Annotated in this window: 60 protein-coding genes (1 of these 60 only partly in view); all 60 read right to left on the reverse strand. The window is 40.5% G+C overall.

The features are described from left to right. Positions 1-282: 282 nt before the first annotated feature. Positions 283-876, reverse strand: coding sequence for a dipicolinate synthase subunit B (gene dpaB, locus AC1Q59_RS06965; RefSeq protein WP_492365071.1), 594 nt, complete (start codon positions 874-876; stop codon positions 283-285). Next, positions 873-1,775, reverse strand: a complete 903-nt coding sequence (dpaA, locus tag AC1Q59_RS06970) for a dipicolinic acid synthetase subunit A (protein ID WP_492365072.1) — start codon at positions 1,773-1,775, stop codon at positions 873-875. Before dpaA ends, dpaB begins: the two co-directional genes overlap by 4 nt. 406 nt (positions 1,776-2,181) lie before the next feature. Next, positions 2,182-2,439, reverse strand: a complete 258-nt coding sequence (locus AC1Q59_RS06975; RefSeq protein ID WP_492365073.1) for a YlmC/YmxH family sporulation protein — start codon at positions 2,437-2,439, stop codon at positions 2,182-2,184. 189 nt (positions 2,440-2,628) lie between these two features. Next, the gene (locus AC1Q59_RS06980; RefSeq protein WP_492365074.1) at positions 2,629-3,867 is read right to left on the reverse strand and encodes a M16 family metallopeptidase; all 1,239 of its coding nucleotides are present in this window, start codon (positions 3,865-3,867) and stop codon (positions 2,629-2,631) included. 40 nt (positions 3,868-3,907) lie between these two features. Further along, positions 3,908-4,888, reverse strand: coding sequence for a polysaccharide deacetylase family protein (locus tag AC1Q59_RS06985; RefSeq protein ID WP_492365075.1), 981 nt, complete (start codon positions 4,886-4,888; stop codon positions 3,908-3,910). A gap of 141 nt (positions 4,889-5,029) precedes the next feature. Continuing rightward, positions 5,030-7,150 carry a polyribonucleotide nucleotidyltransferase gene (gene pnp / locus AC1Q59_RS06990; protein ID WP_492365076.1) on the reverse strand — a complete coding sequence of 707 codons (2,121 nt, stop codon included), beginning with the start codon at positions 7,148-7,150 and terminating at the stop codon, positions 5,030-5,032. A 290-nt stretch (positions 7,151-7,440) separates the two neighbouring features. Continuing rightward, positions 7,441-7,710: a 30S ribosomal protein S15 gene (gene rpsO, locus AC1Q59_RS06995; RefSeq protein WP_492365077.1), complete on the reverse strand. Its 270-nt coding sequence runs from the start codon at positions 7,708-7,710 to the stop codon at positions 7,441-7,443. Between the two features lie 136 nt (positions 7,711-7,846). Next, positions 7,847-8,785, reverse strand: coding sequence for a bifunctional riboflavin kinase/FAD synthetase (ribF, locus tag AC1Q59_RS07000; RefSeq protein ID WP_492365078.1), 939 nt, complete (start codon positions 8,783-8,785; stop codon positions 7,847-7,849). 37 nt (positions 8,786-8,822) lie between these two features. Continuing rightward, positions 8,823-9,740, reverse strand: a complete 918-nt coding sequence (gene truB, locus AC1Q59_RS07005) for a tRNA pseudouridine(55) synthase TruB (RefSeq protein ID WP_492365079.1) — start codon at positions 9,738-9,740, stop codon at positions 8,823-8,825. Positions 9,741-9,807: 67 nt separating this feature from the next. Then, positions 9,808-10,173, reverse strand: coding sequence for a 30S ribosome-binding factor RbfA (rbfA, locus tag AC1Q59_RS07010; RefSeq protein ID WP_492365080.1), 366 nt, complete (start codon positions 10,171-10,173; stop codon positions 9,808-9,810). Between the two features lie 36 nt (positions 10,174-10,209). Beyond that, the gene (locus tag AC1Q59_RS07015; RefSeq protein WP_492365364.1) at positions 10,210-10,488 is read right to left on the reverse strand and encodes a DUF503 domain-containing protein; all 279 of its coding nucleotides are present in this window, start codon (positions 10,486-10,488) and stop codon (positions 10,210-10,212) included. Then, the gene (gene infB / locus AC1Q59_RS07020) at positions 10,488-12,719 is read right to left on the reverse strand and encodes a translation initiation factor IF-2 (protein ID WP_492365081.1); all 2,232 of its coding nucleotides are present in this window, start codon (positions 12,717-12,719) and stop codon (positions 10,488-10,490) included. The genes AC1Q59_RS07015 and infB overlap by 1 nt, the downstream gene beginning before the upstream one ends. A gap of 19 nt (positions 12,720-12,738) precedes the next feature. After that, positions 12,739-13,041 (reverse strand): YlxQ family RNA-binding protein, encoded by a 303-nt coding sequence (locus AC1Q59_RS07025; protein WP_492365082.1) that lies wholly within the window; start codon positions 13,039-13,041, stop codon positions 12,739-12,741. Next, the gene (gene rnpM / locus AC1Q59_RS07030) at positions 13,041-13,322 is read right to left on the reverse strand and encodes an RNase P modulator RnpM (RefSeq protein WP_492365083.1); all 282 of its coding nucleotides are present in this window, start codon (positions 13,320-13,322) and stop codon (positions 13,041-13,043) included. Before rnpM ends, AC1Q59_RS07025 begins: the two co-directional genes overlap by 1 nt. Positions 13,323-13,338: 16 nt before the next feature. After that, positions 13,339-14,463: a transcription termination factor NusA gene (nusA, locus tag AC1Q59_RS07035; RefSeq protein ID WP_492365084.1), complete on the reverse strand. Its 1,125-nt coding sequence runs from the start codon at positions 14,461-14,463 to the stop codon at positions 13,339-13,341. A gap of 48 nt (positions 14,464-14,511) precedes the next feature. Next, on the reverse strand, positions 14,512-14,982 hold the full coding sequence (gene rimP, locus AC1Q59_RS07040; protein ID WP_492365085.1) for a ribosome maturation factor RimP: 471 nt from the start codon (positions 14,980-14,982) through the stop codon (positions 14,512-14,514). Positions 14,983-15,268: 286 nt separating this feature from the next. Next, positions 15,269-19,591 (reverse strand): PolC-type DNA polymerase III, encoded by a 4,323-nt coding sequence (locus tag AC1Q59_RS07045; protein ID WP_492365086.1) that lies wholly within the window; start codon positions 19,589-19,591, stop codon positions 15,269-15,271. Positions 19,592-19,825: 234 nt separating this feature from the next. Next, positions 19,826-21,091: an RIP metalloprotease RseP gene (gene rseP, locus AC1Q59_RS07050; protein ID WP_492365087.1), complete on the reverse strand. Its 1,266-nt coding sequence runs from the start codon at positions 21,089-21,091 to the stop codon at positions 19,826-19,828. Positions 21,092-21,147: 56 nt separating this feature from the next. After that, positions 21,148-22,290: a 1-deoxy-D-xylulose-5-phosphate reductoisomerase gene (locus tag AC1Q59_RS07055; protein WP_492365088.1), complete on the reverse strand. Its 1,143-nt coding sequence runs from the start codon at positions 22,288-22,290 to the stop codon at positions 21,148-21,150. A gap of 53 nt (positions 22,291-22,343) precedes the next feature. Further along, on the reverse strand, positions 22,344-23,135 hold the full coding sequence (locus AC1Q59_RS07060) for a phosphatidate cytidylyltransferase (protein ID WP_492365089.1): 792 nt from the start codon (positions 23,133-23,135) through the stop codon (positions 22,344-22,346). Positions 23,136-23,154: 19 nt separating this feature from the next. Continuing rightward, positions 23,155-23,931 carry an undecaprenyl pyrophosphate synthase gene (uppS, locus tag AC1Q59_RS07065; RefSeq protein ID WP_492365090.1) on the reverse strand — a complete coding sequence of 259 codons (777 nt, stop codon included), beginning with the start codon at positions 23,929-23,931 and terminating at the stop codon, positions 23,155-23,157. A gap of 328 nt (positions 23,932-24,259) precedes the next feature. Beyond that, positions 24,260-24,817, reverse strand: a complete 558-nt coding sequence (gene frr, locus AC1Q59_RS07070; RefSeq protein WP_492365091.1) for a ribosome recycling factor — start codon at positions 24,815-24,817, stop codon at positions 24,260-24,262. Next, complete coding sequence (pyrH, locus tag AC1Q59_RS07075; protein WP_492365092.1) at positions 24,817-25,542, reverse strand: UMP kinase; 726 nt, start codon at positions 25,540-25,542, stop codon at positions 24,817-24,819. The genes frr and pyrH overlap by 1 nt, the downstream gene beginning before the upstream one ends. A gap of 314 nt (positions 25,543-25,856) precedes the next feature. Next, positions 25,857-26,738 carry a translation elongation factor Ts gene (tsf, locus tag AC1Q59_RS07080; RefSeq protein WP_492365093.1) on the reverse strand — a complete coding sequence of 294 codons (882 nt, stop codon included), beginning with the start codon at positions 26,736-26,738 and terminating at the stop codon, positions 25,857-25,859. A gap of 262 nt (positions 26,739-27,000) precedes the next feature. Further along, the gene (gene rpsB, locus AC1Q59_RS07085; RefSeq protein WP_492365094.1) at positions 27,001-27,702 is read right to left on the reverse strand and encodes a 30S ribosomal protein S2; all 702 of its coding nucleotides are present in this window, start codon (positions 27,700-27,702) and stop codon (positions 27,001-27,003) included. 142 nt (positions 27,703-27,844) lie between these two features. After that, the gene (locus AC1Q59_RS07090; RefSeq protein ID WP_492365095.1) at positions 27,845-28,357 is read right to left on the reverse strand and encodes a DUF6115 domain-containing protein; all 513 of its coding nucleotides are present in this window, start codon (positions 28,355-28,357) and stop codon (positions 27,845-27,847) included. A 15-nt stretch (positions 28,358-28,372) separates the two neighbouring features. Then, positions 28,373-29,134, reverse strand: a complete 762-nt coding sequence (locus AC1Q59_RS07095; RefSeq protein WP_492365096.1) for a FliA/WhiG family RNA polymerase sigma factor — start codon at positions 29,132-29,134, stop codon at positions 28,373-28,375. Positions 29,135-29,164: 30 nt separating this feature from the next. Then, on the reverse strand, positions 29,165-29,662 hold the full coding sequence (locus AC1Q59_RS07100) for a chemotaxis protein CheD (protein WP_492365097.1): 498 nt from the start codon (positions 29,660-29,662) through the stop codon (positions 29,165-29,167). Beyond that, the gene (locus AC1Q59_RS07105) at positions 29,655-30,293 is read right to left on the reverse strand and encodes a chemotaxis protein CheC (protein WP_492365098.1); all 639 of its coding nucleotides are present in this window, start codon (positions 30,291-30,293) and stop codon (positions 29,655-29,657) included. The genes AC1Q59_RS07100 and AC1Q59_RS07105 overlap by 8 nt, the downstream gene beginning before the upstream one ends. A gap of 28 nt (positions 30,294-30,321) precedes the next feature. Continuing rightward, entirely contained in the window at positions 30,322-30,756 is a 435-nt protein-coding gene (locus AC1Q59_RS07110) for a chemotaxis protein CheW (protein WP_492365099.1), read from the reverse strand. Positions 30,757-30,816: 60 nt separating this feature from the next. After that, positions 30,817-32,862 carry a chemotaxis protein CheA gene (locus AC1Q59_RS07115; protein ID WP_492365100.1) on the reverse strand — a complete coding sequence of 682 codons (2,046 nt, stop codon included), beginning with the start codon at positions 32,860-32,862 and terminating at the stop codon, positions 30,817-30,819. A gap of 138 nt (positions 32,863-33,000) precedes the next feature. Continuing rightward, positions 33,001-34,149, reverse strand: a complete 1,149-nt coding sequence (locus tag AC1Q59_RS07120) for a protein-glutamate methylesterase/protein-glutamine glutaminase (protein ID WP_492365101.1) — start codon at positions 34,147-34,149, stop codon at positions 33,001-33,003. After that, positions 34,146-35,015, reverse strand: a complete 870-nt coding sequence (locus tag AC1Q59_RS07125; protein ID WP_492365102.1) for a MinD/ParA family protein — start codon at positions 35,013-35,015, stop codon at positions 34,146-34,148. The genes AC1Q59_RS07120 and AC1Q59_RS07125 overlap by 4 nt, the downstream gene beginning before the upstream one ends. 1 nt (position 35,016) lies before the next feature. Beyond that, a complete protein-coding gene (flhF, locus tag AC1Q59_RS07130; RefSeq protein ID WP_492365103.1) occupies positions 35,017-36,180 on the reverse strand; it encodes a flagellar biosynthesis GTPase FlhF in 1,164 nt (387 codons plus the stop codon). Continuing rightward, positions 36,177-38,210 (reverse strand): flagellar biosynthesis protein FlhA, encoded by a 2,034-nt coding sequence (gene flhA, locus AC1Q59_RS07135; protein ID WP_492365104.1) that lies wholly within the window; start codon positions 38,208-38,210, stop codon positions 36,177-36,179. The genes flhF and flhA overlap by 4 nt, the downstream gene beginning before the upstream one ends. A 78-nt stretch (positions 38,211-38,288) precedes the next feature. Continuing rightward, positions 38,289-39,374 carry a flagellar biosynthesis protein FlhB gene (gene flhB, locus AC1Q59_RS07140; protein ID WP_492365105.1) on the reverse strand — a complete coding sequence of 362 codons (1,086 nt, stop codon included), beginning with the start codon at positions 39,372-39,374 and terminating at the stop codon, positions 38,289-38,291. Between the two features lie 2 nt (positions 39,375-39,376). Beyond that, entirely contained in the window at positions 39,377-40,153 is a 777-nt protein-coding gene (gene fliR / locus AC1Q59_RS07145; RefSeq protein ID WP_492365106.1) for a flagellar biosynthetic protein FliR, read from the reverse strand. Positions 40,154-40,158: 5 nt separating this feature from the next. After that, positions 40,159-40,428, reverse strand: a complete 270-nt coding sequence (gene fliQ, locus AC1Q59_RS07150; RefSeq protein WP_492365107.1) for a flagellar biosynthesis protein FliQ — start codon at positions 40,426-40,428, stop codon at positions 40,159-40,161. A gap of 27 nt (positions 40,429-40,455) precedes the next feature. Then, positions 40,456-41,121 carry a flagellar type III secretion system pore protein FliP gene (gene fliP, locus AC1Q59_RS07155; protein WP_492365108.1) on the reverse strand — a complete coding sequence of 222 codons (666 nt, stop codon included), beginning with the start codon at positions 41,119-41,121 and terminating at the stop codon, positions 40,456-40,458. Continuing rightward, the gene (locus AC1Q59_RS07160; RefSeq protein ID WP_492365109.1) at positions 41,118-41,801 is read right to left on the reverse strand and encodes a flagellar biosynthetic protein FliO; all 684 of its coding nucleotides are present in this window, start codon (positions 41,799-41,801) and stop codon (positions 41,118-41,120) included. Before AC1Q59_RS07160 ends, fliP begins: the two co-directional genes overlap by 4 nt. A 17-nt stretch (positions 41,802-41,818) precedes the next feature. Then, positions 41,819-42,181 carry a response regulator gene (locus AC1Q59_RS07165; protein ID WP_492365110.1) on the reverse strand — a complete coding sequence of 121 codons (363 nt, stop codon included), beginning with the start codon at positions 42,179-42,181 and terminating at the stop codon, positions 41,819-41,821. Positions 42,182-42,203: 22 nt separating this feature from the next. Next, positions 42,204-43,484, reverse strand: coding sequence for a flagellar motor switch phosphatase FliY (gene fliY / locus AC1Q59_RS07170; protein WP_492365111.1), 1,281 nt, complete (start codon positions 43,482-43,484; stop codon positions 42,204-42,206). Beyond that, positions 43,474-44,472 carry a flagellar motor switch protein FliM gene (gene fliM / locus AC1Q59_RS07175; protein ID WP_492365112.1) on the reverse strand — a complete coding sequence of 333 codons (999 nt, stop codon included), beginning with the start codon at positions 44,470-44,472 and terminating at the stop codon, positions 43,474-43,476. Before fliM ends, fliY begins: the two co-directional genes overlap by 11 nt. A gap of 53 nt (positions 44,473-44,525) precedes the next feature. Then, on the reverse strand, positions 44,526-44,954 hold the full coding sequence (fliL, locus tag AC1Q59_RS07180; protein WP_492365113.1) for a flagellar basal body-associated protein FliL: 429 nt from the start codon (positions 44,952-44,954) through the stop codon (positions 44,526-44,528). Next, positions 44,944-45,165, reverse strand: coding sequence for a flagellar FlbD family protein (locus tag AC1Q59_RS07185; protein WP_492365114.1), 222 nt, complete (start codon positions 45,163-45,165; stop codon positions 44,944-44,946). The genes fliL and AC1Q59_RS07185 overlap by 11 nt, the downstream gene beginning before the upstream one ends. Positions 45,166-45,218: 53 nt before the next feature. Further along, on the reverse strand, positions 45,219-46,031 hold the full coding sequence (gene flgG / locus AC1Q59_RS07190) for a flagellar basal body rod protein FlgG (protein ID WP_492365115.1): 813 nt from the start codon (positions 46,029-46,031) through the stop codon (positions 45,219-45,221). 80 nt (positions 46,032-46,111) lie between these two features. After that, positions 46,112-46,498: a TIGR02530 family flagellar biosynthesis protein gene (locus AC1Q59_RS07195; RefSeq protein WP_492365116.1), complete on the reverse strand. Its 387-nt coding sequence runs from the start codon at positions 46,496-46,498 to the stop codon at positions 46,112-46,114. A 13-nt stretch (positions 46,499-46,511) separates the two neighbouring features. Then, positions 46,512-46,994 (reverse strand): flagellar hook assembly protein FlgD, encoded by a 483-nt coding sequence (gene flgD, locus AC1Q59_RS07200; protein ID WP_492365117.1) that lies wholly within the window; start codon positions 46,992-46,994, stop codon positions 46,512-46,514. 12 nt (positions 46,995-47,006) lie between these two features. Beyond that, complete coding sequence (locus AC1Q59_RS07205) at positions 47,007-48,245, reverse strand: flagellar hook-length control protein FliK (protein ID WP_492365118.1); 1,239 nt, start codon at positions 48,243-48,245, stop codon at positions 47,007-47,009. 33 nt (positions 48,246-48,278) lie between these two features. Further along, complete coding sequence (locus tag AC1Q59_RS07210) at positions 48,279-48,869, reverse strand: MotE family protein (RefSeq protein ID WP_492365365.1); 591 nt, start codon at positions 48,867-48,869, stop codon at positions 48,279-48,281. A gap of 17 nt (positions 48,870-48,886) precedes the next feature. Next, positions 48,887-49,330 carry a flagellar export protein FliJ gene (fliJ, locus tag AC1Q59_RS07215; protein ID WP_492365119.1) on the reverse strand — a complete coding sequence of 148 codons (444 nt, stop codon included), beginning with the start codon at positions 49,328-49,330 and terminating at the stop codon, positions 48,887-48,889. 5 nt (positions 49,331-49,335) lie between these two features. Beyond that, the gene (gene fliI, locus AC1Q59_RS07220) at positions 49,336-50,655 is read right to left on the reverse strand and encodes a flagellar protein export ATPase FliI (protein WP_492365120.1); all 1,320 of its coding nucleotides are present in this window, start codon (positions 50,653-50,655) and stop codon (positions 49,336-49,338) included. Between the two features lies 1 nt (position 50,656). Continuing rightward, positions 50,657-51,427 carry a flagellar assembly protein FliH gene (fliH, locus tag AC1Q59_RS07225; protein WP_492365121.1) on the reverse strand — a complete coding sequence of 257 codons (771 nt, stop codon included), beginning with the start codon at positions 51,425-51,427 and terminating at the stop codon, positions 50,657-50,659. Then, positions 51,420-52,436, reverse strand: coding sequence for a flagellar motor switch protein FliG (fliG, locus tag AC1Q59_RS07230; RefSeq protein ID WP_492365122.1), 1,017 nt, complete (start codon positions 52,434-52,436; stop codon positions 51,420-51,422). Before fliG ends, fliH begins: the two co-directional genes overlap by 8 nt. A 12-nt stretch (positions 52,437-52,448) precedes the next feature. Continuing rightward, the gene (gene fliF / locus AC1Q59_RS07235) at positions 52,449-54,035 is read right to left on the reverse strand and encodes a flagellar basal-body MS-ring/collar protein FliF (protein WP_492365123.1); all 1,587 of its coding nucleotides are present in this window, start codon (positions 54,033-54,035) and stop codon (positions 52,449-52,451) included. Between the two features lie 14 nt (positions 54,036-54,049). Further along, on the reverse strand, positions 54,050-54,355 hold the full coding sequence (gene fliE, locus AC1Q59_RS07240) for a flagellar hook-basal body complex protein FliE (RefSeq protein WP_492365366.1): 306 nt from the start codon (positions 54,353-54,355) through the stop codon (positions 54,050-54,052). Between the two features lie 27 nt (positions 54,356-54,382). Beyond that, positions 54,383-54,835, reverse strand: a complete 453-nt coding sequence (gene flgC / locus AC1Q59_RS07245; protein WP_492365124.1) for a flagellar basal body rod protein FlgC — start codon at positions 54,833-54,835, stop codon at positions 54,383-54,385. 2 nt (positions 54,836-54,837) lie between these two features. Then, positions 54,838-55,230 (reverse strand): flagellar basal body rod protein FlgB, encoded by a 393-nt coding sequence (gene flgB / locus AC1Q59_RS07250; protein ID WP_492365125.1) that lies wholly within the window; start codon positions 55,228-55,230, stop codon positions 54,838-54,840. Between the two features lie 287 nt (positions 55,231-55,517). Continuing rightward, a complete protein-coding gene (gene codY, locus AC1Q59_RS07255; protein ID WP_492365126.1) occupies positions 55,518-56,297 on the reverse strand; it encodes a GTP-sensing pleiotropic transcriptional regulator CodY in 780 nt (259 codons plus the stop codon). A gap of 98 nt (positions 56,298-56,395) precedes the next feature. Then, positions 56,396-57,671: the 3' portion of an ATP-dependent protease ATPase subunit HslU gene (hslU, locus tag AC1Q59_RS07260; RefSeq protein WP_492365367.1), read on the reverse strand. The gene runs 131 nt beyond the window's last position; 1,276 of the gene's 1,407 nt are visible here — the last part of the coding sequence; its start codon lies beyond the right edge, outside the window — the gene reads right to left on this strand; it ends in the stop codon at positions 56,396-56,398.

The raw sequence follows: 57,671 nt of genomic DNA on the forward strand, positions 1-57,671 counted from the left end.
ATTCTTTTAAAAAGCTTAAAGAATTTTCTTATAATAACATTCATTTTAACACACAATCTTACTTTTAAAAGGATATATTTTTACTAGAAAACAAAGGGAATTTTTTTAATACTTGGCCGTTGATTTCCGTTCCAGGCGCTCCGCTTTCCGTGGGGGGCGTTTTGCAAGCCTCTCGTCGCGCCCGCTCCTGCGCACGTCTCGCTTCAACGCTGATCCCCAGGAGTCTGCGCGCCTTCCACTCCAATTAGCTGTTTATAATAAAACATTGATCTTGTAAAAATGTTAATCCTTATATCTTTCCACAATAACCGGCTGCAATTGTTTTCCTTCTATTGCTGATTCAACGGTATCGGATAATAATGTCATTCTTGCTACCATTGAGTTTGGTTTTTTAATTGGGTCATCCTGCCCGTATGGAATAAAGAATATATTCTTGGTAGCCATTAGGCGCATGAGGTTCACACCATTTAATCCCAGTGCATCGTTTGTTGAAATGCCAAGCACCACCGGTTTCTGATTTCTGAGCGTTGCTTTAGCTGCCATTAAGACAGGGGAGTCTGTCAAGGCATTTGCAAACTTACTCATAGAATTACCGGTAAGCGGTGCAATAACCATGCAATCAAGCGGAATTTTCGGGCCTAGCGGTTCTGCTTTTACAATAGAATCTATTACCTTATTTCCTGTCAAATCCTCTATTCTTTGTACCCAATCCTCTCCGTCGCCAAACCTGGTATTTGTGCTTTTCACCGTGTAGGTTACCACTGGGAGCACCTCTGCACCCGCTTCAACAAGCTTTTCTATTTCTGGAAACACAGCATCGTACGTACAATGTGATCCCGTCAATCCAAAACCAATTCGTTTGCCTTTCAAACTCATTTCGTATTCCCCTCTCGTTTTTTCATATCATCCATAATTAGCTGAGCCAGAACATTCGCCAAAATCTGCCCTGCTGTTTTAGGTGCAACAATACCAGGCAGCCCCGGTGCGAGCAGCGCTTTTACGCCCCTCTTTTCTGCATATCTAAAATCAGTGCCTCCAGGTTTAGAGGCAAGGTCAATAATGAGCGTATGAACAGGCATTTTCGAAATAACCGAGGCGGTCACAACTAAATGAGGTATCGTGTTGATACAAATATCAGTATCTTTTACTTGATTTTCTAAATCACTTAAGTGAAAAGGTTCAAGGCCCATTTCAAAGATCCTTGCTAAATGTTCCGTTTTCCTGGCACCGACTTTTACATTCGCCCCAAGTGCATCAAATATTCTTGCCGTGCTCATTCCCGTGCGGCCGAGGCCCAGGACGACAACATTTGAGCCATGAATGGTAATATCGGTGTGCTGAATGGCCATCATAATCGTACCTTCCACAGTTGGAATCGAATTATATATGGCTACATCATCACGCTCAAAAAGTTTAATAAGATTTCTATTCGCCTGTTTTGTTATCCCATCTAAATAAGAATTGCTGATTCCAGAATAAATGGTGCAATGTGACGGTGTCTCAAGGAGCATTTCTTTTTGAAGATACACCTTTTCATTTGAAAATATCGTCTCTATTTGGCCATCAAGTCCTGTTCCTGGAACTGGCAGGATAATGACATCTTTATCAGAGAAATCGACTTCATCGATTTTTTCTTTCATAGCGCCGGTAAAGGCGTGATCTAATTGTTCAAAACCAATCAATGAAAGTTTGGCATCCAGATCCGTTAATTTGCGGATAATCTCTAGCTGCCTGGCATCACCGCCAATGACAGCGACCTGTATCCCTGTTAACATGAAACCCTCACCTTCTTTTCAAGAATGTACAGGTATTTTTTTGGCTTTGTTAATTTTGGCCGTTGATTTCCTCTCCAGGCGCTTCGCTTTCCGGGGGGCGTTTTGCGAGCCTCCTCGCAGCTTACGCTCCTGCGCACGTCTAGCTTCAACGCTGATCCCCCAGGAGTCTACGCGCCTGCAGCGAGGATCAACTAAGCGGTTAAATCAACATAAACCATTAACACAGCTTTTTATTAAACCATAACTACTTCAACATCTTATGTATGGAATGGAAAATAGGTGATTATCCACTTTAATTAAGGCTAATATGTTCAAAATGAAAAGGCTTCGCAGACTCATCGGCTGATTTTTGCACAGCCAAAGAAAAAAAGACTGGTTTCCCAGTCTTTTTAAAAAAGCACCTATTTTATAGTACTGTCTCTTCCTCATCGTCAGGCATATCCAGGATGATCATATCGTTGCCAATCTTTTTGATGTGGCTCCATGGGACGCGTATTTCTTCCCCTTGTCGTTTTAGGCCAAACCATTTTAGCGATGGAATGACTAGAGCTTGGATTTGCCCTGTTTTCTCATTTATCTCTAAGTCTGTCTGACCAAGAATCCCCAGCCTTTCCGCTCTTTTGACATCAACGATTTCTTTGCCGCCAAGCTCGCTTAACCTCATGTGGACATCCCCCTATTTGTCTATTATTAATATCTTATCGATAGAAAAACATAATTAGACCCAAATAAAGACGAAAAAAAACAGCCTGTTTGTCAGACTGTTTTCGTTCATAGGTAAACGTATAAAATTTCAGCTGCAAGAGCGATCGATCTCAAAGCGCCGTCTTACGGGCCCCTTGCGCTTTCTCATTTATTTCAGGCTTTTTGGCATTTCGCCTTCTGGACTAATTAAAGCAATAGAGTAGTTGTCCGTAAAGACGGCATTCGCCATCTCATTTACCCCTTGCTTGGTGACTGAATCAATTTGTTCGATAATTTCATCCAGGCTGCGATGGTATCCTAGCAGCAGCTCATTTTTGCCATTGCGGCTCATTCGGCTGTTTGTACTTTCTAAACCAAGCATTAAGCTGCCTTTGAGCTGCTCCTTGCTGTTTGTTAGTTCCTTGTCGGTAATGCCCTCTGCTTTAAGCTTATCAAGCGTTTCCTGCATGGTTTCAAACAATACATCTAATTGCTTCGCACCTGTTCCCCCATAAAGCGTGACGATTCCAGTATCCTGGAACGCAGAATGATAAGAAAATACCGAATAAGCTAATCCTTTCTGCTCCCTGACATCCTGGAATAACCGGCTGCTCATGCTTCCGCCAAGGATATTATTTAAAATAATCAAATTGTACATATCACTGTGCCCAGCCTGCAAGCCCTTGTAGCCAATGCATAAATGCGCCTGTTCCGTATCCTTTTTCCTTGCGACTCGGTTAGGATGGAATGCCGGACTTTGTGAAGATTTTTCGTGTTTTCCGCCATCATAGGAACCGAAAAGCTTATCTGCTTCGCTTATAAAGGACTCAGAAATATTTCCAGCTATCGAAATGACGACTTTTTCGGGTGTATACATATTATGGACATACTCATTTAATGTATCACTTGAAAAAGTTGATAGTGTCTCTTCTGTTCCTAAAATTGGATAGCCAAGCGGATGGTTTTCATAAATAGCCTTGCTGAGCAAATCATGAACAATATCATCTGGCGTATCCTCATACATTTTTATTTCTTCATAGACAACGTTTTTCTCCTTTTTCAATTCCACATCATCAAATGTAGAGTTAAAAAACATATCGGCCAGCACTTCAAGAGCAAATTTTGCATGCGTATCAAGCACTTTTGCATAATAGCAGGTATATTCCTTGGATGTGAATGCATTGACCTGACCGCCTATGCTGTCAAATGATTCAGCAATATCTAAAGCTGTTCTTGTTTTTGTACCCTTAAAGAACATATGCTCAAGAAAATGGGAAATCCCATTGTTTTCAGGATTCTCATCTCGAGAGCCAGTGCCGATCCATACACCAATGGCAACAGAACGAACCGTTGGGATATTTTCTAGTACAATTCTTACACCATTTTGACAAGTATATTTCTTTACCAAATAAATTCCTCCTGATTCTAAAACAGTGAAGCGATTTTTTTTAGTCTACATCATTACCTTTTCCAAAATCAGCATAATCTATTGTTCTTTCTGAGCTTAAAAGTTCAGAAACTGGAACGACCTGCAAATCTTTTTCTTTTAACTGAAGAATTAGCCGTTCTAATGATTTAGCGGTCGGATCTGTCGGGTGCATAAGAATCATTGCTCCGTTATGGACTTTGCCCATCACACGATTAATTAAGCTTTCAGGGGATGGCTTTTTCCAGTCTACTGTATCAACTGTCCACAACACTGTACCCAGCTGCTCTTCTGCGGCGATCTTCACAATCTCATCCCTGAAGCTTCCACTTGGAGGGCCAAACCATTTTGTCGGCTTATCCGTGATTGCCTTAATGACCTCATTCGTTTTCCTGATTTCTTCCCGTGCTTTGGCTGCAGAAATTTTCGCCATATCCGGGTGAGAATAAGAATGATTCCCCAGTTCATGACCTGCAGATTCAATCATGCTTGCGAGCTCTGGATTATTCTGCGCCCATCTTCCCTCAAGAAAAAAAGTAGCAGACACATTATGCTTTTTTAGAACAGCAAGCATATCTGTTAAATATTCATTTCCCCACGCCACATTGATCAGGAAGCTAACCATCTTCTTATCTGGGTGGCCTTTATAGACGGGGGACGGCGGCAGATCGCTTAATTGAACTTCAGGTTCAACTTGAGTAAAAACTAGCTTATCCTCCTCAAATTTCCCTGCATCCGCCATTTTCTTATAGGATGCCTGAATATCGACCTTAACTCCATTCAGCCCAGGTATCGCCTTCCACACCCGATCGATTTTTGCATTTTCCGGCGGAAGATAATATTCATCAGCTTTCTTCGCAATCTCCTTATATAGAGGATCCTTTTGTTTTGAAACGAAAATAGCATCATTTTTTAAGCCAGCAACATAATGATTAGTAAAAGGATTATTAACAAAGGTTAACGCTAAAATAAAAATAATAACAAACGGAATCAGCCTTCTCATCATCATTGCCTCCTTCAATTAACCATATGTTTTGAAGGGACAAGGTAGAACCTTAGGCAGATTCTTGAAAAAATATGTATATAGAAAGAGTCAGGAAGACACCTTCCTGACTCCTGATTAAAGCCGCTTTTAAGAATAAAATTACTGCTGAGCTTTTTCCTTTTGCTCGCGCTGCTCCTTAAGAACCGCTTTTCTAGAAAGGTTAACCCGGCCTTGTTTATCGATTTCAGTTACCTTCACAAGAATCTCGTCTCCAATGGAAAGTACGTCTTCCACTTTGCCAACACGTTCTTCGGCAAGTTCAGAAATGTGGACTAACCCATCTTTTCCTTGGAAAATCTCAACAAATGCACCGAACTTTTCAATGCGTTTCACTTTACCAAGATACATTTCTCCCACTTGAACCTCACGGACGATATCCTCAATGATTTTCTTGGCCTTTTGATTCATTTCCTCATTAGTTGAAGAAATAAAGACTGTACCATCCTGCTCAATATCAATCTTAACTCCGGTTTCCTCAATAATCTTATTGATCTGCTTACCGCTTGGTCCGATCACATCGCGGATTTTATCAGGATTAATGGCCATAGTCAGAATTTTTGGAGCATAAGCAGATAGCTCATTTCTTGGCTTATCCAATGTACTAAGCATGGAATCTAAAATTTGCATACGGCCTTTTTTAGCCTGCTGAAGGGCCTCTTCTAATATTTCACGGGAAAGACCTTCAATTTTGATATCCATTTGCAGTGCGGTAACACCTTTTGCTGTTCCCGCAACCTTAAAGTCCATATCGCCCAAATGATCTTCCATTCCTTGAATATCAGTAAGAATGGAATAATGCTCGCCTGATTTAATAAGTCCCATCGCAATCCCAGCAACAGGAGCTTTAATTGGAACACCAGCGTCCATCATTGCTAGTGTACTTGCACAAATACTAGCCTGAGAAGTAGAACCGTTTGACTCAAGCACCTCAGATACAAGACGAACCGTATATGGGAAGTCCTTTTCAGATGGAATAACCGGCTCCAATGCACGCTCACCTAAAGCACCATGCCCGATTTCACGGCGGCCAGGCCCTCTCATTGGCCCTGTTTCACCTACACTGAAGTTTGGAAAATTATAATGGTGCATGAAACGTTTTTCTTCTTCAATTCCCAATCCATCAAGAATCTGGACATCTCCTAAGGCACCTAGCGTACATACACTCAAAGCCTGAGTCTGCCCGCGTGTAAATAATCCTGAGCCGTGTGTTCTTGGAAGAAGCCCAACTTCTGATGATAGTGGGCGTATCACTTCAAGACCACGTCCATCAGGGCGGACTTTTTCTTCCGTAATAAGTCTTCTTACTTCACCTTTAACAATCTTATCTAAGATTTTTTTGACTTGTTTTAAGTCTTCATCTGATGCAACTTGTTCCTGGAAGTTTTCTAATACTTTATTTTTCACAGCAGAAATCGCATCCTCGCGGGCATGCTTTTCCTGAACTTGAATTGCAGCAATCATTTCTTCTTCACAAAGACCGCGAACTTGCTTTTCTAATTCCTGATCTATTTCAAATAATGTAACTTCAATTTTTTCCTTGCCGATTTCTTTTACGATTTCCTCTTGGAAAGCAATTAGGCGTTTAATTTCCTCATGGCCGAACATGATTGCTTCAAGCATGGTTTCTTCAGGAACCTCAATTGCCCCTGCTTCAACCATGTTTATCGCATCTTTCGTTCCGGCTACAACAAGGTGGATATCACTATTTTCGGCTTGCTCAACTGTCGGGTTAATGATGAATTCATTGTTCACACGGCCAACTTGAACACCAGCGATTGGACCGTCAAATGGAATATCTGACACACTTAGGGCTAATGAAGATCCAAACATTGCCGCCATTTCAGTTGAACAGTCTTGATCAACACTCATAACCATGCTGACTACCTGAACTTCATTTCGAAAACCATCAGCGAATAACGGGCGAATTGGCCTGTCAATTAAACGGGAAGCTAAAATGGCTTTCTCACTTGGACGTCCTTCTCTTTTAATAAATCCTCCAGGAATCTTCCCTACTGCATAAAGTCTCTCCTCGTAGTTGACGGTTAGCGGGAAGAAATCCAAATTCTTGGGTTCTTTTGATGCTGTTGCAGTACTTAGAACAGCTGAGTCTCCATAGCGAACCATCACGGCGCCGTTTGCTTGCTTCGCTAACTGACCGATTTCGACTGTCAGCTTGCGGCCGGCCCAATCTATGGAATAAACATGCTTATCTTGTCCCATCTTTGTACCCCTCTCTATCTCTTCTCGGGGGTCTAGCCAATTTGATAGCATAAACCTTCCCTAATTAGTTTAATGAATTCTTTATTTAACAAACATTTTGCTTTCATCTATATCAATGTTCAATCATTTTTGAACAAACATTTATGTGTTAAATGAAGCTTTAGCCCATTATGGCCACATTTCTAGTATGTACAGATTTATTGTATGTTAAAATAGCCAAGCATTAATATGTAAACAAATGTTCCTTTTATGCCTAATAAAAAAGCGGGAATAATCCCGCTTTCCATTGATTATCGACGTAGACCTAATTTATTGATTAGTACGCGATAGCGTTGAACGTCCTTGTTACGAAGGTAAGTCAACAGGTTACGGCGCTTACCTACCATTTTCAAAAGACCGCGACGTGAATGGTGGTCTTTCTTGTGCACTTTTAAGTGCTCGTTCAATTTGTTAATTTCTTCCGTAAGGACAGCGATTTGAACTTCTGGAGAACCAGTATCGCTCTCGTGAATTTTGTATTCACTGATAAGTTCATTTTTACGTTCTTTAGTGATTGCCATCCTATTCACCTCCTAAATTTTCAGATCCCCATTTACTGAGCAAGCGTTGGTGACTCGACTTGCCAAGCAAAGGTTCATTTGATACGTTATTTAGAATACAACTTTTTACGACAAAAATCAAGCAGAGTTTGACGTTTTACTTTGCAAAATACTCAATTGCTTTTTGCTTGTCTTTTTCAATTTGCGCTACAAGCTCGGCAACACCAGCAAATTTTTGTTCCTTGCGCAGATGAATATGCCATTCAACTGTCACATCCTGCCCATATATTTCCTGATCAAAATTAAAGATAAAAACCTCTACAGATGGTTTGGATGACACCACATTAAAGGTTGGTTTATACCCTACATTGCAGACACCTTCATGCCATTTTCCTTGGACAAGAATTCTCACACAAAAAACACCAAGGGGCGGAAAAATATAATCGCCGTTTAATTCAACATTTGCTGTTGGAAATCCGATGGTTCGGCCTCTTTTATCTCCGTGCACTACTGTCCCGCTTGTAGTATAATATCGGCCAAGGATCTCTGGCAGCCTTTCCATCTGGCCATTTCGGATATGTGTCCGTATTAATGTGGAACTTACCTTTTCATTATTGACCGAAAGCTTTGGTACGGTCGTACATCCAAATTTCCCGCGTGAATGCTCAGGCATTGTTTCCATTGTTCCTTTTCCCATCTTCCCGTAGGTGTAGTCAAAACCAGCTGTAACATGCTGGACGTTTAGTCCGATTAAATACTGATCGACAAATTCCTGCGGCGATAAATTTGCAAAATCGCGGGTGAAATGAACAATGAATAGATAATCAATGCCTAAATCGGCAATCAATTGAATTTTATCCTGAAGAGGGGTTATATACTCAACATGCTGAATATTGTTCCCCAATACCACTGACGGATGAGGATCAAACGTCATGACAGCACTTTTCATTTCTGTTTCATCTGCTGTCCTTTTCGCCTGCAAAATAACCTTTTGATGGCCTAAATGAACTCCGTCGAAATATCCTAATGCCATCGATAATTCCGGTAAATATAAATGATTTAAATGTATAGGATGATTTAACGAAATGATTTCCATGATGGTTCACCTTTTTCTAATCTAGAGCGTCAATGAACTATTCCTCATTCCTCAGAACCTTTACCGGCTTCATCAGTCCAGTCTTAGAAGGATGCTTTTGATATATAGCCAAGACAGTCCCTTCCTTGGTTTCTATGACAATCGGTTCGCTCATATTCAAAAAGTTCTCGGGAATATTTAATATGGCCCCATTTTTTACTTTCTTTGCTACTGTATCATTTATCGTAATTTTGGGCAAATGGAAAAGTGCCGATTCCATTGGCCTGATAAAATCAGAAAGCGTCCCATCTTCCATTTTTTGTTCAATCTCTTCGAACGTCAGACAATCTTGTATCGTATAGCCAGCCGACTCAATTCTGACAAGATCAGACATATGCGCTGGATATCCAAGTTTTTCTCCAATCATGACTGCTAATGTGCGAATATAGGTCCCCTTGCTGCACGATACGCGGAAGCGGAACTTGACGCGTTCCCCCTCAAAAATCATCCGGTCATCAAGAAGATCAATGGAATGAATGGTCACCTTTCTTTCAGGCCTTTCCACTGTGATCCCAAGCCTGGCATACTCATAGAGCCGCTTCCCATTAACTTTCACGGCAGAATACATTGGAGGAATTTGAACAATTTCTCCTGTCAGTTCATTTAGCACATCGAGAATTTGCTCCCTCGAAAAAGACTTTTCAATCTTTTTTTCAGCAATTACATCTCCAGAGGAATCCTCTGTTGTTGTCGCAATACCGATAGTTGCTTCTCCTTCATATGCTTTGCCTGCTTCCGTTATGTACTCAGCTACTTTTGTTGCTTTTCCCAAACAAATGGGAAGCACCCCTGTTACATCTGGGTCAAGAGTGCCTGTATGCCCGATCTTTTTCATTCGCAATATTTTCCGAAGCTTAAAAACACAATCATGAGAGGTAAGCCCCTTTGGTTTAAACAATGGCAAAATACCTTCCATCTAAATCCACCTTTCGAAAAAAAAGGATAGACACGTGTCTATCCGATTTTCTCATATTAGAAAAGATTTACTCTTCCTCGCCTTTTGAACGATCCTCATCGTGAATTCGATGAATCAATGATTCAATTCGATTCCCATAATCAATCGATTCATCAAATTCAAAGAAAATTTCCGGGGTTTTACGTAAACGAATCCGCTGGCCAATCTCAGATCGGATAAACCCTTTGGCTTTAGCCAAACCTTTAAGCGTATTTTCTCTTTGCTCCTCATCTCCTAGAACAGAGATGTAAACCGTTGCCTGCTGAAGATCGCCTGTTACTTGAACATCTGTAACAGTGACAAATCCAACCCGGGGGTCTTTTATTTTCCGGCCGATAATATCGCCCAATTCCTTTTTCATTTGTTCGCCGACTTTCGTTGCTCGAAGGCTCATTTAAAACACCTCTCTTATGAACTAAGGAGACTCTTGCTAAAGCCACTCAAAATTTGTAATGGTTCGTTCGATTTCCGGGAACGAATCAATTAATTTAAGGGCATTCTGCAGTTCTTGCTCAGCCGAAACGCGGGCGGAGGATACAGCAGCGATGGCAATCTTCGTTCGCTGCCATACATCTTGATAGTCAACCTCTGAAACGGATACATTCAGTTTTTGCCTTAAACGGGAAATAATCCGCTGCAGCACAGCCCGTTTGTCTTTTAAAGAGTGTGCATCATAAATAATGCATTCACAGGCTGCTAGGCCAATCATCATTTACGTTCCACTTCCTCCATAATATATGCTTCAATGACATCTCCTTCTTTTACATCATTGAAGTTTTTAATGGTAATTCCGCATTCATATCCTTGTGCGACCTCTTTTGCATCATCCTTAAAGCGCTTAAGATCGTCGACTTCTCCTTCAAAAATAACAATTCCGTCACGAATTAAACGGACACCGCTATCACGAGTGATTTTTCCGTCGGTTACATAGGAACCTGCAATCGTTCCAATTTTAGAAACCTTAAAGGTCTGGCGAACTTCTGCCTGGCCAATAATTTTTTCTGCATACTCAGGCTCAAGCATACCCTTCATAGCCAATTCAATTTCTTCAATAACCTTATAGATAATGCGGTGCAGACGGATTTCAACACCTTCAGCCTCTGCTGCACGTTTCGCGTTAACATCAGGGCGCACATTAAATCCGACAACAATCGCGTTAAATGCAGATGCAAGTGTAATGTCAGATTCATTAATAGCTCCAGCGCCTGTATGAAGGATTCGAACATTTACGCCTTCGACATCAATTTTTTGCAGGGCTGTTGTAAGTGCTTCTGCAGAACCCTGAACATCCGCCTTGACAACAACATTCAATTCTTTCATTTCACCTTGTTTCATATGCTCAAATAAGTTATCTAAGCTTACACGTGTTTTTTCACTGCGCTGAGCCTGCAGTGCCGTTTGTGCACGTGATTCACCAATCTGGCGGGCTGTTTTCTCATCTGCTACAACCGCGAAACGATCCCCTGCCTGTGGCACGTCGTTTAAACCAGTAATTTCAACAGGAGTAGATGGACCAGCCTGTTTCACACGGCGCCCTAAATCATTCACCATTGCACGAACTCGCCCAAATGTGTTCCCGACTACAATCGGATCTCCTATTTTCAGTGTTCCATTCTGAACAAGGAGGGTAGCTACAGAACCGCGGCCCTTATCCAATTGCGCTTCAATGACTGTTCCTACTGCAGCGCGATTTGGATTTGCTTTATATTCTTCCACTTCACTTACTAATAAAATCATTTCAAGAAGATTGTCAATTCCTTCCCCTTTTAGGGCAGCAATAGGAACAAAAATAGTATCTCCGCCCCATGCTTCAGGTACAAGACCATATTCTGTCAATTCCTGCATAACCCGGTCAGGATTGGCTCCCTCTTTATCCATTTTATTAATAGCAACAATAATCGGTACTTCCGCAGCCTTGGCGTGATTGATCGCTTCAACAGTCTGCGGCTTAACACCGTCATCTGCTGCTACAACTAAAATAGTAATATCAGTAACCTGGGCACCGCGTGCACGCATCGTTGTAAATGCAGCGTGTCCTGGTGTATCTAAAAACGTAATTTTCTTGCCATTTTCAACAACCTGATAGGCACCGATATGCTGGGTAATCCCGCCAGCTTCTCCAGCTGTAACCTTTGTATTTCTAATGGAATCTAATGTAGTCGTTTTTCCGTGGTCGACATGGCCCATAATTGTTACAACAGGAGGACGTTCAGATAATACAGCATCTTCATCATCTGCGAAGTAGGTTTCCAAATCCGTTGCATCTATAAGAACTTCTTCTTCTACTTCCACACCATAATCACCGGCAATTAATTCGATGGCATCTTTATCAAGCTCTTGATTAATGGTTGCCATAACCCCAAGCATAAATAGCTTTTTAATAATTTCAGATGGTTCGCGATGCAGTTTCTTGCCCAGTTCGGCAACAGTTAAGGATTCGCTAAAAGTAATTTTTTCAGGAAGCTCTTTTTGCTTTTTTGGAGCTGGTGCAGCATGTGTCTGCTGCTGTCTTCCCTTTTGATTTTTGTTCTTGTTATTATTTCGGTTTTTATTTCTATTATTGTTACTGTTTTTATTAAAGGCTTTGTTTTCTTTTACTTGATTTTCCTGGTTAGTCTTTTTGCCTTCATTGACCTTATTAGAAGGTTTAACCACCTTTTTGGCTGGTGGCGCACTATCAATTTCATCATCAGCAGCCGCTGCTTTTGGTTTTACATTTACATGCTGCTGTTTCTGTCCTTGGTGCTGCTGGTTATTTTGCTTTTGAGGCTGATTTGCATTCTTGTTGCCAAAAAGTCCGTCTAATTTTTTAACGGCATCTGATTCAATTGTTGTCATATGATTAGAAACCTCAATATTTAAGTCTTTTAATTTCGTTATTACATCCTTGCTGGATACGTTATGTTTTTTTGCATATTCGTAAACGCGCATTTTACTCATACTTTCACCCCCGCTGGAATTAATCGAGCAACGACTTCAGTTTTTTTGCAAATCCATCATCTAAAACAGCAACAACGACCCTGGCTTCTTTTCCGATAGCCTGACCAAGCAGCTGCCTATTTTCCACTAGCTTATAGGGTACTTGATAGGATTTACACTTATCCGTTACTTTCTTCGCTGTATTAACAGAAGCGTCCGCTGATAGTAATATGAGCTTTGCTTTACCGTTTCTGATATCTTTGATTGTTAGATCTTCACCTGAAGTAATTTTTCGCGCCCGATTTGCTAAGCCAAGCAATGACATCCATTGATTTGAATTCATTAGGATAGTCGTTTCTCCTTCTCAATGAGCTCTAAAAGCTCTTCATATATGGAATCGTCAATTTGTGATTCCAAATGATTGGCTAGAACATTTTTCTTTTTTGCTAGTAATACTGCTTCTTTTTCCTTTGAAAGATAGGCCCCCCGGCCGGATTTCTTCCCGGTTGGGTCTACAGACACTTCCCCTTCTTTGGAGCGAACAATGCGAACGAGTTCTTTTTTCGGCTTCAATTCACCGGTTGCGACACATTTACGCATAGGAACTTTTCTAGGTTTGTTCACAGTTATTCACCTCTTCTTAATCCAGATCATCCTGGACATCAAAGTCTTCTTCATAATCTGTACTGTCAAAAGACAGCAATGCTTCTTCACGAGGATAAATGCCGTTCTCACGTGCTTCCGTTTCGGATTTAATATCAATCTTCCATCCTGTCAGCTTGGCAGCCAGGCGAGCATTTTGACCTCTTTTACCAATGGCCAGCGAAAGCTGATAATCAGGAACAATGACAGTTGTAGCTTTTTCCTCTTCACTTACAATAACATCAAGAACTTTTGAAGGGCTTAAGGCGTTTGCCACAAAAACAACAGGGTCTGATGACCATTTAACAATATCGATCTTTTCCCCTTTTAGTTCATTGACCACTGCCTGAACACGGGTTCCTTTTGGACCGACACATGAACCTACTGGATCCACCTCTTCATTTTCTGAGTGAACAGAAATTTTCGAACGGTCTCCTGCCTCACGGGCAACTGATTTAATTTCAACAGTTCCATCATATATTTCTGGAACTTCTATTTCAAACAGGCGCTTTAAAAGACCTGGATGTGTTCTGGAAACAAAAATCTGCGGTCCCTTTGTTGTCTTTTCTACCTTTGTAATGAACACCTTAATTCGGTCATGCGGCTTATAGTGCTCATTTGGCATCTGTTCATTAGCCGGAAGGATCGCTTCAATTTTGCCAAGGCTTACATATATAAACTTCGAATCCTGCCGCTGAACGATTCCCGTCATAATATCTTCTTCACGGTCAATAAATTCTGAATAAATAATACCTCTTTCGGCTTCACGAACTCTCTGTGTAACCACTTGCTTTGCCGTCTGGGCTGCGATTCGGCCAAAATCTTTTGGTGTTACCTCTAATTCCACGATATCTTCAATCTGGTAATTAGGATTAATTTTTTTCGCTTCTTCTATGGATATTTCAAGTCGTGGATCAAATACCTGATCAACGATTTCTTTACGGGCAAAAACTCGCATGGTACCTGTTTCAAGATTTAAATCAATCCGAACATTTTGTGCTTGGTTAAAATTTCTGCGGTACGCAGATACGAGTGCTGCTTCAATAGCATCAATAAGAACATCTCGTGAAATGCCTTTTTCTCTTTCAAGCAAAACAAGAGCATCCAACAATTCGCTGCTCATCAGACTTTTATCCCCCTTTAATCTCTTTCTTTTAGGCTTTAGGCTATATTACGAAAAAACCACTGCTAATCGAGCATTGGCCACTTTTTCATATGGAATATCAATCGTTTTTCTTCTTGTTTTTATTTTAATTTCTACGGTTACGGTTTGACCATTAAACTGTTTTAACATACCTTCGAAAACTTTTTCCCCGTCAATTGGCTCGTATGTCTTGATATAAACATTTTTACCAATTGCTTTTTCAAAATCTTTGTCATTTTTCAGAGGGCGCTCAGCTCCCGGTGATGAAACCTCTAAGAAATAGTTGTAGGGTATCGGATCCACTTCATCGAGTTTGTCGCTTAGTCTTTCGCTGACCATACCGCATTCTTCAATATCCACACCTGTTTCTTTGTCAATGAATACACGAAGAAACCAATCTTTACCTTCTTTGACGTATTCAATATCAACTAGTTCTAAATTAAGGTCATCTAAAATGGGAGTGACTAATTTCTCAACCGTTTCAGTCACCTTGCTCAAAAAAAATCCCTCCTTTATTCAATTGTTCATACTATGCTGGATTATTCCCTTAATTAAAGGATTAAAACAAATAAAAAACAAGCGTACACAACACGAAAGAGTGGGTTGCCCCACTCTTCATTTACGAGAGTTATTGATAGTATTTCCAATATGACTATACCATAACCATTTTGTTTATGCAAATACAATAGCTGTAGAGTCAAGGGGTTAGGCCCGTTGGTTTCCGCTTTCAGGCGCTCTAACCAGCTCAGTACTATCAATATCAATTTTCCTATTTGTAACAAACTTAAAACAATGACAGCTGATTCTGCTCTGGAAGAGATTCTAAGCAGCCATGGTTGTCTAGGTACTCTATGATGGTTTTAGAAACCTTACCTCTTTGCTGAAGATCTTCCTTAGAAAGAAATTCTCCTTGTTCTCTTGCCTTGACGATGTTAAGCGCCGCGTTTGTGCCAAGACCTGGGATGGCGTTAAACGGCGGAATAAGTGAATTTCCGTCTATAATAAATTCACTCGCGCTTGAACGGTACAGGTCAACTTTTTTGAAACTGAATCCTCTCTCTGTCATTTCCAGTGCAAGCTCCATAACAGTTAACAGGTTCTTTTCTTTAGTGGAGGCATCAAGGCCTTTTGCATTAATTTCTTCAATTAGCGCCTTGATTGCCTGTGGACCTTTAACCATGGTATCAACATCAAAATCCTCCGCCCTGACTGTGAAATACGCAGCATAGTAGTAGAGTGGATGGTGAACCTTAAAGTAGGCAATTCGGACAGCCATTAATACATAAGCAGCCGCATGAGCCTTAGGGAACATGTATTTTATCTTTTTACATGATTCGATGTACCATTCTGGTACTTTATTTCTGCGCATTTCTTCTTCCATTTCGTCTGTTAATCCTTTACCTTTACGGACGGATTCCATAATTTTGAAGGCAAATGATGGCTCTAGCCCCTGGTAGATTAAATAGACCATAATATCATCACGGCAGCCGATTACTTCACTTAGCGTACAAATTTTATTATGAATGAGTTCCTGGGCGTTCCCCAGCCAAACGTCTGTACCGTGTGAAAGACCAGAAATTTGCACAAGCTCGGAAAAAGTAGTCGGTTTTGTATCCTCAAGCATTTGCCGAACGAATCGTGTTCCGAATTCTGGGATTCCGAGTGTCCCTGTTTTACACATAATCTGCTCTTCAGTTACTCCCAATGGTTCAGGGCCGCTGAAAATTTTCATTACTTCCGGGTCATCTGTCGGGATGGTCTTTGGATCAATTCCGCTCAAATCCTGAAGCATCCTGATAACGGTCGGATCATCGTGTCCCAGAATATCGAGCTTTAAGATATTATCGTGAATCGAATGGAAGTCAAAATGGGTCGTTTTCCATTCTGAATTTCGATCATCGGCTGGGTACTGTATTGGCGTGAAATCATAGATATCCATATAATCTGGGACAACAATAATACCGCCCGGATGCTGTCCTGTTGTTCGTTTAACACCGGTACAGCCTGATGCCAAACGGTCAATTTCCGCACCTCTAAGATGCAGGTTGTTGTCCTGCTGGTAGGCCTTCACATACCCAAATGCCGTTTTATCCGCAACCGTGCCAATCGTACCTGCACGGTATACATATTCCTCACCAAATAGCACCTTTGTGTAATTGTGGGCGCGCGGCTGATATTCCCCGGAGAAGTTTAAGTCGATATCCGGCACCTTGTCCCCTTTAAATCCAAGGAAAGTTTCAAACGGAATATCCTGGCCATCTTTCACATATTTCGTTTTGCATTCCGGACAGTCTTTATCAGGCAAATCAAATCCCGAACCTACAGAACCATCATTAAAGAATTCAGAATGCTTGCACGATGGGCAGACATAATGCGGCGGAAGCGGATTAACCTCTGTAATTTCGGTCATTGTTGCCACGAGTGAAGATCCGACTGACCCCCGTGAACCGACAAGATAGCCATCATCTAATGATTTCTTAACAAGTTTATGAGAGATCAGATAAATAACGGCAAATCCATGCCCAATAATGCTGTTTAGTTCCTTTTCAAGTCGGGCTTCAACGATTTCCGGAAGTTCCTCACCGTAAATTTTTCTTGCCCTTTCATAGCTCATATTGCGGATCTCATCTTCTGCCCCTTCAATTTTTGGTGTATAAAGATCATCTTTGATTGGTTTAATTTCATCAATCATATCCGCAATTTTATTTGAATTTTCCACGACGATTTCCTTTGCCTTTTCTTTCCCGAGAAACGCAAAGGCATCCAGCATTTCATTTGTTGTCCGGAAATGGACATTAGGCAGACGGTGGCGGTTTAGCGGGTTGGCTCCGCCTTGGGAATTGATCAAAATTTTACGGTAGATCTTATCATTAGGGTTTAAATAATGTACATTTCCTGTTGCCACAACTGGAATCCCTAATTTATCTCCAAGCTTTACAATATTTCCGATAATCTCCTCAAGGGCTTTTTCATTCCTGACAAGCTCCATTTCTATTAACGGCGCATAGACCTCTTTTGGGTGAACCTCAAGATAGTCATAAAATGTTGCATGCTCCTCAACCTCATCTGGAGATTTCTGCATCATTCCTTCAAAAACCTCACCCTTGTCGCATCCTGAACCTACTAAAATACCTTCGCGATATTTTTGCAGCACTGACCTCGGAATTCTTGGAACCCGGTAGAAATAATCAATATGGGCAATGGAGATTAATTTGAAAAGATTCTTTAGGCCATCCTGTGTTTGTGCCATCAATGTGCAATGGTAAGGCCTTGCACGCTGATAGGCATTTCCCTGGCCCATATGCTCATTAAATTGGTCATGGTACTCAATACCTTTTTCAGATGCATCCTTCAGCATCTTTAATAAAAGGTAACCGGTTGCTTCAGCATCATAGATGGCACGGTGGTGCTGTGTCAATTCAACATCAAATTTCTTCGCCAATGTATTTAATCGGTGATTTTTCATTTCCGGATAGAGGAAGCGGGCCAGCTCCAGTGTATCAATAACTGGATTTGGCGCTTTTCCAATGCCAATTTTCTTATAACCGGTATTTAAAAATCCCATATCAAATGATGCATTATGTGCTACTAAGACCGCATCCTCCGTCCAATCATGGAACCTCTGGAAAACTTCTCCGACCTCTGGAGCATTTTCAACAAGATCGTCTGTAATGCCTGTTAAGTTAATCGTTGTCGCAGAAAGCGGATGGTGCGGGTTAGCAAATGATTCAAAACGGTCAATGATCTCTCCGCCTTGGATTTTCACAGCAGCCAATTCGATCACTGTGTCATATACCGCTGATAAACCGGTTGTTTCTACGTCAAAAACAACAAAAGTATCTTCATCAAGTTTGCGATGAACACTATTGTAGGCAATTGGCACCCCGTCATCTACAAGGTTCGCTTCAACCCCGTATAAGATCTTAACACCATTCTTCTTACCGGCGCTGTATGCCTCCGGGAATGATTGGGCAACTGCATGGTCTGTCACAGCAATCGCTTTATGCCCCCACTTTTTTGCCTGGGCAATCAGAGTGCCCACAGGAGTGACTGCATCCATTTGACTCATTGGTGTATGAAGATGAAGCTCAACACGCTTTCCATCTTCTGGAGCTGTATCCTGTCTTTCAACTGGTTTAATTTCATTTATATCATTTCCGATCATGACAAGGTCTCGAACGAAGGTGTCATTTTGCACACTTCCGCGCACCTTTAGCCACATGCCTTTTTTAACATGCTGGAAGATTTGCGCATCTTCTTTGTCACGTGAAAACATTTTAACTAGAATTGAGCTGGTATAGTCTGTGATTTTGAAAGTTAATAGTGTTCTTCCGCTGCGAAGTTCCTTCGTTTCTGCAGCAAAAACATAGCCTTCAATGGCAACACGGCGTTCTTCATCTATGATATCGTCCAGCTTCTTAAATTCAGCGTCGTCTTTAATGGTTAAACCAATCATGAGTGGACCCTGAAGGACAGGAGCTGCACCCGGAGCCGCTTCAGCCTCTTTCTTCTGCATTTCGATTAAAGCCTGCATGCCTCTTTCTTGATCTTCCTTTTGTTTTGCTTCGAGAAACTTCATATATTCCTCATTCGAGGATTCAGCTTTTACAGCGGTATCAATACTCAGCATCGGGAAGCCGAATGTTTTATACACACCTGAAATGAGGTCTGCGTATTTTCTTTTGATTGAGAGGCCTTCCATATCATTATGGACGTTAATGATGAGTTTGTTTCCTTTGATTTCCGGTATTTGTTCATGTAAAAGTTTAAGAATTGGCGGCGACATGCCATCGATTTCCCTAATGCAATGCTGCCAGTATCCTGAAATAAGATCTTCGTCAAATTGCTGGTTATTTACATCAATGGTGTAAGCGATATTTGCAATATGTGAGAAAGATTTTTCTAATTGCGTGGTGAAAATATTAAAAACATTGTACGGCAGTATTTTTTCGAATGAAAAATGAAAATGCCATGTCTTTGCTTGTTTTTCAATAACGACTCGATTGATTTCTGCTTGATAAAAATGCTGCACAAATGGATCGTCAGTTAATTGCAGCTGCTGGAGCAAGAGCTGGAATCTCTCTCTGTTTCCTAAAGATTCACCCATTAACCTCTCTCCCCTCTAGGTATTGACAAGCTGATTTCCACTCCAGGCACTTCGCTTTCCGGGGGGCGTTTGTGAGCCTCCAGGAGTCTGCGTGCCTGCAGTGAAGATCAACTATATTTGCGTCTTTCAATTCAATCCTTTAATAACTCAATATAAAAGTAATAAACGAATCCTATTATAACATGAACGAACAAAAAACGGACTCCTTAGTTCGGAATCCGTTTTTTGTTTAAATTATAAGAAGAATCTCTGAATGTCATTCCATGTGACGACTAGCATTAACAGCATTAATAGGGCAAAACCGATGAAATGAACTAAGCCTTCCTTGTGTCGGTCAATTGGTTTTCCTCTAACAGCTTCAACAGCAAAGAACATTAACCTTCCGCCGTCTAAAGCTGGTATTGGAAGCAGGTTCATTATTCCAAGGTTGATGCTCAAGATTCCTGCCCACTTCATTAAGTAGAATATACCTGATTTTGCTACCGTATCTGTTGAAACATAGATTCCGACAGGACCTGATAGGGCATCAATGGAGAATTGGCCTGTGACTAGTTTTCCTAGCATCACAAAGATCTCTTTCGTCCACTGGTAGGTTTCCGTCGCACCGCTCACAATTGCTTTCAATGGATTTTGTTCCATCGGGCTATATACGCCGATAACCCCTATCTTTTGACCTTCTTCCAATTCCTGTGATTTTGGAGTGACTGGGATGATCATTTCTTTCCCGTCTCTCTCTAATGAAAATTCAAGCTCTTTATTCGGGTTGTTGCGAATGATTTCAACAACATCAGTCCAGCTTGTTATTTCAGCACCACTGACACTTTGAATTATGTCTCCTTCTTGGAGGCCGGCTTCTTTAGCTGCCCCATCTGCAGTCAGTTTTCCTAACTCTGGGTCATTTGTCGGCACCCCTTGCATTAATCCAATTAATACAAAAACAACAAAGGCCAGAATAAAGTTCATCATTGGACCTGCAAAGATAGCCATTGCCCGCTGGCCAAGTGTTTTGGATGCAAACTGGCGATTATATGGTGCAATCAGCGTTTCAATGCCATCTTCCACAATCAGGGCACTTGAGCTTATCTGAAAGGTCTGGATTTTTTCTTCTTCATCGCCTTCAACATACCCTTTAATGACTAGATCGTGTTCAATATCAGCATGCTCAACTTCAACCACTCTTGCCTCAGGGAACTTTTCTTTGTTATTTAAGATGATTTTGCTTACTTCATCATTCTTATTAAATAAGAGGCCTACACGATATCCAGGCTTAATTTCAACCATTTCCGGATCTTCCCCGGCCATTCGGACATAACCGCCAATTGGGAGCAGGCGAATAGTATAAAGAGTTTCCCCTTTTTTATGCGAAAAGACCTTGGGCCCGAAACCGATGGCAAATTCACGGCAAAGAATTCCGGCTCTTTTGGCAAAAACAAAGTGTCCTAATTCATGAAAAAAAACAAGAGCTCCAAATATGATAATAAACGCTATAACTGTGCTCAAAATATAACCACCTTTTTTTAGAGGTTGTTAAAATCAAAACCCCCTGTATCAATTTTTTATATAAGGGATTCGACGAATTTTCTTGTTTCCATATCAGCTTCTTGGATAGAAGCAAGATCTGGATGCTTGATGTTTTTATGAATACTTAAAGCTCTTTCAATTAAATCCTCGATTTGCAAGAAAGTTATTTTTCTTTCCAGAAATGCAGCCACTGCTGCTTCATTTGCTGCATTCAGTACGGTTGGCATGGTTCCGCCAGCTCTTCCTGCCTCATAGGCATATTTTAAACAGCGGAATCGTTCAAGATCCATTTTTCTAAAATGCAGCTGGCCGATTTCTGCGAGGTTCAGCCGATTCCCGCTCGGCAGCGGAAGCCGGTCTGGATAGGACAAAGCAAACTGAATAGGAACTCTCATATCAGGTGTTCCTAACTGGGCAATGACACTGCTGTCGTGAAACTCAACCATGGAATGAATAATGCTCTCTTTATGCATAAGAACATCGATTTTGTCATAGCTCATTGAAAATAGCCAATGTGCTTCAATAACTTCCAGCCCTTTATTCATCATGGTAGCCGAATCTATTGTTATTTTAGCACCCATTGACCAATTTGGATGGTTTAATGCATCTTCAACGGTGACATCTGCCAGTTCATCGCGTGTTCGGTCACGGAAGCTTCCTCCCGAGGCCGTTAGGATTAATTTCTCAATATTTTTTTCTTTCTCCCCCTGCAGCGCCTGAAATATAGCAGAATGCTCACTATCTACTGGGAGCAATGGCACCTGATGCCGTTTAGCCTCTTCAATGACCAGGTGGCCTGCTGTAACTAATGTTTCCTTATTAGCTATAGCAATGGTTTTTCCCTCTTTAATTGCCTGGAGGGTTGGTGTCAGCCCAACACTGCCAATGACGGCATTTACAAGGATATTCGCTTTATGATAAACGGCAGTTTCGATCAGTCCGTCTTGTCCAAATACAAAACGGGTTCCGGGGAAATCTGCCTGCAAGTTTTCTGCTGCTGATTTTTCCAATGTGGAAACAAGTTCTGGCTGGAAATCCTTAATGATTTTTCTTGCCAGCTCTAAATTTCGCCCGATGGACATGGAAACTAGACGAAATTGTTCTGGGTGTTCTTTTATTATGTCTAATGTCTGGGTCCCAATGGAACCAGTAGCGCCTAACAAACTTATATATTTCATTTTATTCAACTCCTGCTTAAAAAAAGCGTCAACGAACAAAAAAAGAATTCAAATTATAATAAATAAATAAAATGCATTAATGGCAATACAAATAATAGGCTGTCAAAACGATCTAATATCCCGCCATGACCTGGAAGAATATTGCCGGAATCTTTCACCCCATAATGGCGTTTCAGCGCAGATTCTACAAGATCGCCTATTTGTGCAAAAGCAGACAATACAATCGTAATGATAATCAGCTGCAAAAAGGCTGCATTTATATCTGTAAAAATCAAAAATATCACCGCAACGATCAGAGCACAGATAATTCCGCCGATGGAACCCTCAATGGTTTTGTTCGGGCTAATATCCGGCCATAGCTTTCGCTTTCCTATAGCTCGGCCAATAAAATAGGCTCCGGAATCGGTTGCCCAGATGATAAAAAGAGCGAAAAAGACATAAACTAATCCTTCATATCGAGTTTCAATAAAATAATAAAACCCAATTCCTACGTATAATGTCGCCAGTATCGAGAAAGCAACATCATCAAAGGTAAATCTGTTTTTTGTTGCCACTGTATATGTAAGAAATAACAAAACAGCAAGCAAGGCAAACTCAATCTTTGAAAAATGAAGGGCACTTATCATCCCTTCATATTGAGTTGGCAATAGAAAAATCCACAGCAGAAGCATAGATATAATGCCTGGAAATGAAAAAATATTTAAATTCCTCATTTTCAACAATTCATACAATGCTACCGAAGCTAGGAGATAGGCTAAAATAACTACGGGCACACCGCCATAAATAACAACTGGCAGGAATATGACACCAAAAAATACGATCGCTGTTATGATTCTTTGCTTCATCTAAATTTTCACACCTTTGTTATACTCCACCAAACCTTCTTTGCCGGTTTTGGAAGACCTCAATCGCTTCGACAAAATGTTCTTCAGAAAAATCTGGCCATAATACATCTGTGAACCAAAACTCTGTATATGCCAGCTGCCAAAGCATAAAATTGCTTAAGCGGATCTCTCCGCTTGTGCGAATTAATAAATCCGGATCTGACAAACCCTTCGTCATAAGATAGGATGAGAAGAGATCCTCATTTATTTCATTTTCGTCTAGTATACCACTTTTACAATCATTTAAGACACGCTTTACCCCTTCAATAATTTCGGCTCTGCTGCCATAATTGAGAGCAAAATTAAGAATCAGGCCTTCGTTGTCTTTCGTATCATTTATCGCTTTTTCGACTGCCCTTCTTGTATGTGGAGGCAGCATGTCCTTTTCACCTATCATGGCCACACGCACATTTTCTTCTACCAGTTCCGGAAGAAAGGTACCTAGAAACTCTTCAGGCAATTTCATTAGATAGTCTACTTCCATTTTTGGCCTTTTCCAGTTCTCGGTCGAAAAAGCATAAAGGGTAAGTGTTTGTATACCAAGCTGATTTGCCAATTTCGTAATTTTTCGTACCACCTTCATGCCTTCGTGATGCCCAGCAATTCTTGGCATAGCCCTCTTTTTTGCCCATCTTCCATTGCCGTCCATAATAATCGCTACATGTGATGGTACTTTGAGCTCTTGAATTTTACTGATTCTTTCGCGGAGTTCAGATGAATTGTTTTGATTTTTCCATCGTTTGATTTTATTTAACATAAGACTGCTCCTTTAAGATAGGTTAATCTTACCTCCGACTTGCGCCAAGAGCTGAAGTTAGAAATCCAGGCGCCCTGAAAGCTTTTACAAATAATGAGGCATCCACAAATTTACACATGATATAATCATACCAAAAATATAAGAACATATCTTTATAAAAAGATTATGTATGAATGACAAAATTAAGAATATGTAATCATTGTTTATATTAAACAAATACGAAATAGAATGAAATGATACCAACAAAGATAAAAAACCCCCTAAGCCTAGAGGGTTCCCTAAATAAGTTCAGCTTGGAAGTTTGGATAAGACAAGTTTTGACCCTATCTTACACGTCAAGTACTTCTTTTTCCTTATCCTTAGTCATGGAATCAATTTTTGCAATTTGTTCATCTGTTAACTTTTGAATATCGTCTGAAAAACCGCGAAGATCATCTTCAGTGATTTCACCATTTTTTTCAAGCTTCTTCAAATCATCATTGGAATCGCGGCGAATATTGCGAATGGCAATTTTCGCTTCCTCTGCTTCCTTTTTCACTAGTTTCACTAGTTCCTTACGGCGTTCCTCAGTAAGCTGTGGAATTGTCAGACGAATGATATTTCCATCATTGCTTGGTGTTAACCCTAAATCGGATTTAAGGATTGCCTTTTCAATTTCCCCAAGAACACTTTTGTCATAGGGCTGAATAACTAGCAGACGAGCTTCCGGCACAGAAATTCCAGCAAGCTGGTTAACAGGTGTCGGTGCCCCATAATAATCAATCGAAATTCTATCAAGTAATGCTGCATTTGCGCGGCCTGCACGAATGCTGGCTAGTTCACGAGAATAAGCTTGAATTGCCTTAGTCATTTTATCTTTTGCATTGGAAATTACTTGTTTAGCCATTATTTATTCCCCCTAACGATTGTTCCGATTGTTTCACCCATTACTGCACGATTGATGTTTCCTTCCTCCATAATAGAGAAGACAATTAATGGGATATTATTATCCATACATAAGGAAGAAGCCGTTGAGTCCATGACAGCAAGTCCTTCTTTAATGACATCCAGATAGGTTAGCTCATCATATTTCTTTGCATTTTTGTCCACACGAGGGTCTGCGGAATATACACCGTCAACATTGTTTTTCGCCATTAAGATGACTTCAGCCTCAATTTCAGCTGCACGCAAAGCGGCTGTTGTATCTGTAGAAAAATATGGATTTCCAGTACCTGCTGCGAAAATGACGACCCGTTTTTTCTCCAGATGTCTAATCGCTTTTCTGCGGATGTATGGTTCTGCCACCTGTCTCATTTCGATGGATGTCTGTACCCTTGTCTCAACGCCCATTTGCTCAAGACTGTCCTGTAATGCCATGGAGTTCATGACAGTAGCCAGCATACCCATGTAATCTGCAGTCGCACGATCCATGCCCATTTCCTCACCGATTTTTCCTCGCCAAATATTTCCGCCGCCGACAACTACTGCGACTTCTACTCCTAATTTAGCTAAATCTTTCACTTGTACGGCAACTGATTTAATTACGGATGGATTAATGCCGAAGCCCTGAGTTCCGGCTAAGGCTTCACCACTTAATTTTAAGACAACACGTTTATATTTTGGGCTGCTCATAAGAACCTCCATATGTAGTTTATAAGAAAAGCGTAAGCGCCTTGGTCAGCCCCGATTAATGTTCGCAGGCTAAAATCGCCACGTCCTGTGGCAACGCCTGCATGACCCTCATCCTGAGGGCCCTAAGACAAGACGTCAGGAAGGTGCTCTTTACCTTCATGACGGCTTGGCTTATGACTCGAGGGGCTAGGCGCCGAAGCTAGACAATTCTCGAAGTACATTTATACTTTTCTTATCTCTCCTGTATAAACAGCTTGAAAAACAGGGAACACACTGTGTTCCCTGAGACAAACATTTTCGTTTAAAACATTTTATTATTTCTTCACTTGATTCATAACTTCTTCAGCGAAATTATCTTCGCGCTTTTCAATACCTTCGCCAACTTCGTAGCGAACGAAATCACTGATTTTGCCGCCTTTGGATTCAACGAACTTGCCAACTTTTACGTCAGGGTTTTTAACAAACGCCTGGTCGTTCACACAAACTTCTTCGAAATACTTGCCTAAGCGGCCTTCAACCATTTTCGCAACGATGTTTTCAGGCTTGCCTTCGTTTAGAGCTTGCTGTGTTAATACTTCGCGCTCATGTTCAACTTCTTCTTGAGACACTTGATCGCGAGAAATATATTTTGGATTTAATGCAGCAATATGCATTGAAACATCTTTAGCAGCTTCCTCGTCAGTTGTTCCTTCAAGAACAGATAACACGCCAATGCGTCCGCCCATATGAAGGTATGCACCGAAAGCATCGCTATCTGTTTTTGTTTTTACTTCGAAACGGCGAAGAGTTAATTTTTCACCAATTTTTGAAACTGCAGCATTGATGTGATCTTGAACAGTTGCTCCATTTTCCATTGTTTGAGCTAAAGCATCTTCAACAGAAGCAGGCTTTTTAGAAAGCAAATGATCTGCTAGCTCTTGAACAAGCACTTGGAAGCCTTCGTTCTTTGCAACGAAGTCTGTTTCAGAGTTTACTTCAAGAATAACTGCCTCATTGCCGTCAACCTTGATAGATGTTAAACCTTCTGCAGCGATACGGTCGCCTTTTTTAGCAGCTTTTGCAATTCCTTTTTCGCGAAGGAAGTCAATTGCTTTTTCCATATCTCCATCTACTTCTTGAAGCGCTTTTTTACAGTCCATCATTCCAGCGCCAGTTTTTTCACGTAGTTCTTTAACCATTTGTGCAGTAATTGCCATGATTAATTTCCTCCTTGATATAGGTTATGTATATCTTATTTTAGCCTTATAGCAGTATTTGCAAACTGAAAAAGCTTATTAGCTATTTCTTCAAAAAAAGGTGATAAAGGGTGCTCCCTATTATCACCTTTTTATTGTTTGCTTAAAAAACAGGCATTCATTCATAAAGCTCTGTTAATATTTACCGTTGATTTCCGCTACAGGAGCTCCAATCAACTAAGAGGTTATAACAAAGCCTTGTAAATATATGCTTGAGTAATTATTAAGCAGTAGTTACTTCTTCACCTTGTTTAGCTTCAAGGATTGCATCTGCCATTTTACCTGTTAAAAGTTTAACAGCGCGGATAGCGTCATCGTTTGCAGGGATAACAACATCAATTTCATCTGGATCACAGTTTGTATCAACAATACCAACGATCGGGATATTTAATTTATGTGCTTCTGCAACAGCAATGCGCTCTTTGCGAGGATCAATGATAAATAAAGCATCTGGAAGAGTCTTCATATCTTTGATTCCGCCTAAGAACTTTTCTAAGCGCTCAAGTTCTTTATTTAATTGAACTACTTCTTTCTTAGGAAGCACTTCAAAAGTACCGTCTTCAGCCATTCTTTCGATATCTTTAAGGCGAGCAATACGCTTTTGAATGGTTTCAAAGTTTGTAAGTGTTCCGCCTAACCAGCGTTGATTCACATAGTACATTCCAGAACGAGTTGCTTCTTCCTTAACGGAATCTTGAGCTTGTTTTTTAGTACCAACGAAAAGGATTGTACCGCCGTTACCAGCAAGCTCCTTAACGAAGTTATAAGCTTCTTCAACCTTTTTAACTGTTTTTTGAAGGTCGATGATGTAGATGCCGTTACGCTCAGTGAAAATGTACTTTTTCATCTTAGGGTTCCAGCGGCGAGTTTGGTGACCGAAATGTACACCAGCTTCTAGCAATTGTTTCATTGAAATTACTGACATGTTTTTTTCCTCCTACGGTTTGATTTCCTCCGCCTATATCATTTCCAGCTGGGAACTAAAAATTAGCACCATCCAGCTAAATCCATAAGCGTGTGTATTAACACCATTTGTTAATATAGCACAATCATTTTTGACAATCAAGTTATTCTTGTGTTTTTTGGTGAAATTTTAATAACAATGATATCTCTGTTTTGCCTTTATTTAGAGCCTTTGCTATTTCCCCTTCCGACAAGCCCTTTTCCTTTAAAAGCCAGGCTTTATCTGCCAGAGATTCCTCATTCTTTTGATTGCTTAGAATAGTATTTTGTTTATATACTTTTGCCGCTGCTGCTGCAGGCAATTTTCCTCCGCTGGTCTTCAAAGGAATGTGATCCTGCTGTTTTAGATCCTCCGATAATTGATTCACTGCTTTCTGCTTTTCGATAGATTCATTTGGTGATGCCGCATGGTCTGCTTTTAGTTTATTAATGAAATGTTCATTTTCCTCTTTCATTTGAACTAAAAACCCAGCTACCGAATCTTCTATTTCCCTATTCATCTTTTCAATCTTTTTCTCTGTTTCCACTAGCTTGTTCTGGCGTAAAAAAAGGATGACAATAGCAAATAAAGCTAAGATATTTAAAAATAAGCTGATAACTAAAAAGAATGCCGTCATATATGTATAAATCTCCTAAGAAATTTTCCCTAGACTCTGCCTTAGTTTACTAATGGCCTTCGAATGAATCTGAGAGATTCTTGATGTCGAAAGACTCATAACCTGGCCGATTTCAGTAAGTGTTAGTTCTTCTTTATAAAACAAGCTTAGGACTAACTGTTCGTTTTTGTTTAATTGCACGAATGACTTACTTAATTCTCTGATTAATTCATTTTTCACCAGATGATCTTCAGGAAGGTCCGCATTATCGTCTTTAATTGATAATTCATGTTCTTCCTTATCATCTTCATCATTCAGTTTTTCATTAATGGAGAGGACGTTTGCAAAGAAATCCTGATTGATGGCAGATTGTACTTCTTCCTCACTCATATTTACCTCCGCAGAGATTTCCTGAATGGTTGCATTTCGCATCAGCCGCTGTTCTAGACGCCTTATGGCCGCTTCTATCTTTTTAATCTTCTCCCGCGTATTCCGCGGCAGCCAATCTTCTTTTCTCAGCCCATCCAAGATCGCACCGCGTATACGGAATGATGCATAGGTATCAAATTTCAAATCTCTTTTTGTATCAAATTTTTCCAGTGCATCGAAAAGCCCCATCATTCCAAAGCTTCGCACATCATCCCTCGAAACATTTTTAGGCAAATGAACAGACACTCGCTGAACATGATAATGGACAAGAGGCATATACTTTTTCACCAAGAAATCACCGGCCTCTGAATCACGGGATTCAGCCCACTTTTGCCAGTATGATTGTTCCTCAAGTTTTTGATGTATCATGATAGCCCCCCTCGAAGACTGGATTAATGATTAAATTTCTTTAATACCTTTATTTACAGTCCTAATTTGCAGCATGCAAGTCTCTGGATCAAACTCAATGGTCCTGCCGCTGTTTCCTCCGACATCTTCAGCAATAATATTGATTCTAAGGCCCGCCAGCTCTTTTTTTACCGCTTCGACATTTCTTGGACCGATTCGCATAATATCGCTCCCTGACGAAAATTGAAACATTTGTGCCCCTCCGGCAATTTTTGCCTTTAGAAGGGGTATTCTTGCACCATTCGATGCCAATTTCTCCACAAGTTCCTTTATCGCTGTATCCGCGTATTTAGCCGTATTTAAAACACTGGATTTTGCAAGTGAGGAATCAGGAAGCATAATGTGTGCAAGTCCCGCCATTTCTTTGCTTTGATCAAATATGACAACACCGACACAGGATCCAAGCCCAGATGTCCTTATTGAACAGGGAGCTTTCACTATATTCATATCAGCTATGCCAACCTTAATAACCTCTTTGCATTCAGTCATCTAATTGAACTCCTAATGCGTTAAAAATGGGAGCAAATGAATCGGGATCCGGCAAAAGGAAAAAATGGCCTTTAACAGACTCTTCTTTTTCTTCATCCTCGTTAAGTTCCGTATCAATAACAATCGCATAATCACTGATATGTGAAAGCTCAATAAGGCCATAACTGATGATGGCGCCTATCATGTCAATAGATAAAGCAGGGACCGACGGATATAGAGAAAGGTTCGTAAAGTCAGATAAGGCCGACAGATATGAGCCAGAAAGGATATTTCCAAGCTCTTGCAAAGCGGAAAGTCCCAGCTCACTATACGGCTCAGAATCGAAGGAAAAGCTGTCGTCCCCAATCATTTGCTTAATAAAATGTGCTGCTTGTTCCGTTGGCAGGATAAAAAACATACTTCCAGGCGCAGCACCTTCTATGCGCAGAAAAACGCCGGCAACAACATTTTCCGCTCCGCCGTTAATATTCATCATTTCATCCAATGAAACAATGCGTACAGCAGGCACCTGCATATCAATTTTTTTATTTAACAGCTTAGAAAGGGCTGTGGCAGCATTACCGGCTCCGATATTGCCAATTTCCTTTAAAATATCTAAATGTATGGATGATATTTTATCGATAAAATTCATAATTATAGCCTTCTAACCTAGTTATTTTTCATTTTAGCAGCTTTTCCAGATCGAGAAGAATGAGCAGTCTTTTCTCAATCTTCGCTACACCATTTATATATTGTGCTTCTTCAAGGCCGATAATTTCAGGCGGAGGTTCAATCGACTCTTTCGGAATATCCAATACATCATTTGCTGAATCGACGATAAACCCAACTTCTAAGCCGGGCAATCCAACAATAATAACCCGAGTGGCTTCAGAATATGGGACTTCCTCGATGCCAAATCTGCTTCTAAGGTCAATAATTGGCGTAATAACTCCGCGTAAATTTATGACCCCCTTAACGAACTTTTCTGTTCGGGGAACCCTCGTAATATGCTCAAATTTCTCAATCGACTGTACGTGGCTGACGGGTATTGCATATTCTTTATCATTTAATTGAAAAACAATTAATTTTATCTCGCTTGCAAGAGCCTCATTCATCCCTTTTCACTCCTTGTTCTGTCATCTATCCAGGAAAATGCAAAGTATCTAATAAGCAAATTATTTAATCAGTGCGTTGCAATCAAGGATTAAGGCTACCTGGCCATCACCTAGAATAGTTGCCCCTGAAATAGCAAATACATTTGTTAAATAATTTCCTAATGACTTTAATACAACCTCCTGCTGGCCAATAAAGGAATCAACAACGAGTCCCGCCATTTTATCCCCTTTTCTTACAATGACCACAGAATAGTATTCATCATCTTTATTATCATTCGGCACTTCAAATATTTCTTTTAAGAATAGGAGAGGGACCACTCTTCCGCGAAAATCGATTACTCTTTGGTTATGCGCGTTTAATACTTCAGTCTTTTTAACAATAGCCGTTTCAATAATGGAAGAAAGCGGTATCGCATATTTTTCATCTTGAATTTCCGTAAGCATGACCGAGATAATGGATAATGTCAGCGGCAATTGAATAGAGAAGATCGACCCTTGACCCAAGGAGGAATCAATGGAAACCGAACCTCCTAAGGATTCAATTGTACTTTTAACTACATCAAGCCCTACACCGCGTCCAGAAACATCAGAAATTTTGTCTGCTGTTGAAAAACCGGATGAAAAAATAAGCTCAAATACCTGCTTGTCTGTTAATGATGATGCCGTCTGCTCTTGAACGATTCCCTTTTTAATTGCTTTCGCCAGCACTTTATCGCGGTTAATGCCCGCTCCATCATCTTCGATTTCAATAAATACATGATTTCCGCTATGATAAGCCTTTAGCTTTACTGTACCTTCTTCAGGCTTGCCGTTTGCCCTTCTTACCTCTGGAGTTTCTACCCCATGATCAAGTGCATTTCTGATCAGATGAACAAGCGGATCACCAATTTCATCAATCACTGTGCGGTCAAGCTCTGTTTGTGCGCCAATAATTTCAAGATTGATTTTTTTATTTAAATCACGGGCTAATTGACGGACCATTCTTGGAAAGCGATTAAAGACCGTTTCAATCGGAACCATGCGCATAGTAAGAATAATATTTTGAAGATCGCCGGAAATACGGGACATGCGCTCAACAGTTTCGTGAAGCTCCTGATTATCCAACTCTCTTGAGATTTGCTCTAGCCGGCCGCGGTCGATGACTAGCTCTTCAAACAAGTTCATTAATATATCCAGCCGTTCAATGTTGACACGAATCGTTTTACTGCTGGCATGTTTATGCGATGATGCTGAAGTATTTTGGGCATTGGCTTCTGCCTTCTCTGGATTTGCCGTAGCACCCTTAATTTCATTTTCCATCGGCTGATGATCTTGGCTTTCTTCCTCCTCGTGGCATACCTCTGCTAAAGCAGGAAGTGTAATTTCGACATGATCAATTTCCGAAACTTTTAAAATTTTCTTTTGAATGTCCTCTTTTGTTTCCTGTGTAATAAGAACAGCGGTAAATTCTTGATCAAATAATTCTTCCTCTAATTGTTCAGCAGGCGGATTCGACTTGATGATTTCACCGCTCTTTTCAAGGATTTCAAAAACCATAAAGACTCTAGCCGCTTTTAATAGACAATCTTCTCTTAATGAAACGGTAATTTCGTAAGTTTCAAAACCCTGTTCTTTTGATTGCTGTATAACCGTTAATTCGTATTCATCATATGTAATCGGCGCTTTTTGAACAGGTTCAGCAACCGCTGCTGCGACCTCTGAAGCGGCCTGTTTTAAAACAGGACTTTCACCTTTTTCAATTAATAATAATTTTTCAACTGCCTCGGAAACGTCTCTTTTTCCGTCGCCTCCATCTGCAATCGATTGTACCATTGCCTCAAGATCATCTACAGCAAGAAAAACAACATCCAGAATTTCCGGATTAAAGGTGATCTTTTGATTGCGGATGGCATCAAGGACATTCTCCATTTGGTGAGTCAATTTGGCTAAGTCCTCATAGCCCATGGTCGCAGACATCCCCTTTAACGTATGGGCAGAACGAAAGATCTCATTTACAATCTTTAAATCTTCGGGATTCTTCTCTAATTCAAGAAGCAGTTCATTACATGCCTGCAAATGCTCTTTACTTTCTTCAATAAAAACCTCTAAATACTGGTTCATATCCATTGTAGCTTGCCCCCCTCGGCAATATATGTAATAAGAAAAGCGCAATGCGCCTGGAGCTAGACATTTCTCGAAATCTTTAAATCAAATATGCCTCGGCGTATTTGCGTCATTTTTTTCAAGCTTGCTCGTTCAATAACGTTAAACAAATTTCATAATGGAAGCTGCAATTTGATCTACATCTAAGATTTCGTCAATTAAATTGGCTGCAATTGCAGCTTTTGGCATTCCAAAAACAATGGATGTTTCTTCTGATTCAGCAATTGCTTTCACAAAACGATCTTTTTCCTTTAAAGTCTTTAGACCACTGGAGCCATCTGAACCCATTCCTGTCATGATCACGGCAAGCTTTTGGTATCCTTCAATGCAGCTTACAGACTCAAACAATACATCAACAGCTGGCCGATGTCCGTTCCTTATCTCCGTCTGATCTATTTTTAGGGATAGGTTCGCCCCTGTCTGCTTTACTTTTAAATGAAACCCTCCTGGAGCAATATAAGCTGTGCCCTTTTTCACAAGATCACCATCTTGGGCTTCTTCAACAGAAATACGGCACATTGCATTCAGCCTGTTTGCTAATGATTTAGTAAACCCTGCAGGCATATGCTGTACAATTAAAATCCCTGCATCCAGATCCTCTGGCAGCTTCGTCAGAACTCTTTCCAATGCCCTGGGGCCACCTGTTGAGGTGCCAATGCAAACAAGCTTCTTTAAGGGAAAACCAGCTGTTTTGCTATGTAAAGCCAAACTTTGCACAGCCAAAGGATCTAGGTCTTTTCTAATCTTTTCTGGAAGTACAGAAGTTTCATTTAGTTCTATTTTACTATAATTATTTCCAAATTTAATAGAAATTTTCCTATTTAATCCAAAATGTTCTAAATGCTTCCGCTTGACCTCGCTCGCTGAAATCACCTTGCTGATTAATTCATTCTTTATTTTGTCCAGGTCAAGGGAAATGGAGCCTGATGGCTTGGCAATAAAATCTATTGCACCATATTGTATGGCTGTTAATGCATTTTCTGTACCTTCGCTTGTTGTGCTTGATAGCATAACAACGGGCAATGGCTGTTCCTGCATGATTATTTTTAATGCTTCTAAGCCATTTTTCACTGGCATTTCTACGTCCATCGTAACAACATCCGGTTTTAGTTCCCGGATCTTTTTGAGTGCATCCTCGCCATTTCTTGCTGTGCCAGTCACATATAGTCTGGAATCCTCAGACAATAAATCCGAAATGAACTTTCTCATAAAGGCCGAATCATCTACTACTAATACATTTATTTTTTTCATGATCTGGCCTGCCTTTCAAAAAGGAAATGCTTCATTCTGGCAATAAAAGATGAAGCTTTCTGATGATTAGCATCCCTATTGCAATAAAACTCGGTCAATTCTTTTAATGATTTTGCTGCCTGTGAGCGCCCGTTAAATAAAATAAAGGGTGTCTGACTTTTTACGGCCTTTTGCACAGTCCTGTCGTCTGGGATCATTCCTAAAAAAGCCAGTTCCCTGCCTAAAAAGGTTTTCAGCACATTGGCCAGTCTATTATATGTCTGCTTTCCTTCTTTTTCCGTTTGTATGCGGTTCACAACAAGATTGAAAGGAAGACTTTGATCTAAAAGATGAATATGCTTCATCATGGCATATGCATCTGTAATGGATGTTGGCTCTGAAGTGGTAATGACGATAATTTCCTGTACAGATAGAATAAACTGTAAGGAATAATTCGATATCCCTGCTCCCATATCAAAAACAACATAATCATAATGGTCCATGACACCTGATAGCTCATGGAGAAAGTGTTCCACCATATCTGCGTCAAGCTCAACTAATTTTGATAGTCCTGTCCCACCAGTAATATAGCTGATCTTTTGCGGCGAGTTTACAATAATTTCCTTTAAGGGAACACTTTTTTCAAAAAAGTCAATAATAGAGTATTCAGAGGTTTCCCCCATTAAAATATCCAGGTTTCCCATTCCCATATCCAAATCAAATAGCAGAACAGAATAACCCTTCTGTGCCAGTGAGATTGAAAAGTTAAGAGAGAAATTAGATTTCCCAACACCGCCTTTGCCACTGACCACTGCAATTGTCTTAGGTATTTTCTTCTCTGCATTTCTTCTAAGCTTTAAACGCAATTCCTCCGCCTGATCCTTCATATCACTTAACTCCAATAATCATTTTTGCGATTTCTCCGGGTGCAGCTTCAATCATGTCATCAGGAACATTTTGGCCGTTCGTAATATATGCTGCTCCCCTGCTGTATTTTCTGATCAGATTATACATGGCGCCATAGGCTGATGTTTCATCTGCCTTGGTGAAAATAAATTTATCAATATCAATAATCGAAAACTGTTCGTATATATCTTCCATATCCCGCTGTTTTGCCGTAAGGGAAAGAACAAGAAAGGACTCCATATCTTTATCAAAATCTATCGTTTGTTTCAGCTCATCAACATATTCCCTATTGCGAAAATTTCTTCCCGCCGTATCGACAAGGATGACATCATAGTCATCATACATTTGCGCTGCTTTTCTAAAATCTTCAATGGTATAACAGACCTCCATTGGTACATTTAGAATCTTTGCATAGGTTTTCAGCTGATCAATGGCGGCAATTCGATAGGTATCCGTTGTCAGAAAGGCCACCTTTTTTTTATGTGTTAGCACACAGTCAGCGGCAATTTTCGCCAGAGTTGTTGTCTTTCCCACACCTGTTGGACCAACCACGTTAATAAACTTTTTCTTAAAGGAAATTCCCCCAAATGAAATACCAGACATTTGTTCCGCCAACTCTTTTTCAAGCCAAGTATAGACTGTATCAATCGCTGAATTCGCTCCATTGACAAACCATTTTTCGAGCAGCAAATTCATGATTTGGTCTTTTATTGCTCCATCAATTTCCTGGTCATTCAAAAGCTTGTCCATATGCTTTAGGGGCGGGGGGTAAGTTAGCCCGGATACCTCATTTGAATGAGGAAGATTCCTGAGAAGGCTTTTTAGCTCGGCTACTTCCTTTAATAGCTCATCTTGAGGTATTGGTTTTTCATCATTCGTTTGTTGTTTGACAGGTTCCTTTACCATCATTTTTAATTTTTCTTCAGATAATTTAGTCTGTTTTTGCTTCGTGATAGGAATGGTCTGTGAAGCCGATACTTGATCCACAGCAGCAATAACCTCAATTGTCTTCTTTTTGAAAAACCCAAAAAGTCCGCCTGACTGCACTTCCCTGGAATTTAAAATTACTGCATCACTGCCTAGTTCAGCGCGAATTTGCTTCATTGCCTCTGCCATTGATGAAGCGGCATATTTTTTTACCTTCAATCTACATTCACCACCCCAACGCTTTGTACTTCAACACTTGCTTCGAGCTCATTATAAGATAGGATAGGAATTTGCGGGAAATACCTTTCCGTTATTTGTCTTACATACATCCTGACAGCTGGCGAACATAATACAATTGGTGTTTGATCAATTAGCGCCAGCTGTTCTACTTGTGAAGCAATGGATTCTAAAATCCCTTGAGAAACAGATGGATCTAACGATAGGTAGTTCCCATGCTCCGTTTGCTGAATTCCTTCTGCGATAAGCTTTTCTACCCTGCCAGAAATGGTAACTACCTTTAGTGTATCTGAAGTGTTCGAATACTGATTGGTAATTTGACGGGCAAGTGCCTGTCGAACATATTCAGTCAGCAAATCTGTATCACTTGTGACTTTGCCAAAGTCAGCCAGTGTCTCAAAAATAACTGGAAGGTTTCTGATTGAAACATTTTCCTTCAATAGTTTGGCAAGGACTTTTTGGATATCGCCTACAGACAGCGGATTTGGTGTAACCTCTTCAACCAAAATCGGATAGGTTTCATTTAAATGATCAATCAGCTGTTTTGTTTCTTGGCGTCCGAGAAGCTCATAGGCGTTGTTTTTGATGACCTCGGTAATATGTGTAGAAACAACGGACGGCGGGTCAACAACGGTATAGCCGAAGATTTCCGCCTGTTCCTTCATTTCTTCCGTTATCCATTTAGCCGGCAATCCAAAGGAAGGCTCAATCGTATCAATTCCTTCGACAGATTCATCTTCAACACCAGGGCTCATAGCAAGATAATGATCAAGCAGCAGCTCACCCCGGGCCATTTCATTGCCTTTGATTTTCAATCTGTATTCATTTGGCTGAAGCTGGATATTATCGCGAATCCTTACTACAGGAATCACAAGCCCAAGCTCAATGGCCAGCTGCCTGCGGATCATAACAATCCTGTCAAGCAGATCTCCCCCTTGGTTTGCATCTGCTAAAGGAATAAGCCCATAGCCAAATTCAAACTCAATCGGATCTACACTCAATAGCCCAACGACACTCTCAGGGCTTTTCATCTCATTTGTTTCTTGTTCTTCTTCTATTTCTAATTGTTCTTTATCTGTTTCTGGTGTTCTGGAAATGAAATAACCGCCTGCACATAGAAGTCCAGCAATAGGAATTGTCAGAACATCACTTATCGGGGTAAATAACCCAAGCAGAAAAATCGTGCCGCCTGTTACATAAAGCATCTTTGGAAAAGCAAAAAGCTGTGCAGTAATATCTTTCCCCAGGTTCCCGTCAGATGCAGCCCTTGTGACAACAATTCCTGTCGCTGTAGAAATAAGCAAAGCAGGTATTTGACTGACAATACCATCCCCAACGGTCAGAAGTGAAAATTTATTGGCTGCATCAGCAATTGATAACCCCTGCTGCGTCATACCAATAACAATGCCAAAGATCAGGTTAATAAGGACGATAATGATACCGGCAATGGCATCCCCTTTAACAAATTTGCTGGCACCGTCCATCGAACCGTAAAAATCCGCTTCCCTGCTGACCTTTTCACGGCGCATCCTTGCTTCCTGCTCGGAAATCATGCCTGCATTCAAATCAGCATCAATACTCATTTGCTTTCCGGGCATTGCATCCAACGTAAAACGCGCAGCTACCTCAGAAACACGTTCGGCCCCTTTGGTAATGACAACAAATTGTATGATGATCAATATAAGAAAGACAACCATTCCAACAACCACATTTCCGCCGACAACAAAGGTTCCAAAGGTCTCAACGACACCGCCTGCCTCTCCTTTTGAGAGTATGGAACGTGTCGTAGAAACATTAAGCCCCAGGCGAAATAGAGTCAAAAGGAGCAGCAGCGAAGGAAAGATTGAAAATTGCAGCGGCTCACTCATATTCATTGTCGTAAGCAGGACAATGAGGGCTAAAGAAATATTGATCATGATTAGTATACTTAAAAGCCATGACGGAAAAGGGATGATTAGCATGGCGACAATTAAAATAACACTCAGCAAAACAGATAAATCTCTAGCTGACATATAATTCCTCTCCTAGCAACAGAAAAGCGCAAGGCACCCGCTGGCGCCTGGAGCTAGACATTTCTCAAAGTAGAAAACTTACAATTTATTTTTTGTCCGGTAAACATAAGCAAGGATCTCGGCAACTGCTTTGAAAAATTCTTCCGGAATAGCCTCGCCAATGTCTGTTCCGCTATATAAAGCTCTCGCAAGAGGCCTATTTTCGACAGTTATAATATTTTGTTCTTTTGCAATTAATTTGATCTTCTGGGCAATAAAGTCAGCCCCTTTTGCAACGACAAACGGAGCGTCCTGTTTGGTTTCATCATACTTTAACGCCACAGCATAATGAGTCGGATTTGTAATCACAACATCCGCATTGGGTACTTCCTGCATCATTCTTCTCATAGCCATCTCACGCTGTTTTTGCTTGATTTTTGACCGAATGAGCGGATCCCCTTCTGAATTTTTAAATTCATCCTTGATGTCTTGCTTGGACATTCGGATATTTTTTTCAAAGTCATATTTCTGATATAAAAAGTCTAATAGGGATAAAAAAAGCAATGCCCCTGAAGCATAAAGCCCCATTTGTACGGTCAGGCTGCCCAGTTCGGTCATCGCCTGTCCAATGGATTTTTGCGATAGGATTAAAATTTCATCAATTTTATTCCATAAAACAAAAAAGGTTACAAAACCGACAAAACCTATTTTTAAGATAGATTTAAAAAGTTCTACAAGTGCTCTTACGGAAAAAATCCGTTTAAATCCTTTGATAGGATCCAATTTTTCAAGCTTTGGTGTTAAAGGCTCTGTTGAAAACAAAAAGCCGATTTGCATATAGTTTGCTGCGATCCCTGCGATCAAGGCAACCGCCATAATTGGGGCAAGGAAAATAAAAAACTCTTTTAAAAACACAAGAAGGACTGACTGGATATTCGCTTCTGTCAGTTCTGTCAGCATAAAGTCCCCTAAGGAATACTTCATTAAAGCGAGTATTTGGTCACCTAAATAGGAGCCGCCAAAGAGAAAAAATAAAAATACGCTTAATAGCACAATGGCTGTATTAACATCCTGGCTTTTGGCTGCCTGACCTTTTTTCCTTGAGTCCTGTTTTTTCTTTGGTGTGGCTTTTTCCGTCTTTTCTCCAGCAAAGGCCTGAAGGTCTAAACGAAGTAAATACGTCATTTTCATAGCCCTCCAATTAGCTCCATAAGTCCCCTCATCGTGTGTAGCATGATATCAAATAATTGAGAAACCAAAAGAAGGAGTGTTCCCATTACGACCATAAGCACAATAAAGCTTACCCCAATCTTTAGCGGGAGACCGACAACAAAAACATTAAGCTGCGGGACGGTTCTCGCGACAATCCCTAAAGCGATATCAACTAAAAATAGGCTGCCGACAATGGGGATAGACATTTGGAAGGCAATGATAAACATTGAATTGAATGCCTTAACAACATATTGCAGCATATTTTCATTCCCAAAAGGAATCCATGGCTGATCAATGGGGATGAATTTATAGCTGTAAAATACCCCATCAAGCAGTAAATGGTGTCCATTTAATGCCAGCATCAAAAATAGTCCAATGGTATACAGGTATTGACCCATCAGCGGACTCTGCGCTCCCGTCTGCGGATCCATGACATTAGCAATCGCAAAGCCCATTTGAAAATCAATAAAGCCTCCTGCTGTCTGGATCGCAGATAATAGCATGTAGGCAATAAATCCAATGAATAGTCCAACAAGCGCCTCTTTTATGATCAGCAAAAAATAATTGCTATCAATAGCCAACTCAGGGATATCGACGGCAAAGACCATGATGAGAGCCATAAAGAATCCCAAGCCAATTTTTGCACCTGCTGGGATGTTCCGATAAGAAAAAAGGGGCACCATCAAAAAGAAAGATGTTACCCTGACAAATATCAGCAAAAAAGCTGGAAATGCCGGTATTATCTCCGTCATAGAATTCATCCTATAAATCTATTTAAATTAGAAAAAATCTCATTCGCATACGATAGCAAATGGCTTAGCATCCACGGGCCGAAGAACACAATCCCTGCCAATACGGCAATGATTTTTGGAATAAATGCTAAGGTTTGTTCCTGTATTTGTGTGGTTGCCTGAAAAATACTTACGGCCAAACCCACAACAAGTGCAAGCAATAATAGGGGTCCACTGACAAGCAGCACCATACGGATCCCCTGCTCAGCTATGGAAATCACCGATTCCGGCGTCATGAACGTTCACCTTCTTAGGGTATAAGGTTAAAAGCTTTGCAGAAGAGATTTAACAACCAAATACCATCCATCTACAAGCACAAATAATAGTATTTTAAACGGCAATGAAATCATTACTGGCGGGAGCATCATCATTCCCATTGACATGAGAACACTTGCAACCACCATATCAATGACTAAAAATGGGATAAAGATCATGAATCCTATTTGAAAGGCGGTTTTGATTTCACTAATCGCAAAAGCCGGAACAAGTGCCGTTAACGGAATATCCGCAATTGAATCCGGGCGTTTTGCCTTCGCATAATCAAGAAATAGCGCTAAATCCTTTTGCCTCGTATGGGCACTCATAAATTCCTTAAAGGGGACAACAGCTTTATCATAGGCCTGTTCTAAATTGATTTCTTCATTAAATAGAGGCGTCAATGCCTCATTATTTACCTGCTGAAAGGTCGGAGCCATAATAAAAAACGTCAAAAACAATGATAGCCCGACAATCACCTGGTTTGGAGGCATTGACTGTGTAGCAAGCGCCGTTCTGACAAAGGAGAGAACGATTACTATTCTAGTAAAACAGGTCATTAATATGAGAATACTTGGTGCCAAAGATAGAACAGTAAGCATCAAGAAAAGCTTTACAGAAACGGAGACATTTTCAGGCGAACTATTATTGAAAAATTCCATGAAATCATTCATCGCTCGTCTGGTCCTTTCTGTTCCATTTCCCTAAATAATCTTTTTCTTCCTGATGAGATATCCTCTAACTGCTTATTAAGCAAGTCCTGAAACTGGGAGGATTCCCTTTGATCCGGGTTCCCGTTTTTCTCATCTGATGATTTATTCCTTCTGCGTTGTAATACCTTTGTCACAATATCGCTTGGCTGCAGATGCTGGTCCATTTTTTCATTGTAATCCTTGATCATTTGACTGTACTCAGTAAAATCTTCAATTTCCTTTAAAAGCTGAACATTTTCCCCTACACCAACAACCAGGATTCGATTTCCCACCTTTACAAGCTGGACAGAACGGTTCATACCGAGTGTTGTACCGCCCAAATTCTCCACAAGCTGTGTGCTTTTATACTTTTTGCTTTTTGCGTTTATTACTTTTAGCAAAAAATAAAGCAGGGCAACAACAAAAATAGTAGCAAAAATCATTTTAATGAAATCCCATGCATTAAGCCCAACCTGTGGATCTTGGACAGCCTTTTTTGTAGTTTGATCAGGCGTTTCCCCTTTTTGACTGCACTTATCTGGCTGTTCGATACATTCTTTCACACTATTATTTAATTGCTCCGCAAATACATGCACCCCAAAACCCTGAAGCACAAATGCAATAAGAAGCAATGTAACTGTAATCCGCTTCGTTTTAGCCAATCTATTGCACCCTCTAATTAGCCTAAAGTTTTTGAAATCGCTTCTAGCACACGGTCTGCTTGGAACGGCTTAACAATAAAGTCCTTAGCCCCTGCCTGAATAGCATCGATAACCATTGCTTGCTGACCCATAGCTGAGCACATGATAATTTTGGCATTCGGATTTAATTTTTTAATTTCTTTTAATGCTGTAATTCCATCCATTTCTGGCATGGTAATATCCATTGTTACTAGATCTGGCTGAGTTTCTTTATACTTTTCAATGGCCTGTGCCCCGTCTGCAGCTTCTGCAGCAACAATATAGCCGTTTTTTGTCAGGATATCCTTAATCATCATTCTCATAAATGCTGCATCATCAACAACCAAAATCTTATGCGCCATCTTTTGATAACCTCCAAAAATATTATTTTAGTTTTTTTATTCGATCGGTCTGGCTGATAATATCCGTCACACGGACGCCGAAATTCTCATCAATGACAACTACTTCCCCTTGTGCAATTAGACGGTTATTGACAAGGATATCAACCGGTTCGCCCGCAAGCTTGTCCAGTTCAATAATGGAACCCTGTGAAAGTTCCAGAATTTCTTTCACAGAACGCTTAGTTCTTCCTAATTCCACAGTAATCTGCAGCGGGATATCAAGAAGCATATTTAAATTTTTTGTCTCTGTCCCCTGGAGCCCTGGATATGGTTCAAAATTAGAGAACACCGCCGGCTGCACGTTTGCCTGTTCTGCCTGTGTAAAATTCGATCCGAAATGCTGCGGCTGATGTGCAGGCTGAGAAACCTGTCCATAGGCATTCACAGGCTCACTATATTGCTTTTCCTGATAAACAGGCACTTTTTCCTGCTGGGCTGGCTGACCAGTTTGCTTAAATTCTCCTGCGAACGGATCACTGTATGTTTTTGCATCCATTTGATCAACGGGAGAATCAGCTGTATATGAGCTATTTAAATCATCCATGCCTGCATTACCGGCTTCCCCATCGTTCTGGCCTGGATTTAATAATTCATTCACCAAGCTTTTCGCAAAATTAAGCGGAAGAAGCTGCATGATACTAGAATCTATTAAATGTCCAATCTTTAACCTAAAGGAAACCTTCACGATGATATCATCGGGAATTCTATCTGCTCCTTCTCCCTGTGTAAGATCTAATATATCGATAGAAGGCGGCGAAATATCCACACGTTTATTAAAAATCGTTGACATAGATGTTGCTGCAGAACCCATCATTTGATTCATTGCTTCCTGAACAGCGCTTAATTGAATATCCCCCATCATCTCAGATGGGTTTTCTCCATTTCCGCCAAGCATTAAATCCGCGATAATAGCAGCATCCCTATGCTGAATAACAAGTAAATTACTTCCCGCAAAGCCATCCGTATAATTGACCTGTATCGCAACATATGGGTGCGGAAATTCTTCTTGAAGCTTCTTTGGCAAAATAACAGATACAGACGGTGTCGTGATTTCTACCTTTTGATTGAGCAGGGTGGATAAGGCTGTGGCTGAACTGCCAAACGAAATGTTGCCAATTTCACCTAAAGCATCCTGTTCCATATTGGATAAGTAATCTTCAGTGAAAAAGACATCTTCGTATGATTCCGTCTCCTCCTCATCATCCGCTGTTCCGCGCAAAAGAGCATCAATTTCATCCTGTGAAAGCATGCCATCACTCATCATCTTCATCTCCTCCCTTAACAATATCTAACACCTGTATGGCAAGTTTTTTGTTTAATTTGCCAGGCTGGCCAATGAACTTCGGAATCCCGCCGATCTTGACCGTAAGCGGCTGGTCAATGCTCTTATTCAATTCAATGACATCGCCAATATCTAGCATTAGAAAGTCTTGAACACTGATTTCTGATGTTCCAAGTTCTCCTACAATTGGCAGCACGGCCTTTTCAATGTGCTTTTCAAGCCTAGCTATATCTCTTGGCACTGTTTCTTTTTTCTCATTCTGCATCCAGTAGTGGACAGATAGCTTTGGAATAATTGGCTCCAGCACAACATGCGGAATACAGATATTAATCATCCCGCTTGCCTCGCCGATTGTAGTGTTCAAAGATATGACCACAACCGTTTCATTCGGAGAAACCATTTGCAGAAACTGCGGATTCACCTCAAAATCTATAAGCTGAGGATCAATTTCAACAATGGTGCTCCATGCCTCCAGGTAATTCTCAAATGCTTTTTCAAAGGCAGCCGTCATAATTTTAGTCTCTATTTCTGTCAGCGTTTCAATTTTATTAACGCTAGCTCCCCTGCCGCCCATCATTCTGTCAAGCAAAGCATAAGCGATATTAGGGTTGACCTCCATAAGGATCCTTCCATCTAAAGGCGGTACTTCATAGACATTTAAAATCGTCATTTTTGGAATGGAACGGATAAATTCCTCATAGGGAATTTGGTCAGCAGATGCTACTGTTATTTGTACATATGTCCGCAATTGTGCAGAGAAAAAGGTCGTCAGAAGCCTTGCGAAGTTCTCATGAATTCTCGTTAAGCTTCTGATCTGATCCTTCGAAAACCTTAATGCCCTTTTAAAATCGTATACTTTTACCTTTTTTTCTACTTGTTCTTTCTTTAATTCATCTGCATCCATTTCTCCGGTAGACAAAGCTGATAATAAGGCATCAATCTCACTTTGGGATAATACCTCTCCTGACATGAACCTCACCTCCATTTTCGTTTGGAAAAAATCCCTTTTGGTATGAATAAAGTCTATTGGAGGAGAGATTCGGTTATATAGACCTGGACGATCTTTCCAGTTTGCATATATTCATTTATTTTATTTTTCAGCATCTCCTGAAGTTGTGTTTGACCTTCACGGCCTTGAATATCTTCTGGATTCATTTCAGAAAGCTCTTGAATAATAATATTTTTAACCTGAAATTCTCTTTTCTCTAATTCCTTTTTCGCTTTTTTTCCATCTGTTTGAATCTTGAAGGAAACACGAATAAAGTTATCATTTTTTAGATTCGTGGTAATTTGCTGGATATCAACCGAGGCCTCCAGTATGTCATCAATAGATGGTTCTTTTTGTGCTGACACCTGATCCGCCTGTTTGACAAAAACAACTAAAGCAGCTCCAGCCAGAGTAATAATAATGAGCAGAATAAGCATAATGATGGCAGGTTTATTATTTTTCATTATCCATTTCCTCCTGAATGATGCTGCCTGTTAGTCCGATTGATTGATAGAATTCCTTTACAAGCCGATAGATGGAATCCTCTGATTCCTTGACAACATATTTCTTTCCATTTGTTAATGTAAGTGTTGTATCAGGGAAGGATTCTATTGTTTCAATATAAATGGCATTTAATAAAAATGATTTACCGTTTAATCGAGTGACTTTTATCAATCTATTATCAGGACCAAGGCAAAGTTTGCCATTAGCCCTGTCCCTCCCTTAACCTAGCGTTTTAAGTTTACTAATTCCTGCAGAATCTCATCAGATGTTGTAATGATTCGTGTATTCGCCTGAAAACCGCGCTGGGCAACGATCATCTCAGTAAATTCCTCAGAAAGGTCAACGTTTGACATTTCGAGAGTACCTGAGACTAATTTGCCAGCACCTGAAGTTCCCGGAGTCAAATACGTAGGTTCCCCAGAGTTAACTGTGCTAGAAAATAAGTTTTCACCTGACTTTTCCAACCCGGCATTGTTATTAAATCTAGCAATCGCAATAGTTCCTGCCACATCAGGGGTATCTTTCCCCTCTACCAAGAAATTAATTTGACCGTCAGCTGAAATACTCATGCTAGTCACCTTATCAACCTCACCTCCGTTTATTTGAATTGTCGCTTTATCGGAATCCAAAATAAAGTCTCCAGAACCATTGACTAAATATCCGCCTGAATCAAGATATAAGTTCCCCGCCCTTGTATAAAAAAATGAATCTCCTCTTTTAACGGCTAAAAATCCATCCCCCTGGATACCAACATCGAGGACCCGGCCTGTTGTCTGCAAGCTGCCTTGAGTATCAATTGTATCGATAACTGTTAATTGGGCACCCAATCCTACTTGTTTAGGGTTCATCCCGCCTGATGCTCCCCCTTCGCCGGGGCCTGTTGCTCCTGAAATCGTTTGGCTCATCATATCCTTAAAAGTAACCCTTCCCTTTTTAAATCCAAAGGTATTAACGTTAGCAATGTTGTTGCCAATAACGTCTAGTTTTGTCTGGAAGTTTTTCATTCCGCTAATGCCAGAATACATGGATCGAAGCATTTTATTATCCCCCTTTTGGTTATCAGCTGCTTCTGTCATTCCACAGCCAAGGCTTCCTCATTGAGGTCCAGCCATTCTTTTTAATCCATTACGATTGTTCCGTTAATATTTGTAAAAATTTGCGAGGAAGCTTCCTGCCGGTCCATTGCCGTAATGACCGTATTAGTTTTGGCACTGACAATGAGGGCCGCGTCCTCTAGCAGGACAAGTGATTCATTTACACCCATTTTTTTAGCTTCATTCACCTTTTCTTCAATTCTCTGCCATTTTGCATGATTAATTTCGATCTCTCTCTGTTCAAGCCTAATTTGGGCATGTTTGCTGATCCTTAATGGATCATCTGTATGTAAAGCATGGTGAAAAACCTGCTTAAACGTCCCCTTATTCGTCTGATTAGGCTGCACATGGCGGATTGGAGCAGTGTTCAGCGTTTTTGCATGAATCGAATTAAATTTATAAGGTTCCATCCGGTCACATCCTTTATACTTTAGGCTTTTCTGTGTTCTCCGGCGGATTTCTGACCTCAGATATATTGGCTGGTTCAATCACTTTTCCATTTTCTAATGTCAGAAAAACTTGTCCATTCTTGTAGGAAGTGGAGACGACCTTTCCTATACCTTCTTCAACAATCGGCTCATCACCCTCATTTTCCGGATTGGATACATGAGTCCAGGTGACTTCCTTGCCAATTAAATCGCTGTATGCAATCAGAAGGTTTTGCTGCTGGCTATCAGCAAGCTTTTGCATTGTCTGATTCATATTGGTAATTTGTTCTAATGTAGAGAATGTCGCCATTTGGGCAATAAATTCTTTATCGTCCATCGGGTTCGAAGGGTCCTGATTTTGGAGCTGAACCATTAAAATTTTTAAAAAATCATCTTTTCCAAGGATATTAGAGCCTGTTTTGCGCTGTTCCTTTTGATAGTTTGATAGATATAACGATGAGTCAATGCTATTTGCCATTCTAATCCCCGCCTAGCTTTCAATATTAGTGATGAGCTCATCTTTAAAAGACTGATTGTTTGCATCTGCTTGCTGCCTTTTCTTTTCTTCCTGCTGGTGCTGCCCGCTTTGCTGGCCTTGCTGATGCTCCTTATTAAAGGTACGCTCCTGACCTGTCAAGCTCTGCGAAATTTCTATTTTTTCCACTTGAATGTTTTGCTGGCCCAACGCGTGCTTTAAGCCGTGCAATTGTGATTCAATCATTTCCTTTGCAGCAGAAGTTGATGTCATAATACGTGCAATCATGCCCGAATCCCGCTGAATTAGCTCTATTCTTAGCGCTCCAAGATGTTCAGGATGAAGCTTGATAAACAGTCTCTGCGTTTCCCCATTTTTTAGTAAATGGCTTTTTGATAGTATTGACTGAAATTGTTCAATAAGCTGCTCAGCAGAAACTGGCCGCCCACTTTGGCTGTTTACTAAGGTTAGTTGTTCTGCTCGTGAAATCTGCTGAAACTGAAAATAAGAATGGGGCTGCGTGTGTTCACTCAGATTTGATATTCTCATCGATTTGTTCATTTTCGCTGGAGAACTTTCACCTAAATCAGCGGCAAGGGCTGTAAAAGTTTTCTGTAAAAATTCGCTTCTGGACGAATTGGCCCCTTTTAACATGGCCTCAAGCTTATCTCCGGCCTTTTGCAAAAACTCCCGCAGACGCACCTGATCATCTAAAGTGCCTTCTTGGGCGTTTAATAGTTCAAAGAGTTTCATAGCCTTAAAGGCCTTTGAAGTGTCTTTATCAAGATTGATTGAAACACCCTGGATAGGCAATGATGAGATTGCTTGCATCAGCGAATATAAATCACTGTAATCTTCCTGGGTATCCTCGAACTTATTTTCTGTTTGACTAGAAGTAAGCTGATCGTAAAAATTTTGTAATAGGCTTACGATCTCTCCCTGTGAAAGTCCTAATAATTCTTCTAGCATGTGGCCCAAATCTGAATGACCATTAACTGTTAACTGGTTTAATTGTTCATCGCCTCCTTCAAGCTCAGCCATGCTATTTATCTGCAGAAATTGAAGAAGCTGGGAAATTTCCTCATTGGATATTTCTGTCTGAGTACCTGTTAAGAGCACATTTCCTGATTCATTTGGTGTTTTTCCTGAAGCCGCCGCAAAAAATGCCAGGAAACTTTTTTCCCCTTTTGCAGCTGATTCCTTTGTCAAACTTGACTGAAGAGACTGTACTGTTCCGATAGCCCCAATTTCCATTTTTCACACCTCCCTTCAACTCCAAAGTATTAGTTATTGAATTTCGGAATCATCGGTTAAAAGCTCGGTATATCTTGCTGCATCCTCTGGATTCATCTTCTCTAAGATGGATGCAAGCGCATCAGCTTTAATAACGGAAAGGATCCTTAATGCTTCCTTATCTTCCATTTGTGCTAGAATGGGCGCCGCTTTTTTTGCTGAAATGGTTTCATATGTTTTAACAATATCCTTAAAGGCTCGGTTATTTTCTTCTTTCATTTTGTTTAGCTCTTCTATTTCCTTTTCAAGCTGTTCAATTTCCAGCTGTTTTGCCGAAATTTCTTCATCTTTTGTATCCAGCTGAGCTTCAAGGTTTGTAATTTTTGCCTCACGATCCTTTATCTCTGCTTCAAGCTTAATCATTTTCTCTTCAAAAGCTTGAACGGAACTGTCTTCTTTATCAGAAGCTGCTGATGAGACAAAAGGAAGCTTTTGGCTAACGTCTTTCGCTGTTTCAAAAACATTATAGCCAAGTATGGTCATGATAATCAGAGCAGCTGTCACCGCGAATAGCAGCGGTATCACTATGACGAATATAAAACTCTGAAACCTTGAAGCCTTTTTTGTTTCTTGTTCTTCCATCATCTTGTCCACATTACCACCTAATTTCCCCGATACATAAAATGCTGAATCGAGATATCATCCATTTGTCTGTCCTCAAGCTGCTTAACCTGCTCAGTAAAAAGAATAAAGTCTCTATCCTTCATCTTCTCAAATTTTTTCACTTCAATATTTTTTTCCTTTAGCTTTTCCTGATAGAATTGCATTTGGCTTCGAACGTTTGCAACAATTTGCTGATACGTCTTGATGCTTTTCTCTAGATTTTGAATAAACCCTTGATAGTACTTCATTTCTTGGACTGGAATGCCCCTCATTAACCGTGAGGACTGATAATCTTCCAGGTCTTCCTTTTTCTTTAATAACTCATAAAGCTGGCCTGCGGCTTCTTCAAATTTTTTCACCGATTGATTGTAGACATCAAGCGCTTCCTGTTTTTCTCTTTCTTTTAATGTAAGAATCTTTTCGAATTTAAATTCGCGCTTCATTAGGATTAATCTCCCTTCCCTATGAGACTATAAAGCTGCTGCAGACTCTCCTGAAAAGAGATCTTTTCATCCGTTGACTGTTTTAAAAAAGAGATAATGGACGGATGCAGCCGGATGGCTTCATCAATGGCCATTGAAGAACCTTTTTTGTAAGCGCCAATATTTATTAAATCCTCAGAATTCATATATGTACTAAGCAGGTCTCTTAATTTTTCCGCTGCTTTTACATGGTTGGGATGAACAATGTTATTCATGACCCTGCTGACACTTTTCAATATATTAATTGCTGGATACTGTCCTTTATTTGCCAATGCCCTGTCGAGAACAAAGTGACCATCCAATATGCCCCTGACAGTGTCAGCAATCGGTTCGTTCATATCATCGCCATCGACCAATACCGTATAAAAAGCTGTAATTGAGCCAAGATCATTTGTTCCGGTCCGTTCCAATAACTTTGGCAAAATCGCAAAAACAGATGGCGTATACCCCTTTGTTGTAGGAGGCTCACCTACAGCAAGCCCTACCTCCCTTTGTGCCATCGCAACCCTTGTCACAGAGTCCATCATCATACAGACATTAAGACCTTTGTCCCGAAAAAACTCTGCAATCGCCGTTGCTGTAAATGCCCCTTTAATTCGCATTAATGCAGGCTGATCAGAAGTGGCCACTACAACGATGGATCTCTTGAGCCCTTCTGGCCCCAGATCCCGCTCAATGAATTCTCTGACCTCTCTTCCTCTTTCTCCGATAAGGGCAATTACATTTAGGTCAGCGGCTGTATTCCTGGCTATCATCCCAAGCAGAGTGCTTTTGCCGACGCCGCTTCCGGCAAAGATTCCAACCCTTTGCCCGTTCCCCACTGTCAATAAGCTGTCAATCATTCTGACTCCCACTTCAATCGAGGAAGATATCGGCGGTCTTTTTAGCGGATTGGGAGCATCCTGTTCAGTTGGAACTGAAGAAAGTCCCTTTGGCAGTGCCGAACCGTCGAGCGGCTGTCCCATTGAATCGATAACTGAACCAATTAATTGCGGTCCCACTTTTATCTCCAGTGGCTTTTCTGTTCCTTCTACAAGGCTCCCTGGGGAGATGTGATTAACGGCTGTATAGGGCATCAGTATAACCTCTTCATTTTTGAAGCCGACAACCTCTGCCTGTATCATGCGGTTTTTCTTATTGCCTGTATGGATCAGACAAACATCCCCAATGGCACTGTCTGGCGGACCTTGTGATTCAATCATCAGGCCCACCACTCTTTTGACTCGGCCATATCGTTTAAATGTATCAAGCTGGTCAATCTGTTCAATTAATTCAGCAAGATTCATCCTACTCATCCTCCAGCATGTCAAAAAGCTTCTGTTTAATTTCTTTTAGCTGGCTATCTAGGCTTGCATCGATTCTTCCATTTTCGGACTCAATAATGCAGCTGGATTCCGGCAATTCATCATCAGGATAGATATAGAATTTTACGTCTTTTGGGAATATCCTTACCAAATCTTCTTTATTCTCAAGAAGGAGATCATAGTGAATCGGGTGAATATGGAGCTGTACCTCAAGATGATCCCTAGCTTCCTTTAAAGCCCTTTTCACAATATCAACAAAGCTTTCAGCCTCTTGTTCTAACTTTCTCATCAAGATCTTCTCAGCCGTTTTTAGCCCGATTTGCAGAATCTCGTTGTCAGCTGACTCTACATGCATCTGATAGTCTTTTTTTGCTGAATGGACAACGCTTTGTGCGGATTGAATCAATTGCTGGTATTCTTGGTACCCTTTGTCTTTTCCTTCGCTGTGCCCGTTGGCATATCCTTGCTTCCGTGCTTCTTCTTCAGCCAATTTCTTTTCCATCGCGAAGGCTTTTTTCTCTTCTTCTATTTGCTGAGAAGCTTTTTCTGCCTCTGCCTGGGCCTTTTTTAAAATCCCTTCAGCTTCCTGCTTGGCTTTCTCCACAATTTCTTTCGCTTGAAGAAGAGCTGCAGATCCTGTTATATCCGATTCTTCATCGATTTTCGGCTGTTCAAATACCCTAATAGAAATAACTTTTTTTTGATTACTGCTTGGCTCCAACTGAGGATAACTGCCCTTGATTAGCCTAGACAATGATATCTTCTCCCCCTCCGCGGGCAACTACTATTTCTCCAGCCTCTTCAAGACGGCGGATAATGGCAACAATTCTTGATTGTGCCTCTTCAACATCGCGGAGTCTGACAGGCCCCATAAATTCCATTTCCTCTTTAAAGGTTTCAACCATTCGCTTAGACATATTTTTAAAGATAATTTCTTTTACTTCATCACTTGACACCTTAAGTGACAGCATGAGGTCCTGACTGTCACAATCACGGATCACTCTTTGAATAGCGCGATTATCCAATGTGACAATATCCTCAAATACAAACATCCTCTTCTTGATTTCTTCGGCAAGTTCAGGGTCCTGTATTTCTAAAGCATCCAAAATCGTCCGCTCCGTTGACCTGTCAACACCATTCAGCACTTCAACAACAGACTCAATCCCGCCTGTCTGCGTATAATCCTGTGTCACTGTAGCAGAAAGCTTTCTTTCTAATATTTGCTCAACCTCATTGACGATTTCAGGTGCTGTACTGTCCATGACGGCAATTCTTCTTGCAATATCTGCCTGTACCTCCTGCGGAAGCTCAGAGAGTATCTGTCCGGCCTGTGCAGGATCTAAATACGATAAAATCAATGCGATGGTCTGCGGATGCTCATTTTGAATAAAGTTCAAGATCTGACCAGGATCAGCCTTTCTGGCAAAATCAAACGGCCTTACCTGCAGAGAGGATGTCAATCTGTTAATAATAACGGATGCCTGTTCACTGCCAAGGGCTTTTTCAAGAACTGTTTTTGCATAGCCGATCCCGCCTTGAGAAATGTAGTCCTGCGCTAATGCAATATTGTGGAACTCTTCGAGGATTTCCTCCTTAACCATGGATTCCACTTTTTTCACACCAGAAATTTCCAGTGTTAATTTTTCAATTTCTTCTTCGCTTAAATGTTTATAGACAGAAGAAGCAACATCAGGACCAAGAGAAATTAATAAAATGGCAGCCTTTTGTTTCCCTGACAAACCTTTTTGATCTTTTTTCGCCAATGTTTCTCCCTCCTAATCTTCTGCTATCCATGTCCGAAGCAGTTTCGCAAAATCCTCAGGCTTTTCTCTCGCCATTTTTTCAAGCTGCTTTCTGCGGAGCGTACTTTCGGTTTCATGGGTTTCGTTTACATCTGGGATATCAATTGGGTCTTCAAGAATGAGTGATTCCTCTTCTTCTTCTTTTTGCTTTCGCTTAGATCTTTTGATAAATAAAAAGATTAATAGAGCAATGATTAACAGAAGCACTCCAAGAACAGCATAAGCCCAGTTTGGAATTACAGGCTCTTTTGCAACTTCTGCAGCTTTCTCCTTAAATGGCTGTTCTGAGACGAAGATTTTATTTGCAATTTCAGCATCATTTAATGTATCTTCTGCTCCAGCTTCTTTATGAATAGTTGTTCTGACAATCGTACCTAAGAGCTGAGTGATATCTTCTTTAATCTCCGGCTGATAATTGTCATAATCGCTGTTGACCATCACTTGAATGCCAAGGTCCCTTACTTTATAAGGACTTTCAACAATTTCTTTGCGGATTTTATTCACTTCATTGTTAATCGTCTCTTCAATTTTCTCGTAATCCCCATTGGAGCCGCTGCCGGCTAAATAGGATGAGCCTAGGGAATCTGCAGGATCCTCGCCTTGCGGAATTCCTCCAGCCTGATCTGCATTTCCTGTGAATGTCTCAGTGATTTTTTGCGCACTGATGGCAATGCCTTCCATATTTTCTTTATCAACTGGTTCTACTAGATTTTCTTCACGATTTTCCTTAGTAAAATCTATATCTGCTGTAACTGATACAACTACATTTTCCGGTCCCATCATTGTGCTAAGCATTCGCTGAACCTGGCGCTGCACATCCTTTTCAATTTCGCTTTTAATTTCATGCTGCTCAGCAAACGTATTGCCTGATGAAGAATTATTTTTATTTTTTAGATCAAAGTACTCAAAATATTGGTTCATAATGACGATATTATCAGTAGGCAGATTAGGAATGCTTTTCGAAACTAAATGATAAAGAGCAAAGATTTGCGATTCCTCAAATTGATAGCCTGGCTTTGTTGTCAGGACAATGGATGTTGAGGCCTCTTCTGCAGGGTCGCCGACGAATATGCCTTTGTCCGGAAGCGAGATCATTACCTTTGCATCATTAACGCCTTCAATCCCTTTAATTAGGTTGGCTAGCTCCGTTTGCATAGCATCCACTTTGATCATTTTAAATTCATTATCAGTTGTGCCAATCCCGGCATTTTGACTAAAGAAAGAATAGTCAATGCTTCCGGATTTCGGTATTCCCTCGGCTGCGAGCTCAACTTTTAGCGTATCCACAGTCTCTTCCGGAACCTTGATTGTTGAACCGCCATCAGAAATTTCCGATTTGATGCCTCTGGTATCCAGGCTCTCCTTAATCATCCCTGTTTCAGAGGGACTTAAGTTACTGTACAGCGGCACAAGTGTTGTTCTTGCCGAAAAAAAAGAAACCGCAGCAATCATGATCACGAGAAACAATGCTGCGCCAATGTGGAATCCTTTTTGTTTCTTGCTCCTGCTTGTCCAATATCCTATTATTTGATTTTTATATTTCTGAAGTGATTCTTTCATTCTAATCTCCCTAGTTATACCTGCATACGCATGATTTCCTGGTATGCCTCGATGACCTTATTTCTAATTTCTAATGTTGTCTGCATTGTAATACTAGCTTTTTGTGAAGCAATCATAACTTGATGCAAATCAATATTTTCACCTTTTATCAGCTTTTCGGTCATTTTGTCTGATTGAATCTGGGTTTCATTAACTTTATTAATTGATTCTTTTAATACGGACGCAAAACTCTTTTGCGCTTCGAATGGTGTATATGTATTGGTATTCGTTTGCCTGTTTCCATTAATTGAAGAAATTGAAGCAGGCAATAATCCCGGCATTTGTATACTGTTCATTTGTTATTCTCCTTATTTGCCTATTTCAAGAGATTTCATCAGCATGTTTTTCGATGCATTAAACACGGTTACGTTTGCCTCATAAGAGCGTGTTGCGCTCATTAAATCGACCATCTCCCTTAACGGGTCAACATTGGGAAGCTGCACATAGCCTTCATTATTTGCATCGGGATGCTCTGGTGCATATACAAGCTTAAATGGTGTCTGGTCTTCAACAATTCGCGAGACTTTCACGCCATTGCCTGCTGAATGGCTTTTATTCATCGCAGTATTAAGAAAGCTTGAGAAGTTTTCTTCTTTCGGCTGAAGGACCACTGATTTCCTTCTATACGGCTCCCATTCGCCATTCACATATTTCCCTCTAGTAGAGTCAGCATTAGCCATATTAGAAGAAATAACATCCATTCTTAATCTTTGAGCTGTGAGGGCTGTTGCGGTCGTGTTCATACTATGAAAAATAGACATGATTATTTGCCCCCTCTAATTACATTTTGCAAACTAGTAAACTTTCCATTTATTCTTTCGGATAAAGCATTGAAATAAATTTGATTGGCCGCCAAATCCGCCATTTCATTATCAATGTCCACACTGTTCCCATTTTGGTTAAAAGCAACATTCCCTTTAACGATCATTCCGATATTCGCCGATGGTTTGCTCTGGAACTGAATATGTCTTTCATCAGTACGATAAGCACTGATTGATTGGCTGGCCTCTTTAAGCGCTGCTTTAAAACTTACATCCTTTGCTTTATAACCAGGCGTTGACTCATTAGCAATATTTTGGGATATAGTTTTTTGCTTTAATGATGAGTAATTTAGTCCAGATTCCAGCATATTAATAGTATTGGAAAATAATTTCATAGATCCCTGCCCCTTAAGGTAATACCAAATTCATACAAAATTGCGAGAAAATTGTAGAAAACTGGTGATTATCAGCAAAAAATGTAACTATATGTCTTATTGTAATGAAAAAAAAATAGGATGTCTATGTAAGTTGGGATTCTTTTAACATGACATTAGGACTATTTTTTAGTATAAATTTTTGAAAACAATAAAGAAATAACGTATTTGTTCAATAACTTACAAATTGATGAACAAAAAAAACCGCCCGTTTGTCGAAAACGGGCGGTTTTTTGTTCTTACCTATCTTAATTTGATTTTAACTTTTCTAACTCAACTAGGAACTTATCGTTTAATACTTTAATGTAGGTACCCTTCATCCCTAAGGATCTTGATTCAATAACACCAGCGCTCTCAAGTTTTCTTAAAGCGTTAACGATGACTGAACGGGTAATTCCCACTCTATCCGCAATTTTTGAAGCAACAAGCAAGCCTTCATGGCCATTTAATTCTTCAAAAATGTGCTCGATCGCTTCAAGTTCACTATATGATAGTGAGCTGATTGCCATCTGCACAACAGCTTTACTGCGTGCTTCCTCTTCAATTTCTTCAGCTTTTTCGCGAAGAATTTCCATTCCAACAACTGTTGCACCATATTCAGCAAGAATAAGATCGTCATCATGGAATTGGTCCTGCAATCTTGCAAGAATTAATGTTCCTAGACGTTCTCCACCGCCATTAATCGGTACAATCGTTGTCAAACCAGAGCTGAATAATTCCTTATTTTCAGCAGGAAATGCTGAATGTTCACTGTTAATATCAAGATTTGATGAGGTTTCTTGAATGTTAAAAAGATTATTTGTGTATTCCTCAGGGAACTGGCGATCAGCAAGCATTTGCTTCATACGGTCATTTTCAATTTGCTGATTCACTGCAAATCCTAATAATTTTCCGCGGCGGCTGACTACAAATGTATTAGCAGCAATAACATCGCTTAATGTTTCGGCCATTTCTTTAAAATTAACCGGTCTGCCCGCTGCTCTTTGCAGCATTGCATTAATTTTTCTTGTTTTTGATAATAAATCCATTGTTCTTCCTCCTAATAGCTTCCAACTAGCTTTGTCATCTAAAATTTCTTTAGCAGTCTGAATCTTATCCTCATGGTTAAATCGTTAGTACATATTTTTTACAAAATAAACTGGCTTAAATCCTTGTTGCGAGATATTGCTCCTAATTTGTCTTCAACATATTGTGGAGTAATAGTGATTTTATCCATTGTGATTTCAGGTGCTTCAAAGGAAAGGTCCTCAAGCATCTTTTCCAAAATGGTGTGAAGACGGCGCGCCCCAATATTATCAGTGTTTTGGTTTACTTCATAGGCAAATTCAGCAATCCTACGAATAGCATCGTCAGAAAATTCAATTTGTATACCTTCTGTTTCCAATAATGCTTGATATTGTTTAATAAGCGCATTATCCGGCTCTACTAAAATGTTGACAAAATCCTCAACAGTCAGCTTTGTTAATTCAACCCTGATTGGAAAACGGCCTTGCAATTCAGGGATTAAGTCTGACGGCTTCGCCATGTGGAAAGCGCCAGCAGCAATGAATAGGATATGGTCTGTTTTCACTGTGCCATACTTCGTAACAATTGTTGAACCTTCAACAACTGGAAGAATGTCTCTTTGAACGCCTTCACGAGAAACATCAGCTGTTGAACCGCCGCTGTTTTTACTGGCAATTTTATCAATTTCATCAATAAAGATAATCCCGTTTTGTTCCGCACGGTTTACTGCTTCCGAGGTAACCTCATCCATATCGATTAACTTTTGCGCTTCCTCATTCGTTAAGACCTTTCTTGCTTCTTTGACTGTAAGCTTTCTTTTTTTCTTACGCTTTGGCATAAGGCCGCTAAGAGCATCCTGCATATTCATGCCCATATGCTCCATTCCAGAGCCCTGAAGCATATCAAAAAGAGAAGGCTGCTGTTCTTCAAGCTCAACTGTGATATATTCATTTTCCAGCTCGCCAAGAGCAAGCTTTTCACTCACTATCTTACGCTTCTCTTGAAGGTTTAAATCATCTGATACAGAAGGTTCCTGTTCTGTCTGATTGTTCATGCCGCCAAATAACATTTCAAGCGGGTTTTTGTAATTCATAGATTTCTTATTTGCAGGCACAAGCATTTCAACAATGATCCGGTTAGCACTTTCCTCTGCTCTGCCCTTTACCTTTACCATTTTTTCCTCTTTGACCAATCGGACTGATGTTTCGACAAGATCTCTAACCATTGACTCCACATCACGGCCAACATAGCCAACTTCGGTAAATTTGGTTGCCTCTACTTTAACAAATGGCGCTCCGACAAGCTTTGCCATACGGCGTGCAATTTCGGTTTTACCTACGCCTGTAGGCCCGATCATCAGGATATTCTTTGGACTGACTTCATCTCTTAATTCCTCA

Source organism: Cytobacillus sp. MT66 (assembly GCF_058792595.1).

Excerpts from the sequence above, each read along its gene's own strand:
- dpaB (WP_492365071.1), bottom strand. The coding sequence starts at position 876 with ATGAGTTTGAAAGGCAAACGAATTGGTTTTGGATTGACGGGATCACAT.
- dpaA (WP_492365072.1), bottom strand. The coding sequence starts at position 1,775 with ATGTTAACAGGGATACAGGTCGCTGTCATTGGCGGTGATGCCAGGCAG.
- AC1Q59_RS06975 (WP_492365073.1), bottom strand. The coding sequence starts at position 2,439 with ATGAGGTTAAGCGAGCTTGGCGGCAAAGAAATCGTTGATGTCAAAAGA.
- AC1Q59_RS06985 (WP_492365075.1), bottom strand. The coding sequence starts at position 4,888 with ATGAGAAGGCTGATTCCGTTTGTTATTATTTTTATTTTAGCGTTAACC.
- pnp (WP_492365076.1), bottom strand. The coding sequence starts at position 7,150 with ATGGGACAAGATAAGCATGTTTATTCCATAGATTGGGCCGGCCGCAAG.
- rpsO (WP_492365077.1), bottom strand. The coding sequence starts at position 7,710 with ATGGCAATCACTAAAGAACGTAAAAATGAACTTATCAGTGAATACAAA.
- ribF (WP_492365078.1), bottom strand. The coding sequence starts at position 8,785 with ATGGAAATCATTTCGTTAAATCATCCTATACATTTAAATCATTTATAT.
- truB (WP_492365079.1), bottom strand. The coding sequence starts at position 9,740 with ATGGAAGGTATTTTGCCATTGTTTAAACCAAAGGGGCTTACCTCTCAT.
- rbfA (WP_492365080.1), bottom strand. The coding sequence starts at position 10,173 with ATGAGCCTTCGAGCAACGAAAGTCGGCGAACAAATGAAAAAGGAATTG.
- AC1Q59_RS07015 (WP_492365364.1), bottom strand. The coding sequence starts at position 10,488 with ATGATTGGCCTAGCAGCCTGTGAATGCATTATTTATGATGCACACTCT.
- infB (WP_492365081.1), bottom strand. The coding sequence starts at position 12,719 with ATGAGTAAAATGCGCGTTTACGAATATGCAAAAAAACATAACGTATCC.
- AC1Q59_RS07025 (WP_492365082.1), bottom strand. The coding sequence starts at position 13,041 with ATGAATTCAAATCAATGGATGTCATTGCTTGGCTTAGCAAATCGGGCG.
- nusA (WP_492365084.1), bottom strand. The coding sequence starts at position 14,463 with ATGAGCAGCGAATTGTTGGATGCTCTTGTTTTGCTTGAAAGAGAAAAA.
- AC1Q59_RS07045 (WP_492365086.1), bottom strand. The coding sequence starts at position 19,591 with ATGGGTGAATCTTTAGGAAACAGAGAGAGATTCCAGCTCTTGCTCCAG.
- AC1Q59_RS07055 (WP_492365088.1), bottom strand. The coding sequence starts at position 22,290 with ATGAAATATATAAGTTTGTTAGGCGCTACTGGTTCCATTGGGACCCAG.
- AC1Q59_RS07060 (WP_492365089.1), bottom strand. The coding sequence starts at position 23,135 with ATGAAGCAAAGAATCATAACAGCGATCGTATTTTTTGGTGTCATATTC.
- uppS (WP_492365090.1), bottom strand. The coding sequence starts at position 23,931 with ATGTTAAATAAAATCAAACGATGGAAAAATCAAAACAATTCATCTGAA.
- frr (WP_492365091.1), bottom strand. The coding sequence starts at position 24,817 with ATGGCTAAACAAGTAATTTCCAATGCAAAAGATAAAATGACTAAGGCA.
- pyrH (WP_492365092.1), bottom strand. The coding sequence starts at position 25,542 with ATGAGCAGCCCAAAATATAAACGTGTTGTCTTAAAATTAAGTGGTGAA.
- tsf (WP_492365093.1), bottom strand. The coding sequence starts at position 26,738 with ATGGCAATTACTGCACAAATGGTTAAAGAACTACGTGAAAAAACTGGC.
- rpsB (WP_492365094.1), bottom strand. The coding sequence starts at position 27,702 with ATGTCAGTAATTTCAATGAAACAATTGCTAGAAGCTGGTGTACATTTC.
- AC1Q59_RS07090 (WP_492365095.1), bottom strand. The coding sequence starts at position 28,357 with ATGACGGCATTCTTTTTAGTTATCAGCTTATTTTTAAATATCTTAGCT.
- AC1Q59_RS07095 (WP_492365096.1), bottom strand. The coding sequence starts at position 29,134 with ATGATACATCAAAAACTTGAGGAACAATCATACTGGCAAAAGTGGGCT.
- AC1Q59_RS07100 (WP_492365097.1), bottom strand. The coding sequence starts at position 29,662 with ATGACTGAATGCAAAGAGGTTATTAAGGTTGGCATAGCTGATATGAAT.
- AC1Q59_RS07105 (WP_492365098.1), bottom strand. The coding sequence starts at position 30,293 with ATGAATTTTATCGATAAAATATCATCCATACATTTAGATATTTTAAAG.
- AC1Q59_RS07110 (WP_492365099.1), bottom strand. The coding sequence starts at position 30,756 with ATGAATGAGGCTCTTGCAAGCGAGATAAAATTAATTGTTTTTCAATTA.
- AC1Q59_RS07115 (WP_492365100.1), bottom strand. The coding sequence starts at position 32,862 with ATGGATATGAACCAGTATTTAGAGGTTTTTATTGAAGAAAGTAAAGAG.
- AC1Q59_RS07120 (WP_492365101.1), bottom strand. The coding sequence starts at position 34,149 with ATGAAAAAAATAAATGTATTAGTAGTAGATGATTCGGCCTTTATGAGA.
- AC1Q59_RS07125 (WP_492365102.1), bottom strand. The coding sequence starts at position 35,015 with ATGAAGGATCAGGCGGAGGAATTGCGTTTAAAGCTTAGAAGAAATGCA.
- flhA (WP_492365104.1), bottom strand. The coding sequence starts at position 38,210 with ATGTCAGCTAGAGATTTATCTGTTTTGCTGAGTGTTATTTTAATTGTC.
- flhB (WP_492365105.1), bottom strand. The coding sequence starts at position 39,374 with ATGACGTATTTACTTCGTTTAGACCTTCAGGCCTTTGCTGGAGAAAAG.
- fliR (WP_492365106.1), bottom strand. The coding sequence starts at position 40,153 with ATGACGGAGATAATACCGGCATTTCCAGCTTTTTTGCTGATATTTGTC.
- fliQ (WP_492365107.1), bottom strand. The coding sequence starts at position 40,428 with ATGACGCCGGAATCGGTGATTTCCATAGCTGAGCAGGGGATCCGTATG.
- fliP (WP_492365108.1), bottom strand. The coding sequence starts at position 41,121 with ATGAATGATTTCATGGAATTTTTCAATAATAGTTCGCCTGAAAATGTC.
- AC1Q59_RS07165 (WP_492365110.1), bottom strand. The coding sequence starts at position 42,181 with ATGGCGCATAAGATTTTGGTTGTTGATGATGCAGCATTTATGAGAATG.
- fliY (WP_492365111.1), bottom strand. The coding sequence starts at position 43,484 with ATGATGAGTGATGGCATGCTTTCACAGGATGAAATTGATGCTCTTTTG.
- fliM (WP_492365112.1), bottom strand. The coding sequence starts at position 44,472 with ATGTCAGGAGAGGTATTATCCCAAAGTGAGATTGATGCCTTATTATCA.
- fliL (WP_492365113.1), bottom strand. The coding sequence starts at position 44,954 with ATGAAAAATAATAAACCTGCCATCATTATGCTTATTCTGCTCATTATT.
- flgG (WP_492365115.1), bottom strand. The coding sequence starts at position 46,031 with ATGCTTCGATCCATGTATTCTGGCATTAGCGGAATGAAAAACTTCCAG.
- AC1Q59_RS07195 (WP_492365116.1), bottom strand. The coding sequence starts at position 46,498 with ATGGAACCTTATAAATTTAATTCGATTCATGCAAAAACGCTGAACACT.
- flgD (WP_492365117.1), bottom strand. The coding sequence starts at position 46,994 with ATGGCAAATAGCATTGACTCATCGTTATATCTATCAAACTATCAAAAG.
- AC1Q59_RS07205 (WP_492365118.1), bottom strand. The coding sequence starts at position 48,245 with ATGGAAATTGGGGCTATCGGAACAGTACAGTCTCTTCAGTCAAGTTTG.
- AC1Q59_RS07210 (WP_492365365.1), bottom strand. The coding sequence starts at position 48,869 with ATGATGGAAGAACAAGAAACAAAAAAGGCTTCAAGGTTTCAGAGTTTT.
- fliJ (WP_492365119.1), bottom strand. The coding sequence starts at position 49,330 with ATGAAGCGCGAATTTAAATTCGAAAAGATTCTTACATTAAAAGAAAGA.
- fliI (WP_492365120.1), bottom strand. The coding sequence starts at position 50,655 with ATGAATCTTGCTGAATTAATTGAACAGATTGACCAGCTTGATACATTT.
- fliF (WP_492365123.1), bottom strand. The coding sequence starts at position 54,035 with ATGAAAGAATCACTTCAGAAATATAAAAATCAAATAATAGGATATTGG.
- fliE (WP_492365366.1), bottom strand. The coding sequence starts at position 54,355 with ATGCCGGGATTATTGCCTGCTTCAATTTCTTCAATTAATGGAAACAGG.
- flgC (WP_492365124.1), bottom strand. The coding sequence starts at position 54,835 with ATGTCTATTTTTCATAGTATGAACACGACCGCAACAGCCCTCACAGCT.
- flgB (WP_492365125.1), bottom strand. The coding sequence starts at position 55,230 with ATGAAATTATTTTCCAATACTATTAATATGCTGGAATCTGGACTAAAT.
- codY (WP_492365126.1), bottom strand. The coding sequence starts at position 56,297 with ATGGATTTATTATCAAAAACAAGAAAAATTAATGCAATGCTGCAAAGA.